This is a genomic window from Rubrivirga litoralis (genome assembly GCF_031846415.1).
Lineage (GTDB): Bacteria > Bacteroidota > Rhodothermia > Rhodothermales > Rubricoccaceae > Rubrivirga > Rubrivirga litoralis.
In genome coordinates this window covers 1-56945 of the sequence record NZ_JAVRHT010000023.1, presented here as the reverse complement: position 1 = coordinate 56945, position 56945 = coordinate 1, and the positions used below count along the sequence as shown (strand labels likewise).

50 protein-coding genes (1 of these 50 running past the window's edge) are annotated in these 56945 nt (G+C 73.5%); 16 read left to right on the top strand and 34 right to left on the bottom strand.

The annotated features are described in order from the left end of the window. A protein-coding gene (locus tag RM540_RS10750) for a sugar-transfer associated ATP-grasp domain-containing protein (RefSeq protein WP_311663933.1) crosses the window boundary here: on the bottom strand, positions 1-938 show its 5' portion. 109 nt of this gene lie to the left of the window's left edge; only the first 938 of its 1047 coding nucleotides appear in the window; its start codon is at positions 936-938; its stop codon lies beyond the left edge, outside the window. Between the two features lie 417 nt (positions 939-1355). On the opposite strand from RM540_RS10750, the gene RM540_RS10745 reads away from it, so the two are divergent. Beyond that, on the top strand, positions 1356-2168 hold the full coding sequence (locus RM540_RS10745; protein WP_311663931.1) for a hypothetical protein: 813 nt from the start codon (positions 1356-1358) through the stop codon (positions 2166-2168). A gap of 109 nt (positions 2169-2277) precedes the next feature. On the opposite strand, the gene RM540_RS10740 is transcribed toward RM540_RS10745, so the two are convergent. From RM540_RS10740 to RM540_RS10685, 12 genes are all read right to left on the bottom strand, one after another. Next, the gene (locus RM540_RS10740) at positions 2278-4185 is read right to left on the bottom strand and encodes a glycosyltransferase family 2 protein (protein ID WP_311663929.1); all 1908 of its coding nucleotides are present in this window, start codon (positions 4183-4185) and stop codon (positions 2278-2280) included. 129 nt (positions 4186-4314) lie between these two features. Further along, a complete protein-coding gene (locus tag RM540_RS10735; RefSeq protein WP_311663927.1) occupies positions 4315-5520 on the bottom strand; it encodes a protein kinase family protein in 1206 nt (401 codons plus the stop codon). A gap of 35 nt (positions 5521-5555) precedes the next feature. Next, entirely contained in the window at positions 5556-7385 is a 1830-nt protein-coding gene (locus RM540_RS10730; RefSeq protein WP_311663925.1) for a carbamoyltransferase family protein, read from the bottom strand. A 176-nt stretch (positions 7386-7561) separates the two neighbouring features. Next, a complete protein-coding gene (locus RM540_RS10725) occupies positions 7562-8731 on the bottom strand; it encodes a glycosyltransferase (RefSeq protein WP_311663923.1) in 1170 nt (389 codons plus the stop codon). Positions 8732-8739: 8 nt separating this feature from the next. After that, positions 8740-10269, bottom strand: a complete 1530-nt coding sequence (locus RM540_RS10720; protein ID WP_311663921.1) for a DUF8712 domain-containing protein — start codon at positions 10267-10269, stop codon at positions 8740-8742. A gap of 12 nt (positions 10270-10281) precedes the next feature. Beyond that, on the bottom strand, positions 10282-11496 hold the full coding sequence (locus RM540_RS10715) for a glycosyltransferase family 4 protein (protein WP_311663919.1): 1215 nt from the start codon (positions 11494-11496) through the stop codon (positions 10282-10284). Beyond that, positions 11493-12677, bottom strand: coding sequence for a glycosyltransferase family 4 protein (locus tag RM540_RS10710; protein WP_311663917.1), 1185 nt, complete (start codon positions 12675-12677; stop codon positions 11493-11495). The genes RM540_RS10715 and RM540_RS10710 overlap by 4 nt, the downstream gene beginning before the upstream one ends. A 180-nt stretch (positions 12678-12857) precedes the next feature. Beyond that, positions 12858-14132 (bottom strand): glycosyltransferase family protein, encoded by a 1275-nt coding sequence (locus tag RM540_RS10705; protein WP_311663915.1) that lies wholly within the window; start codon positions 14130-14132, stop codon positions 12858-12860. Beyond that, on the bottom strand, positions 14129-15409 hold the full coding sequence (locus RM540_RS10700; RefSeq protein WP_311663913.1) for a glycosyltransferase: 1281 nt from the start codon (positions 15407-15409) through the stop codon (positions 14129-14131). The genes RM540_RS10705 and RM540_RS10700 overlap by 4 nt, the downstream gene beginning before the upstream one ends. Then, positions 15406-16371, bottom strand: coding sequence for a glycosyltransferase family 2 protein (locus RM540_RS10695; RefSeq protein WP_311663911.1), 966 nt, complete (start codon positions 16369-16371; stop codon positions 15406-15408). The genes RM540_RS10700 and RM540_RS10695 overlap by 4 nt, the downstream gene beginning before the upstream one ends. After that, a complete protein-coding gene (locus tag RM540_RS10690) occupies positions 16368-18200 on the bottom strand; it encodes an asparagine synthase-related protein (protein ID WP_311663909.1) in 1833 nt (610 codons plus the stop codon). Before RM540_RS10690 ends, RM540_RS10695 begins: the two co-directional genes overlap by 4 nt. A gap of 60 nt (positions 18201-18260) precedes the next feature. Continuing rightward, positions 18261-19295 carry a phosphoribosyltransferase family protein gene (locus tag RM540_RS10685; protein ID WP_311663907.1) on the bottom strand — a complete coding sequence of 345 codons (1035 nt, stop codon included), beginning with the start codon at positions 19293-19295 and terminating at the stop codon, positions 18261-18263. A 194-nt stretch (positions 19296-19489) separates the two neighbouring features. Here RM540_RS10685 and RM540_RS10680 point away from each other — a divergent pair, with 194 nt between their 5' ends. Continuing rightward, entirely contained in the window at positions 19490-21010 is a 1521-nt protein-coding gene (locus tag RM540_RS10680) for an asparagine synthetase B family protein (RefSeq protein WP_311663905.1), read from the top strand. 59 nt (positions 21011-21069) lie between these two features. On the opposite strand, the gene RM540_RS10675 is transcribed toward RM540_RS10680, so the two are convergent. Continuing rightward, complete coding sequence (locus RM540_RS10675; protein WP_311663903.1) at positions 21070-22011, bottom strand: glycosyltransferase family 2 protein; 942 nt, start codon at positions 22009-22011, stop codon at positions 21070-21072. A gap of 106 nt (positions 22012-22117) precedes the next feature. On the opposite strand from RM540_RS10675, the gene RM540_RS10670 reads away from it, so the two are divergent. Then, positions 22118-23548 (top strand): hypothetical protein, encoded by a 1431-nt coding sequence (locus tag RM540_RS10670; RefSeq protein WP_311663901.1) that lies wholly within the window; start codon positions 22118-22120, stop codon positions 23546-23548. Between the two features lie 2 nt (positions 23549-23550). On the opposite strand, the gene RM540_RS10665 is transcribed toward RM540_RS10670, so the two are convergent. Beyond that, complete coding sequence (locus RM540_RS10665) at positions 23551-24660, bottom strand: glycosyltransferase family 4 protein (RefSeq protein WP_311663899.1); 1110 nt, start codon at positions 24658-24660, stop codon at positions 23551-23553. Positions 24661-24930: 270 nt separating this feature from the next. On the opposite strand from RM540_RS10665, the gene RM540_RS10660 reads away from it, so the two are divergent. Both RM540_RS10660 and RM540_RS16555 read left to right on the top strand, forming a co-directional pair. After that, positions 24931-26076, top strand: coding sequence for a glycosyltransferase (locus RM540_RS10660; RefSeq protein ID WP_311663897.1), 1146 nt, complete (start codon positions 24931-24933; stop codon positions 26074-26076). Between the two features lie 21 nt (positions 26077-26097). Continuing rightward, positions 26098-27006, top strand: coding sequence for a DUF8692 domain-containing protein (locus tag RM540_RS16555; RefSeq protein WP_489753816.1), 909 nt, complete (start codon positions 26098-26100; stop codon positions 27004-27006). 275 nt (positions 27007-27281) lie between these two features. Here the strand turns inward: RM540_RS16555 and RM540_RS10650 are convergent, their stop codons facing one another. The 7 genes from RM540_RS10650 to RM540_RS10620 all read right to left on the bottom strand — a co-directional run bounded on the left by RM540_RS10650 (position 27282) and on the right by RM540_RS10620 (position 34514). Continuing rightward, positions 27282-29192, bottom strand: a complete 1911-nt coding sequence (locus RM540_RS10650) for an ABC transporter ATP-binding protein (protein ID WP_311663893.1) — start codon at positions 29190-29192, stop codon at positions 27282-27284. Between the two features lie 118 nt (positions 29193-29310). Then, positions 29311-30684 (bottom strand): DUF5686 family protein, encoded by a 1374-nt coding sequence (locus RM540_RS10645; protein ID WP_311663891.1) that lies wholly within the window; start codon positions 30682-30684, stop codon positions 29311-29313. Between the two features lie 147 nt (positions 30685-30831). After that, complete coding sequence (locus RM540_RS10640; protein WP_311663889.1) at positions 30832-31503, bottom strand: fumarylacetoacetate hydrolase family protein; 672 nt, start codon at positions 31501-31503, stop codon at positions 30832-30834. 91 nt (positions 31504-31594) lie between these two features. After that, positions 31595-31978, bottom strand: coding sequence for a hypothetical protein (locus RM540_RS10635; protein WP_311663887.1), 384 nt, complete (start codon positions 31976-31978; stop codon positions 31595-31597). Positions 31979-32127: 149 nt separating this feature from the next. Next, positions 32128-32634, bottom strand: coding sequence for a hypothetical protein (locus RM540_RS10630; RefSeq protein ID WP_311663885.1), 507 nt, complete (start codon positions 32632-32634; stop codon positions 32128-32130). A 159-nt stretch (positions 32635-32793) separates the two neighbouring features. Next, positions 32794-33462 carry a DNA-3-methyladenine glycosylase family protein gene (locus tag RM540_RS10625; RefSeq protein ID WP_311663883.1) on the bottom strand — a complete coding sequence of 223 codons (669 nt, stop codon included), beginning with the start codon at positions 33460-33462 and terminating at the stop codon, positions 32794-32796. Beyond that, entirely contained in the window at positions 33459-34514 is a 1056-nt protein-coding gene (locus RM540_RS10620) for an isoaspartyl peptidase/L-asparaginase family protein (protein WP_311663881.1), read from the bottom strand. The genes RM540_RS10625 and RM540_RS10620 overlap by 4 nt, the downstream gene beginning before the upstream one ends. A gap of 152 nt (positions 34515-34666) precedes the next feature. Between RM540_RS10620 and RM540_RS10615 the strand changes: the two genes are divergently transcribed. The 5 genes from RM540_RS10615 (at position 34667) to RM540_RS10595 (ending at position 37888) form a co-directional block, all read left to right on the top strand. Continuing rightward, positions 34667-34993: a hypothetical protein gene (locus RM540_RS10615; protein WP_311663880.1), complete on the top strand. Its 327-nt coding sequence runs from the start codon at positions 34667-34669 to the stop codon at positions 34991-34993. Between the two features lie 102 nt (positions 34994-35095). Next, entirely contained in the window at positions 35096-35623 is a 528-nt protein-coding gene (locus RM540_RS10610) for a DUF411 domain-containing protein (RefSeq protein ID WP_311663878.1), read from the top strand. Positions 35624-35746: 123 nt separating this feature from the next. Next, positions 35747-36982 (top strand): hypothetical protein, encoded by a 1236-nt coding sequence (locus tag RM540_RS10605; protein WP_311663876.1) that lies wholly within the window; start codon positions 35747-35749, stop codon positions 36980-36982. Positions 36983-37048: 66 nt separating this feature from the next. Then, complete coding sequence (locus RM540_RS10600; protein WP_311663874.1) at positions 37049-37273, top strand: heavy-metal-associated domain-containing protein; 225 nt, start codon at positions 37049-37051, stop codon at positions 37271-37273. A gap of 36 nt (positions 37274-37309) precedes the next feature. Continuing rightward, a complete protein-coding gene (locus tag RM540_RS10595; protein ID WP_311663872.1) occupies positions 37310-37888 on the top strand; it encodes a hypothetical protein in 579 nt (192 codons plus the stop codon). A 412-nt stretch (positions 37889-38300) separates the two neighbouring features. Here the strand turns inward: RM540_RS10595 and prfA are convergent, their stop codons facing one another. The 8 genes from prfA to RM540_RS10555 all read right to left on the bottom strand — a co-directional run bounded on the left by prfA (position 38301) and on the right by RM540_RS10555 (position 47982). Continuing rightward, the gene (prfA, locus tag RM540_RS10590; protein ID WP_311663870.1) at positions 38301-39386 is read right to left on the bottom strand and encodes a peptide chain release factor 1; all 1086 of its coding nucleotides are present in this window, start codon (positions 39384-39386) and stop codon (positions 38301-38303) included. 129 nt (positions 39387-39515) lie between these two features. Then, positions 39516-40013 carry a hypothetical protein gene (locus RM540_RS10585; protein ID WP_311663868.1) on the bottom strand — a complete coding sequence of 166 codons (498 nt, stop codon included), beginning with the start codon at positions 40011-40013 and terminating at the stop codon, positions 39516-39518. Positions 40014-40081: 68 nt separating this feature from the next. Then, positions 40082-41917: a glutamine--fructose-6-phosphate transaminase (isomerizing) gene (glmS, locus tag RM540_RS10580; RefSeq protein ID WP_311663866.1), complete on the bottom strand. Its 1836-nt coding sequence runs from the start codon at positions 41915-41917 to the stop codon at positions 40082-40084. Between the two features lie 243 nt (positions 41918-42160). Next, positions 42161-43216 carry a 3-deoxy-7-phosphoheptulonate synthase gene (gene aroF / locus RM540_RS10575; protein ID WP_311663864.1) on the bottom strand — a complete coding sequence of 352 codons (1056 nt, stop codon included), beginning with the start codon at positions 43214-43216 and terminating at the stop codon, positions 42161-42163. A 575-nt stretch (positions 43217-43791) separates the two neighbouring features. After that, positions 43792-44016, bottom strand: coding sequence for a type II toxin-antitoxin system prevent-host-death family antitoxin (locus tag RM540_RS10570; RefSeq protein WP_311663862.1), 225 nt, complete (start codon positions 44014-44016; stop codon positions 43792-43794). 29 nt (positions 44017-44045) lie between these two features. Next, a complete protein-coding gene (gene lptB, locus RM540_RS10565; protein WP_311663860.1) occupies positions 44046-44885 on the bottom strand; it encodes an LPS export ABC transporter ATP-binding protein in 840 nt (279 codons plus the stop codon). Between the two features lie 23 nt (positions 44886-44908). Further along, the gene (locus tag RM540_RS10560) at positions 44909-46942 is read right to left on the bottom strand and encodes an OstA-like protein (protein WP_311663857.1); all 2034 of its coding nucleotides are present in this window, start codon (positions 46940-46942) and stop codon (positions 44909-44911) included. A 152-nt stretch (positions 46943-47094) separates the two neighbouring features. Continuing rightward, positions 47095-47982, bottom strand: a complete 888-nt coding sequence (locus tag RM540_RS10555; RefSeq protein WP_311663855.1) for a hypothetical protein — start codon at positions 47980-47982, stop codon at positions 47095-47097. A 446-nt stretch (positions 47983-48428) separates the two neighbouring features. Here RM540_RS10555 and RM540_RS10550 point away from each other — a divergent pair, with 446 nt between their 5' ends. The 3 genes from RM540_RS10550 to RM540_RS10540 are packed head-to-tail and all read left to right on the top strand — an operon-like array spanning position 48429 to position 50489. After that, the gene (locus RM540_RS10550; protein ID WP_311663853.1) at positions 48429-48800 is read left to right on the top strand and encodes an STAS domain-containing protein; all 372 of its coding nucleotides are present in this window, start codon (positions 48429-48431) and stop codon (positions 48798-48800) included. A gap of 28 nt (positions 48801-48828) precedes the next feature. Next, complete coding sequence (locus RM540_RS10545; protein WP_311663851.1) at positions 48829-49356, top strand: ATP-binding protein; 528 nt, start codon at positions 48829-48831, stop codon at positions 49354-49356. Further along, positions 49353-50489 (top strand): PP2C family protein-serine/threonine phosphatase, encoded by a 1137-nt coding sequence (locus RM540_RS10540; RefSeq protein WP_311663849.1) that lies wholly within the window; start codon positions 49353-49355, stop codon positions 50487-50489. The genes RM540_RS10545 and RM540_RS10540 overlap by 4 nt, the downstream gene beginning before the upstream one ends. A gap of 294 nt (positions 50490-50783) precedes the next feature. Here RM540_RS10540 and RM540_RS10535 read toward each other — a convergent pair whose 3' ends face one another. Together RM540_RS10535 and queA are read right to left on the bottom strand one after the other, a co-directional pair. Then, a complete protein-coding gene (locus tag RM540_RS10535) occupies positions 50784-51074 on the bottom strand; it encodes a hypothetical protein (protein WP_311663847.1) in 291 nt (96 codons plus the stop codon). A gap of 134 nt (positions 51075-51208) precedes the next feature. Further along, positions 51209-52267 carry a tRNA preQ1(34) S-adenosylmethionine ribosyltransferase-isomerase QueA gene (gene queA / locus RM540_RS10530; RefSeq protein WP_311663845.1) on the bottom strand — a complete coding sequence of 353 codons (1059 nt, stop codon included), beginning with the start codon at positions 52265-52267 and terminating at the stop codon, positions 51209-51211. Between the two features lie 388 nt (positions 52268-52655). Here queA and rlmN point away from each other — a divergent pair, with 388 nt between their 5' ends. The 3 genes from rlmN to RM540_RS10515 all read left to right on the top strand — a co-directional run bounded on the left by rlmN (position 52656) and on the right by RM540_RS10515 (position 55847). Beyond that, positions 52656-53750 (top strand): dual-specificity RNA methyltransferase RlmN, encoded by a 1095-nt coding sequence (rlmN, locus tag RM540_RS10525; RefSeq protein WP_311663843.1) that lies wholly within the window; start codon positions 52656-52658, stop codon positions 53748-53750. A gap of 245 nt (positions 53751-53995) precedes the next feature. Beyond that, complete coding sequence (locus RM540_RS10520) at positions 53996-55378, top strand: wax ester/triacylglycerol synthase family O-acyltransferase (protein WP_311663841.1); 1383 nt, start codon at positions 53996-53998, stop codon at positions 55376-55378. 184 nt (positions 55379-55562) lie between these two features. Beyond that, on the top strand, positions 55563-55847 hold the full coding sequence (locus RM540_RS10515) for a hypothetical protein (RefSeq protein ID WP_311663839.1): 285 nt from the start codon (positions 55563-55565) through the stop codon (positions 55845-55847). Between the two features lie 51 nt (positions 55848-55898). Here the strand turns inward: RM540_RS10515 and RM540_RS10510 are convergent, their stop codons facing one another. Both RM540_RS10510 and RM540_RS10505 read right to left on the bottom strand, forming a co-directional pair. Continuing rightward, entirely contained in the window at positions 55899-56375 is a 477-nt protein-coding gene (locus tag RM540_RS10510; RefSeq protein ID WP_311663837.1) for a DinB family protein, read from the bottom strand. Then, complete coding sequence (locus RM540_RS10505; RefSeq protein ID WP_311663835.1) at positions 56372-56776, bottom strand: GNAT family N-acetyltransferase; 405 nt, start codon at positions 56774-56776, stop codon at positions 56372-56374. The genes RM540_RS10510 and RM540_RS10505 overlap by 4 nt, the downstream gene beginning before the upstream one ends. Between the last annotated feature and the right edge of the window lie 169 nt (positions 56777-56945).

Sequence of the window (56945 nt, the reverse complement as noted above, 5' to 3'; positions counted from 1 at the left end):
AGGACCACCCCGCTCGTCGTCACGGCCACGTCCCAGCCGACGACGGAGACGTCCGTGAGCGTGCGGTGGGCCTCCAGGGCGAGGGCCAGCACCTCCTCCCACTGGGGCACCCGGGCTCCGACGATCGCGTGGCCCGTGGTCGGGTGCCGGTCGTAGTCCCGCGCAGCGAAGCGGAGGTCCTTCCGAATGGCCGGGCCGAGCCGGCCTGTCTCCGCGTCGACCGGCGCCGCCAGTCCGCCCTGATCGAAGTTGTCGACCGGCTGGTCCTTCATCGCCATCCGCAGGAACGACCCGACATGCTCGGGGTCGCTGCCCGGCCCCTTGGCTGTGATCACGCGGACGGTGGCGAGGGTGCCCGGGCTGAGGGCATCGAGGTCCGGCACGTTTACGAGCCGGGGTTGGAGGACGTGAGGCTGCCCCTGAGAGAGGGTCTGGAGGTGGGCGACGAGGTCGGCCGCCGCAAGCCGCTCGCCGTCCTCGCCGACGTACCCCGCCCCATCCCACACCCATCGGGCGGCGCCCGCCCCGCCCAGGTCATCGGCCGGTTTGCTGAAGAGGTCCCGCGCGGGCAGCCGCTCCACCCCGCCCTCGGCGGACGGCCCCCACCGGACGTCGCCCCCATCGAACTCCGCGACGATCGGGGCGGTCGGGAGCCCCTCCTCGCAGCACCGCTCCGCGAACTGGCGCTTGTCGCCGATGGATACGTCGTAGCCAAGGACTCCCCGGACACGGTGGCGGAGAGCAACGTTCGTAGGAGTCGGAATGAACAGGACCGCGTCGCGGAGGTCGCCGAGCAGGTAGAGCCGGTAGCGGTAGTACACATCAGCGTCGAACCCGAACCGGAGCGCGAGCCACACCTGCTCGGCCAGCTGGCGCCGGAGCGACACGCCCCAGAGGTGCTCGGCCTCCCGGCCGTACTCGCGTGTTGCTCTGGGCACCCCCCGCACCCGGACCGACCGCCAGTAGCCGAATCGGTACACCTCCCGAGCGCGGGCCACGAGCCCTTGGGACGGGGCCGGGTTCTCCCTCTTGGCTCGGGCGGCGAGGACGTGAAGACGAGCAGCGTCTCGATGGTTTGCGGGCATGGGTTAGGCTCTTGGGGTTAGGTCACGGCTTGTACGCCTCGGGTTCCATGAGGACGAGGGTCCCCTCTCATTCCGCTGGGAGTGCCCCGGCCTAGTCGAAGAATGGGACCGGCGAGGGCCGGAACGGCTCCACCGCCCCGGCTTCTCCCGCCTCGGGCGTCGCGTATGTTCGCCCCGCCGCCCAGGCCCGCCCCGCCCGCGCCCTTGTCGGACGGCTGCTCCGGTCCGCTGGTCTCCGCTCGTAGCTCCTCCCACCTGTTCTCCCCCCGTATGCCGCCCTTCAACCCAACCCACCTCAACGACCTTTCCCCCCAGGACGACCTCACGCTGTGGACGGGGGGCTGGGACTCGACGTACCGCGTGCTCCAGAGGGCGCTCCTCGAGGAGACGCCCGTCCGCCCCGTGTACGTCGTGGACCGAAACCGAGGGTCGGCCCACATGGAGCTCGGCGCCATGAACGGGCTCCTGCTCGCGCTCGAGCGTCGGTACCCCGAGGCCTACGCCCGCATCGAGCCGCCCCGCTACGTCGACCTCCGGGCGGTCCCCCCCGACCCCGAAATCACGGACGCGTGGCGGACGCTGCGGGAGGACCACAGCATCGGGACCCAGTACGACTGGCTCCCCCGGCTTGCGAAGGCCGCCGACTGGACCGGCGTCGAGCTGTCGATCTACGGGGGCGGCCGGCTCCGCCCCATGTTCGGCGACAGCGTCGGGCGGGTCGAGGGTCCGGGCGGCCCTACCTACGCGCTGTCCGACGATGCCCCAGAGCCGGTTCAGGTTCTGTTCGGCCGGTTCGCGTTCCCGCTCTGGGACACCACGAAGGCCGCCGCGTTCGAGGCCGCCGAGGCGGCCGGCCTGTCGCCGCTCCTCGACGCTCATACGTGGTTCTGCTTTAAACCCCGGAACGGGAAGCCGTGCGGGGGGTGCCGTCCGTGCCAGTTCATGGTCAAGGACGGGCTCGGCCACCGGGTCCCGGCCGTGAACCGGGTTCGTGCCCGGGCCGAGCGGGCCGTGAACCGAGCGCGGTCGCGGGCAAAGGTCGGGACGAAGCTCCGCGCCCTCCGAGACCGAGCGACACGCTAGACGTGAGCCGGGGGTGGGGCGGCGCCTCAGGTCCGGCCTAGACCGGCCACCCCGCCCTCGCATAGGCGCGAGCGACCTGTTGCCCCGCGGGCGGGGCGGTCCGGCCCCGCTACGGTCGCCGCCCCGCCCCCACCGCCCCCTGCACACCCGAGAGAACTCGCGCGAGCGGGCCGTTCTGCCGACGCGCCTGTCCGCCTGGTTTCGCGGCCCGAGGGAGCCTCCGCGCCGACTCCGCAATGAGAGCCTCGAACGCCGGCAGCAGCGCGTGCAGCGCCTTAACGCTCTGCTCCAGATCGAACCCGCGCGACGGGCCGCTCGGCGTCTTGTTGGCGTCGACCACGTAGATCCGTCCGTCGGCCCGGTCGCGGAGGACGTCGAGCTCGCCGTACTCCATGTCGAGGGCCTGGGTAAAGGCCACGATCTGGCTCCGCTCCTCCTCACTAAAGACGGACTCGGGGGCGACGACCTCAGCGCCGTCGAACGCCTTGAACCGGGCGCCGACCGGCCTGTACTTGACGTAGACCACCGGAGCCCCCCCGCGGAAGACGGGGACCCGGTACTCGTAGAACCCCTCGGCGTCGTCCCGCCGGTTGTCGATGGCCTTCTGGTACACGTACCCCGGAAACACGAGGTCCGCCGAGATGGGGCAGTCGATGACCTCGCCGTCGTGGGTCGCATTCTCGTCCGACTTTTTCACGACGCGCCCCTCGTACGTCGTCGGGTCCACCTCGACCGGGTACCCGAAAGCGCCCTCGAAAACCGCCGATACGTGCTCTTTGCTGATGTCCGTGCAGCGGAGGTTGATCGCGGCTTCGTCGTTGCGGAAGGGGCCGACGGCGGACCGGGTCTCGTCGTCCCAGAGGAAGACGGCGTCGCACGGGCCTTCGGGGTCCGAGGTCATCCGGTACCCCGCGAGGACGGCGAGCTTGTACAGCACAGCGTACGGCCGGGGCACCTCGGGGTAGAACAGGAGGACCTTCTCGGGGGCGGCCAGGACGCGGGCCGTGCGCGCCCAGGACTGCGCCTTCGACGGCCTCTCGCCCGAGTACCGCCGCCACGCCTTTTCGAGGCTGGCCAGGCTCCGGTACCGGCCCGTGACCTCGCGGTCGAGCACGGGCTTGACCCGCCGGAGGCGCTCGGCGGCCCCGAACCCCGCCGCCTTGAGCACGGCGACGTACGACCAGGTGTTGGCCTTGGACACGGACGGCACGTAGCCGTCCGGGAACGCTCGGCGGTACGCGGCCGTGCCGGCGGAGAAGTCCACGTCGGCGAGCCGGCGGACGTGGGCGAATACGGCCTCGCGAGCGGCTTCGGTCTCTTCCGGGCTGAGGATCCCGTGGGTCCGGCAGTGGTTGAGCGCAGCGGTCAGCTCGCGCACGTCCCGCTCTAGCGCTGCGCGCTCCGCCTCAGTGTTCGACCAGGCGTACACCGTCGTCTGCTCCTCGTCGGCGTACGCCACGACCGCGCCGGCCGTAAGCATCCGCACCCAGGCGTCCCGCGACCGGGGCGCCGGAACCGCGTCGGCCGAGCGCACGGCCTCCCGACGCCACAGGTTGGACGCCGTGGAACCGAGGCGGTCGTGGAAGAGGGCGAGCCACGGGGGCTCGCCGCCCGCCCGCCTGTGCGCCGCCTTGCCGCCGCTCGACACGTGGCGGTAGCTCCCCGCGACGAGATCGGCCCCCGTCTCCTGGGCCGCCTCGACCTGGCGGGCCAGCTTGTCCGGTTCGATCACGTCCCCCGCGTCGAGGAACTGGACGTAGTCGCCACGCGCCTCGCCGAAGCCGACGGCGCGGGAGTCGCTTACCGCCGCCCCCTCCCCCACCACCCTCCACCATACCGCGTGCTCGGCCGGAAGGGCGTCTAGAGCGGGGCACTCGCCGTCTGGCCCAACGCTCACGCAGAGGACCTCCGTGGGGGCGTAGGTCTGACTTAGGACCGACTGGACCGTCCTCTCGACGCGCGCGCGCGATCCGGAGCAGGTGACGACGACGGAGACCGCCGGGGCATCAGGGAGCATGAGGAGAATCGGGTCAGTCGGGGGGTGGTACCTGTTCCAGGAGCTTGAGCCTCACGCCGGCCGCCCTGTTCCGCCGCAAACCACCCCGCCCCGGCGTCTGTGAGGGCGGGGTGGCGGGCGGGGCGGGCCTCAGACGGCGCGTCGGAGGCTCGTCTCTACGCGCGCGCCCCCAGGCACGTCGAGCCGCTCGGGCTCGCCGATCGAGTCGAACAGCTCGCGCACGTGGTTCCGCCACGCCCCCCACGACCCCAGCTCACGGACGTGGTCGACGTGCTGCTTGACACCGACCTCGGCGAGCACGAGGGCGGAGGCGAAGATGCCCGGGACGCCGGCCATCTCGTCGCGGAGGGCGTCCCGGAGGACCGCGTACATGTCGGGGTAGTCCTTGGCGGGGTAGTTCCGCCAGCGGCCGTACCGGATCGAGCTGTAGACGAGGTCGTGGAACACGGAGCACACCTCGGACTCGCTCCAGTCGATGAGCACCGGGGCGTCGAGCGGGCCGACCATCTGCATCCAGTTGAGGTCGCCGTGGCACCGCGCGAGCGCGAGCTCCCGAACGCCGGCCTCGTCCGCCGAGCGGCGCGCGAGGTCGAGGAGCGCGTCGACCGACCGCTTCACCTCGGGCGGGGCGGCCGCGTACCGCTCGTCGGTCTCCGCCTGGAGCCGGTCGAGGTACTCGCCCACTCGAGCCGTCTCCCGTGTGGCGTCGTAGGCCCGGAGCATCGCACGCTGCGCCCAGTCGAGCGGGCGGTCGTCGGCCGGAGGCGACTCGTACACGACGTCCTCGATCCATCCCCTAGCGTCCCCGTCCAGCGAGGCCGCGTGGAGGCGAGGGAGGCTGACGACGCCAGCGAGCTCGCGGCGCGCGTCGACCTCGTTCCGCAGGCGGTCGGCGTTCCGGTCGTGCGTCAAGACGTGGGAGACGGTTCCGAGCCGGTCGCAGAAGGCGCCCGAAAACTGCCACTCTCCGAGAAGCACCTCGAAGTCCGCCCACCGCACATTGGGGACGGGCGGGGCGGCGTACACACTGTGGAGGAGTCCAGCCCGAACTAACCCGCCCCGGACGACTCGGCTCGAAATGGCCGCCTTGAAGACCGTTCGGATGGCGAGCGTCCGCCAGCTCTGCCGCGGGTGGAGCACGTCGAAGTAGAAGTCGACGGCCGACGGGGTGGTCTGAATGCAGGCGTGGAACCGGGGGACCACAAAAAAGTCGACCGCCCCGCCCGGCGGGGTGGCGTCTTGCGGCCTGTGGGCTCGCTCGAAGGCGCCCACGCTCTCGAACATCTGCGGGGGCGTCTTCCCCTTGATCTTGGCGGCGGGGCGGGGCGGGGCCATAGGGCTCGGGGTGGGGGCGGGCGGGGCGGGGGCCGTCACGACCCGGCGACGGCCGGCTCCTCGATGGGCACGCGCTGGACGACCGTGTTGCCGATCACGACGGCGTCCATGCGCGTCCGGTGGAAGCAGGCGAACGCCTGCTCGGGCGTGTCGACGATGGGCTCGTTCTCGTTGAACGACGTGTTGAGCAGGATGGGCGTCCCGGTCCGCTCAGCGAAGGCGCCGATCAGTTGGTGGTAGAGCGGGTTCTCGTCCGCGGCGACCGTCTGGAGGCGGCCCGAGCCGTCGACGTGCGTGATGGCCGGGAGCCCCTCGCGCTTGTCGGGCTCGACGGGGTAGACCTGCTGCATGAACGGGTCCGGGGCGGGGTCGACGAAGTAGTCCTCCAGGCGCTCCTCCAGGATCGACGGGGCGAACGGCCGGAACCGCTCGCGGAACTTGATCTTGAGGTTGATGAGGTCGCGCATGTCGGCGCGGCTCGGGTCGGCGAGGATCGAGCGGTTGCCGAGCGCGCGGCTCCCCCACTCCATGCGGCCCTGGAACCAGCCGATCACGTTGCCGTCGGCGAGTAGGTCGGCCGTCGCCTCGACGGTCTCCTCGGGCGAGTTGTAGGTGGTGGCCGTGTAGCGCCAGTCGTCGTCGGAGCGGCCGGGGACGGCGGCGTCGAGGATGGCCTCGACGTCGGCGTCGGGGTACTCGGTCCCCCAGTAGGCGTGCTCCATGACGAACCGGCGCGGGTTGCCCAGCTCCTGGTGCCACATCCAGAGCGCGGCGCCGAGGGCGGTCCCGTTGTCGCCGGCGGCCGGCTGGATGTAGACCTCGTCGAACGGCGTGTTGTCCCGGATTTTCCCGTTCGCCACGCTGTTCATCCCGCAGCCGCCCGCGAGGCAGAGCTTGCGCATGCCGGTCCGCCCGTAGAGGCCGCGGAGGATGTGGAAGGCGGCCTCCTCGTAGACGACCTGGAGCGAGTGGGCCAGGTCCTCGTGGTGCTGCGTGAGCTCCTCGTCGGGGTCGCGGGCGGGGCCGAGCACGTCGCACATCGCGTCGGCGTAGACGCGGCCGAGCGAGGGGTAGCCCTCGTCCCACTCCATCTCGACGCCGTCGGACCAGTGGCGGAAGTAGTCGAGGTTGAGCTCGAAGGTCCCGCCCCGCACGAGGTTGACGAGCTGGCGGACCTCGTCGACGCGCGTCGGATTCCCGTACGGCGCGAGCCCCATCACCTTGAACTCGTCGCCGTAGTGCAGGAACCCGAGGTGCTGCGTAACGGCCGTGTACAGCATCCCGAGCGAGTGCGGGAAGTACGTCCGGTCGAAGACGTCGAGGTGGTTGCCCCGGCCGGTGGCGAGCGACGTCGAGACAAAGTCGCCGAAGCCGTCGATGGCCGCGACGGCGGCCTCGTCGAAGGGCGAGCAGAAAAAGGCGCTCGCGAGGTGGGCGGGGTGGTGCTCGACGTTGTGGACCGGGGGGAGCGCGTCGGGGCTCACGCCGAGCGCCTCGGCGAGCGGCCCCTCGACATCGCGGACGGCCCGCTGGTTGCGGAGCCGGTCGAGGACGAGCTTCGGCGACGGCCGCTTTTTCAGCGCGAACAGCGCCTTCTGCGGGAGGTTCGCCTTCGGGTCGCGGCTGATGGCGACGTGCGCGACCTGCGCCCCGTCGATGCCGGCCATCTCGAGGCACCGCTGGATCGACTGGGTCGGGAAGCCGGCGTAGTGCTTGATGCGCGTAAACCGCTCCTCTTCGAGGGCGGCCACAACGGCGCCGTTGCGGAGGAGGACGGCGGCGACGTCGCCGTGGTAGGCGTTGATGCCGAGGACGTACATGAGGGCGGGGCGGTCGGGAAGGGCGGGGCGGTGGGCCGCTGCCAACTTACTGGTGGGGCGGGGCGGGATCGGCGGGGTCTCGCCAAGCGCCCGTGACTTCTGCCTCGGCCCTACCAAACTCCGGGCCACCCCGCCCGCGCACGTCTTTGCAGCCGAGAGGCGGCCCGCCGACAGGTCGGCGCCCGCTCCTGACGACCTCCGACGCGGGCGCCGGGTCCGCCCTAGACGACGGAGTTAGGACGAGGCCCCCCGCCCAGCAGCCACTGGTACAGGGCCAGGTGCTCGGCCGCCGCTCGGTCCCACGAGAGATGGCCTGCCACATACGCCCGGCCCCTCTCCCCCATTGCGCGGAGCGCCTCGGGCGGGGCGGCCGTCGCCTCGCGGAGCGCGGCGGCGACGGGCTCGGCGCCGACGTCCGTCCACCACCCGCAGCGCTCGGTCTCGAGCGCCTGCCAGGGAGCGCCTTTCGTGGTCAGGACCGGGAGGCCCGCCGCGAGCGCCTCGGCCACGACAATCCCGAAGTTCTCGCTGTGCGTGGGGAGCACGAACAGGTCGGCCTCACGGTAGAGGTCCCACTTAGCCGCCTCCTCGACCGGGCCGGCGAACGAGACCGCCCCGCCCAGGCCAGCCGCCGCCACCTGGCGTTCGAGCGCGGCGCGGTGGCCCTCCTCGTCCGGGCCGGCGACGACGAGCCGCCACGCATCGGGCCGCACGCGGTCCCAGGCTTCAACGAGGTCGGGGAGCCCCTTGATCGGGTGGACGCGCGAGAGGAATAGGGCCGTCCGCCGCCCCGCCCGGGCGGGGCGGGGCGAGGCGCTCGGAGGCACGGCCACGCCGTGTGGGATCACGGCGACGGGCTGGCGGAACCCGGCTCGGCGGACGTCGGCGGCCTCGGCCTCGGACGTCGCCTGGAAAGCGTCGACGAGCCCGAGCACGCGGCGCTGGTAGAGGTGCCACGCGAGGCGCTTTTTCGCCCGCTTCACGCGGAGCGCCCGGTCCGAGAGCATCCCCTTCGGGCTCACCACGAACGGCCGCCCCGCCGCCCGGGCCGCCAGCGCGGCCGCCCGGTTCGTCGGGAGCCACAGGCCGTGGTCGTGGACGACGGCCACCCCGGGCGGGGCGGCGGCCTCCGCGACGGCCCGCCCGAACGCGGACCGCGCCCCCTGCCATAGGCCGCTCCGCGCGCCGTCGGCCACGGCGAGGAGGCGGACGCCGGCTTCGGCCGGGCGCACGATAGGGACGGCCGGGTCGGGCCACGACGTCACGAGGTCGACCGCCGCCCCGCCCCGCGCGAGCGCGTCGCACACGGCCGTCACGCTCCGGCTCGGGCCGCCCGACGAGACCCACAGGTCGCCGACGGCGTGGACGGCGCGGATGGGGCCGGAGCTCATCGCGCGCGCTACGCCCACGCCCGACGCACGGGGAGCGAGACGGCCTCGTCTTCGGCCTCACCGACGTCGTCGCGCCGGAGCCACCGTGCGATGGTGGGGGCCACGAACCGGAACACCAGCGCGAGCACGATGAACCGCATGAGGGTGCCGCCCAGGAGCTTCGCCGTCGACACCTCGAGGTGGTACCCGCTCCAAAAGACCGCAATCGTGAAGGCGTACCCCATGAGGCGGATGTCGCCTCGTCGGAGGAAGAAGCGGTAGAGGAGCCCCCGCCCGATGCCGATGAGGAAGATCGGGACGAACATCCAGAGCGCTCCGAAATCGATGTAGCTCTCCCCGATGTGCCCGATGCTGAACGACGTGCCCTGCGCTTCCCCGGCCACGCCCAGGCCCGTGTAGCGGTTCGTGACCTCGGAGTCCGAGATGAGAGGGGGCTTGTCCGGGAAAAAGATTCGAGGAGTCGCCACGTGCTTAAACGCCGCGCCCCACAACGCCCCATCTTCGTGCGGGACGACCGTCGGGACGTAGCCGAGGGCGTAGCCGAAAAAGTCGACGTAGGCGACCCGCTCGGCGAGCGGCTCAATTCCCTCCACGAGGTCCTCCCGACTCAGATCGGAGACCAAGCCAACGAGGATCGACACCTGCGCCTCCTGGTCCACGACGGACCCCTGGCGGTTCGTATTGCCGCCCGAGATCGTCGCCCGGTACTCCGGCTTCACGACCGTCCACGCCGACCCCAGGACGCCCAAGGCCAAGGCGAGAACGATGGCCCCGGCGACGGTCCCCATCGTCACCCGGCTTCGCACGGCGAAGTACGTGACGACTGTGATGAAGATGACCTCTTTAAAGCCGGAGAAGAACCCGATCCCTGAGATGAACTCGATGGCAAACGCCGCAAGGAAATAGCCGTACCCCTCGCGTCGAACGAGGACGATGTAGCCGAGGAAGAAGTACGTCGCCCACTTGAGCTCCTCGACGGCGAACAGGATCTGCTTGAGCCCGCTCATGAACCCCACAGACCCCACGAGGGCGGTCACCGTGAACGTGGTGCCGAGGTAGAGCCAGAAGGCCCGCGAGATCGAGAACGCCTCGGCCTCGCGGAGCACGGCCGCCATCTTGGGAGGGGGCAAGGTCCAGGTGGCGATCCGTATCCCGATGGCGAGGACGAGGATTCCGGCCAAAGTGAGCCATATGGCCGTTTCTACATCGGCGAACACCCCGAGCTGGGGGTAAGAGACCAGGTCGTCCACGTCTGCACCGACGATGTTGGCGTGGAACACGCGCATCGTCGCCTGGAGCCACTGGAACGAGACGGCGAATGCGAGCACAGGCGGCTCGCCCGGGACCCACGTGAGGGCAATGAGGAACGGGAGGAGCGCGACCGATGCCACCGTCAGGAGCGGGTTCGCCGTAGCGAACCCGAGGAGCGACAGCGCGAGGAATAGCCCGATGACCTCGGGCGAGAGGCCGAGGCCTCGGGAGGTCCCGGAGTGATCGGCGGCCGGGGCCGGGGCCACGGCGGCGGGGCTGAGGGGCATAGCGGAGAGGGGTCAGGTCTGGGCGAACACGCCAGCCCAGGCGCGGGTGAACGCCTCGCGCGTGATGCCCAGTGCCTCGAGCGACGCGCGGGCCGCCCCGCCCGCGTCGGCGAGAGCGTCGGCGGGAAGGTCGAGAAAGTGGCGGAGGCCGTTAGTGAGCGCCTCGGGCGTCTTGTCGCGGCACAGGACGGCGTCGCGGCCGTCCTCGACGACGAGCTCGGGGATTCCTCCCGACGGGAACACGACGCTCGGGACGCCGGCCCGCTTGGCCTCGACGACCACGTTGCCCAGGGGCTCCTCCCACACCGAAGGGGCCGTGTGGACGTCGGCGAGGGCGAGGAGGCCGGGCACGTCGGCGACCGACCCGAGGAACCGGACGCGGTCCGACAGGCCGGCGGCCTCGACGCGGTCCCGGAGCGCATCGGCGAACGGGTTCTTCCAGGAGTAGTTGCCCGCGAGGAGGAACCGGACGTCATCGCGCTCGGCGCACAGCGCGAGCGCGGCGTCCACCAAGACGTCGACGCCCTTGTCCGCCGTGATCTGACCGACGTAGGCGACCGTGCGGCCGGAGTATGGGGCCGTCACGTCGGCGGGGAGGTCGCTCCCCTCGGGGCGGGGCGGCCGCTCGGGGGGGTAGTTGTAGATGACGGTGATCTTCTCGGGCGGGACGCCGGCCTCGACGAGCGCATCGCGGACGAACCCGGAGATCGCGACGAACCGGCTCACGCTCGGGGCGATCAGGCGCCGCCACGCGAACCGGAAGATTCGGCGGTGCTGGCTCGGGGCGTCGCCCGCGCGGTAAACGACGGGGACGCGGAGGAGCTTGAACGCCGGGAGAAAGTCGACGGCGTACCGCTCGTTCATCGTGTGGACGTGCGTCGGGCGGTACGCGCGGGCCGCGCGGAGAAGGTCGCGGTTGCTCTGGAGGGCCTCGCGGAACCGCCCGGCCAGCCACCCCGCCCCCTTCCCCCGCACCCAGCGCCCGGGGTAGAACGCCGTCGTCCACCCCAGGCCCAGGCCGTCGAGGGCCGGCTGGATCGACTCGTGGCCGTAGCTGTGGTGCGTCGCGAACAGGGCGTCGACGCCCACGTCGCGGAGGGCCTCGAACACCTGAATGTTGCCCCGCTCCTGCCCCCACAGCGGGATGCCGCCCAGCGTGACGAGGACGCGCGTCCCGTCGAGGTCGGGCGGGGCGGGGCGGGGCGGGGTCGCGTGTTTCGTCGTCATCGGGAGCGTGAGCGGCCTGCGGAGACGGCGAGGACGGCCTCGACGGTCCCGCGGACGGCCTGGTCGAGCGAGTAGATCTCCATCTTCTGGTCGAGCGCCCGGCGCGTCGTGGGCTCCCCGGCGAGCGGCAAGAGCCGTTCCAACGCGTCGGCGAGTGCGGCCACCCCGCCCTCAATGGAGTAGGTAGCCCCCGTCGCGCCCTCGTCGATCAGGTCGGGCGCGCAGCCGACGGCGTCGGAGACGGCCGCCGGCGTCCCGCACGCCATCGCCTCGTTGACGACGAGCCCCCACGTCTCGCCCCCATCCGACGGGAGCACGAGGGCGTCGGCGGCCGCGTAGTAGGCGGGCAGTTCCGTCTGGTTCTTGAACCCGGCAAAGTGCGTGGGGACGCCGGCCCGATCGGCCTCGGCCCGGAGGGTGCCCTCGAGCTCGCCGGCCCCAACCAGGAGCACGTGGGCATTCCCGCCCCGCTCCCGAAGGGCGGCGGCGGCGCGAACAACATCGACCGGCCGCTTTTTCGGGATAAACTTCCCCACGAACAGGAGGATCTGCGCGTCGGCGCCGTACCCGAGCTCGGCCCGGAGTGGATCCCCGCCGTTCGCGGCCTCGGCGCCCGCGCGGAAAAAGTCGTTGTCCACGAAGTGCGGCACGAAGTGCATACGCGCAGGGTCGGCCCCGTAGTGGAGGTAGTACGCCCGCGCCCGCTCGCCGACGACGAGGTACCCGTCGAACCGGGGGATGAACGCGCGGTAAGCCGCCTCCTTGGCGAGCCGCTTCGCCCAGGACCGGGGCGTGTTGAGTTGGGAGTCGCCGCGGACGAGGAGCGGGGTCCCAGTCCGCCAGCAGGCGGTCATGGCCTGCCAGAAGCTCCGGGTGTTCCAGCCCGTGACCAGGAAGGCGTCGAACCGCCCCGCCCGGATGACGTCGGCGATCTGGGGCGTGTCGCTCCCCCCGAAGGTGTCCGTGCTCGGCTGCCCCGCCCGGTTCTCGAGGAACGTGTGGGGGTAGCCGTCGAGGAGGTCGACGTCCCACTCGAACGCGACCCCGAACCCGGCGTCGGCCTGACCCTGGGCCGTCTGGCGCTGGGCGAAGTAAACGTGGAGGTCGAGCTCCCGCGCCAGCGCCCGGTACAGCGGGGCGTGGTACTGGATCGGGTGCGTGGCAAGGACGCCGAGCTTCATGGGCGGGCGGGGTGGCGGCGCAGGCTACGCCCCGCCCCGCCCCGCGTGCGTGAGGAGACGGCGAGGGCGCGCCGGGCGGGTCCGCACGTTCCGGGCCGCCGCCGCCGAGGGTCGAACGGACAGACGGGGTGGCACGAGATCGGTCCGCCTGCCCGCAGCAAAGGGCGGGGTGAGCGCCCCCTACGCGACGGCCTGGTCGAGGGCTTCGGCGAGCGTCCGCGTCACGTTGCGGGCCGAGAACTCCTCGAACGCCTCCCGGTCCACATCGGCGGGGCGGAAGGTGTCAGCGAACGCGCGGAAGTCAGCGAAGGCGTCGGCGAAGCCGTCCTCAATCGTGTCCAGCCCGTCCTCGCCGTCGAACGCGAGCACCCGCCCCGCCCCCGTCCCGCGGATCACGTCGCAGGCCGTGCTCGCCTGGTGGAGCACGGCGAGCACGGGGCGCTCCGAGAGTACGCCCTGGTACACCTTCGACGGCGTGTAGTGGGGTTCGGTGCTGCCCAGGATGAACACGCCGCGGGTCGCGTCGAGGTGGGCCAGGACGTCGAGGTAGGGGATCCGCGCGGGGTGCTCCTTGATGACGGTCCCCCACAGCCCGTACTGCTCGGCCACGGGCCGGACCTGATAGCCCTCGGCGTCGTCCGGCGACGACCCGGTCCCGACGAAGAACAGCTCGACGTCGTCGAACAGATCGGGCCGCGCCGCGATCGCCCGGCACACGCGGTGGAGCGGCTCGACGGCCTGGGGGAGCAGGGCGCCGGCGTAGAGGAGCCGGAACCGGCCGTCGCGCTCGAACAGCCACGGCTCGATCCCCATCGCCTCGACCTCCCGGTGGTCGCGGGCCTCCCCGCCGTACGGCATGGCCGCCGTCGTCGCGCGGCGGAGGCGGGGGTTCCGGTCGAGGACGGCCTCGTAGTACCCCTCGGCTACGCCCGTGATAAGCGCGGCGTCGCGGACGGCGACGGGCTCGAGCACACGGGCTAGCCGCTGCGTCGTCCACATCTTGCTCCCGAGCGGGTAGGCGTTCGGCTCCACCCAGGGGTCGATGTAGTCGATCCCGTACGGGACTCCCCGCCGTTCGTGGATGGCCCGCCCGAGGAGCGCGCCGTAGAACGAAGGGATGAGGACGTAGACGAAGTCGACCGGCTCGGCGTCGACGACCTCGATCGCCCGCCGGAGCAGCGACCGGAACGACCGGAGCACGACGTCGCCGACGAGCCGGCGGCCCCCGATGCGGACCGGCTCACGGTCGGCCCGGACCCGCTCGACGCGGACGCTCTCGGGGACGAGCTCGGCGAGGTTCCAGTCGAGCTCCTCGGTGTAGTCGTCGTGGTGGACGGTGAGGACGATGGGCTCCCACCCGAACGCCGGGAGGTGCTGCGCGAACAGCCGCGCCCGGTGGACGGCCGCCAGGTTCGACGGCGGGAAGTGCGGGGAGATCAGGAGGACCCGTTTCACAGAGGGGGGTTCAAGGGGGCGGGGTGAGCCAGGGCGACGGCGGCGGCCTCGACGACGGCCGGGGCCTGCCGCTCCCAGCAAAACCTACGCCGCGCCGCGTCCAGCGCGGCGGCCTTCGACCGCCGGAGCCGGTCGGGGTCGGCGGCGAGCGCCGCGATGGCCGCCCCCATCGCACGGGCGTCGCCCTGGCCGACGAGCGTGACGGCCTCGGGCGCCTGGTCCGCCACCTCCTCCTGCCCCGTCGTCCGAGTCGCCACGACAGCGAGGCCGCCGAGGAGGTAGTGGAGGATCTTGTTGGAGACCGTGAGGTCGTGGTTCACCGTGCCCGACGTTTCGAGCGCGAGCCCCACGTCGTGCTCCGCGATCCGGCTCAGGAGCTCGCCCGGCGGCACGAGCGGGTGGACGTGGAGGCCGTGGACGTCCGACGGGAACGCCGCGTGGAGCCACGCGGCGTGGGCGTCGGGAAGCCCACCGCGGAGGTGGACGTCGACGGGCGTCGGCACGTGGCGGAGCCCGTCGAACAGGAGGTCGAGCCCGCGGTCGGGGCCGATCGTCTGGCTTACCCAGTGGAGCGAGAGCCGGGCGGCGCCATCGGGGGCGGGGCGGTCGAGCGCGCGGCCGTCGAGGGCCTCCCGGTCCGCCCACGGGAACGCGTTGTAGACGACGCGCGGGGCGGCGACGCCGTAGGACTCCGCGAGCGCGTCGGCGAGCGCGCGCGAGGTCGTCGTCGCGTAGGCCGCCCCGCCCAGCGCGGTCCGCTCGGCGTCGCGGAGCAGGCCGAGCGGGACGGCCGCCCGCTGGTCCGGCGTGGGGTGGCGCGAGTACCAGTCCTCGACGTCGACGCCGACGCGCCGCCCCGCCCGCGCGAGCCGGGCGCAGACCCACGTCCCGACCTCCTGGTGCCCGATCGTGAGGTCGGCGCCCAGGTCCCGGGCTGCGTCGAGGAGCGACCGGACCCCGTAGCCCAGCGCTTCGGGCCGCTCGATCCCGAGCCGGCGTGTGGCCTCGACCCCGGCCCGCCGCACGAGCCGCGCCCGCTGCCCGCGCCACCCCGCATCGGCCCGGACATCGACGGCGTAGCGGTGGCGCCACCCCGCCCCGGCGGCGATTTCGCGGTCCTCGGCCGCGAGCGCGTCGTCGAGGGCCGGGCCGATCACGACGACGTCATGCCCGGCCGCGGCGAGCGCGCTAGCCTCTTTGACCACGCGGGGGTTCCGGCACAGGTGGGCGCCGGTGACGATCCCGATCCGGGCGGGGCGGGGCGGGGCGGTGCTCACCGGCCGTACCGGAGCCGGTACCACACGTGCTGGAAGCGGACGGCCGCCTTCCAGCCCAGCGCGTCGCGGACGACCTGGAACGCCCGGCCGCCCCCGGGCTCCGCGTCCGACCCGCCCAAGGCCGCGGCGCGGGCCTCGGCGCGGGCGCCGACCTCGGGGGCCACGGGGTACGTCTGGAAGGCGACCCCCATCCACAGGCTCGCGCAGGCGCGGCGGGCGGCGTCCGTGTCGAGTCGTCCGAGGACGGCCCGCGATGCCCCTTCGGCCGCCGCGAACAGCGACTCCGCCACGTCGGCGCCCCGGCGAGCGCTCACGCTCGTCGTGACCCCGGAGCGGTAGTAGCCCCACGCGCCGGGGCAGAAGGCGACCCTCGCCGCCTGCGCGAGGACACGGGCGAAAAACTCGCCGTCCTGGTTTTTGCGGAGCCTCTCGTCCCACGGGCCAGCGGCATCGACGAGCGGGCGGGGCGTGAGCCAGCCGAAGTTGGGCATCATCCCGCCCCCGGGGCTCCACGACTGCACGAGAAAGTCGACGGCCGGCTCGTAGTCCTCCCACCCCGCCTCGCCGCCCCGCCCCAAATCGCCGGGTCGCTCGCGGAAGCGTGCCCACGGGCCGGAGGCGACGGTCCCCTCCGGCTCGTCGCGGAGCCGGGCCACCTGGCGTTCGATCTTGTCCGGGGCCAGCAGGTCGTCCGCGTCGAGGTACTGGACGAGGTCGCCGTTCGACTCGGCGAGGGCGCGGTTCCGGGCGGCGCAGGCGCCCGCGTTCACCTGCCCGACGACCTGTACGCGCGGCCCCTCGAAGCCCCGCGCGACGCGGAGCGTCCCGTCCGTCGACCCGTCGTCGACGACGACGACCTCAACGTTCGGGTACGTCTGCGCGAGGGCCGACCCGAGCGTCTCGGCGAGCCACGGCTCGGCGTTGTAGGCGGTGACGAGCACGGAGACGAGGGGGTCGCTCACGCCGACGCCCCGTAGTGCTGATCGAGCCACAGCTTGAGCGTGGCGATCCGTAGGGTCGGGTGCTCTCCGGCGCGGTCCGACCACTCGGGGAGCGGACGGTCGAGGACGGAGACGCCGAGCAGGTCGTCGAGGACCTCGCTCGTCTCGGGCGCGGCGGGCTCCCAGAGACGGGGGAGCACGTCTGAGCGGCGGACGTAGTGGCGGAAGTTCGGCCACGACCCGCGGCTGGCCGTCCCGTCGAGCGGGCTCCCGTCGATGTCTCGGCGGAACGCTTTTCGGTAGGCGACACCGTAGAGGAAGCCGAGCATCTTGCGGGTGTCTGACACGCCGATCCGTACCTGGGTGTTGTTGTCGACGACGTCGCCGGCGCCGTGGCAGATCTGGGCGACCGCCCGCTCCCATACCTGCCCGTTCAGCTTGAGACTCGGGGGCACGCGCTGGTAGAGGTCGATGAGGTCCCGGTCGGCGAAGATCGGGTCCCAGCGGAGCGCGCGTTGGAGGAGCAGGCGTGAGGACGCGTCGGCCTCGCGGACGACCGGGCGGATCCGGCGGAGCTCGTAGGCCCACCGCCCCGCGTCCGACACGTCGTCGCGGTCGAGGCCGGAAAAGTGCGCCGCTCGCCGCGCGCGGACCGCGGCCCGCCACGGCTCCGCGACGGACCGCCCCGGCGAGTACCATCGGTCCCCGTACGGGCGGAACTCGTAGAGCGGGAGGTCCCGGCCGAAGAGCGTCCGCTTCCGGCGGTCGGAGGTGAGCCCCTTGAACAGGTAATCGGCGTAGCAGCCCGTGAGCACGGTCTCGGCGCCGAGCGCGTCGATCTCGGGGATGAGCGCCGTGTAGTGGGCGTCGAGCACGTTCCACATCCCGCCCGTGATGCGGACGGCGTCGGCCGCCCCCAGCCCGTAGTGCTCGAAGCTCCGCCGGAGCGCCACGTGCGTCGACCCCGCCCGCTCGGCCAGCGCCCGCGACAGGTCGAGTTCGGCGTTGGGCTCGCCGTAGAGCGTCACGCTCGTCACCCGGGCCGGGTCGTGGGCCGCGTAGAGGACGGCGCGGGAGTCGGCCCCGCCGCTGAGCATGAGGGCGGGGCGGCCCAGGCGCGGAAGCGTCCGGCGGCGGACGGCCGCCGTGATGGCGCCGGCCAGCTCCTCCCCAAGGGCCTCGGCCGTCGCCCCTGGGTCCGCGGCGTACTGGGGGCGCCAGTAGGTGCGCGTCCGGGGCGCCCCCCCGCCCCGCCACGCGGTGACCGTCCCGGGGTCGAGCTCGCGGACGTCTCGGTAGTACGTGTGGGGCGCCAGCCCGCGGCCGTAGGCGAGCGCCTCCGCCATCGTCGTCCGGTCGAGGTCGGCCGCGCCGACGGCGGCGGCAAGCACGTCGGGGTGGGACCCGAGGGCGGGGCGGTCGGCCACGCTCCAGGCATAGACCGGGACGTACCCCATGCGGTCGGTGGCCACGTGGAGGCTCTCGTCCCGGGGGTCCCAGACGATGAGGGCGAACGCCCCGCCCTGACGCGACGGGAACGCCTCGGGCGCGTGGAGGAACTCGTTGAGCACCGCGCGGCACGCCACCCCGCCCTCGTACGGGAGCCGCTCGGCCGCCGCCCACTCGGGCTCGTCGAGCGCGACCCGGCCGCCGAGCCAGACCCGGACGTCGGTCGCGGGGTCCCTGGCCGGCCCCCACAGCGCGTCGCTGTCCGACCGGACGGACAGGGCGGAGAGCGGGCCGTTCTCGAACGGGGTCGAGCGGTCGCCGTCGACGAACGTGAGCGAGGCCGCCGCGTGGTCGCGCACGGCCGGAGGGAGGGGGCGGAGGCTAAAGAGGAAGCCGCTCATGGAGGGGCGGGGGTTCAGCGTTGACGGGCGGTCGGCGACCGCTCCGGCTGGCCTCCTCCCTTACCGGCGGGCGGCGCGGCGAACGTTCCGGCGGGCCTTGCGGAGCGCGCTCTTCGCCGGCTCCGGGAGGACCTGATGGGCCACGCGCCGCGCGAGCCCCTTCGGGTTCTGCGGGGCGAGCGCCTGGGCGGGGCGGGCCGCAGGGATCCCGCCGGGCCGGACCATCTGCATCGTGTCGATGCACAGGACGTCCTTCCCCGACAGCTCGGCGATCTCGACGGCCTGGCGGAGCTCGCTCTCGATAAAGAGGAGGGCGCCGGACTCGCGGTACACCTGGGCCTTGTGCGCGCCGTACGTGTTCATCCTCATCCGCGTGTCGCGGTCCGGGTACGGCATCATCACGAGCTCGTCGTACGTCACGCCATGCTCGCGGAGCCACGCCTCCGTCTCGGCCCGGTAGCGCTCGAGCCGGCTCGTCACGAGCCACCCCACCTTGCGATCGGGGATGAACAGGGGGCGCGCCGTGCGGATAAACTCGCGGTAGCGCTCGCCGTCGTCGTTCTCGGACTTTTGGGGGTCGTGGCAGAGGACGCCGTCGATGTCGAGGGCCGCCCGGTGCATGATCGCCTTGTGGTTGAGGACGTTCCACTCGAACGCCCGCGGAAAGTGGAGGACCTCGGCGTAGGTGTCCACGCTGTCTTCCTGGTCGGGCGCGACGTAGACGGCCCCGTACGTGACCTCGTGGGATAGGCCAGCCGCCTCAATGCGGGCGCGGACCCTCTCCAGGGTCCTCCCCGACCCCACGCTGTCGTCGACGACGAGGACCTTCCTGGGAACGTCGAGGAACCGCCGTTCGCCCTCGCCCTCGGCCCCTTTCGAGCTCAGCGTTCCGGCCTTCGTGTACCCCGTCGCGAGGACACGCCCGTCGAGGAACCCGTCGAGCTCGGCGAGCGGGATGTTTCGGTAGACCGCGATGAGGTTCGCGACGAGGAGCCCGCTCCGCGGGATGCCCACGACGAGGTCGATGTCGCGCGGGAGCGACCGCGACCACGCGAGGACCCGGTCGCTGAGCTGGGCGATGCTGCGGTAGTTCAAGACGGCGTGTACGGGCGGGGCGGAAGGGCGGGTATAGTACCATGCCGCGAGGGCAGGCCGGAGCAGGTTCGGCCCCTGTATCGCGCCGGAGGCGTGAAGCCTTAGCCCGAGCCCGATCTTGACGGACCCTCCACGGCCGGGCCTCGTCCCTGGTCCGCCGCCCCGCCCCGCCCCGCCCCGCCCCGCCCCGCCCCGTGCACCCGCTCCTCTACCGCCGCCAGTTCCTCCTCGGCCCCCGGCCTGTCGATGGCCTCCCCGACGCGTGGCAGCGGATCGAGGTCGCCGGCGGCCGGATTCTCCACGCCCACCCCGACCTCGCCGTCACGCAGCGCGAGCGGGGCGGCGTCGAGCTCACGCTCCTCGGCTACGCCATCGACCCGCACCACCCCGAGCGCGACGACGCCGACGTCCTCGACGACCTGCTCGGACGGGTCGGCCGGGCGGCCGAGGTGCTCGCCGAGACCGACCCGCTCGGCGGGCGGTGGGCGCTCGTGGCCACCGACGCCGACGAGGCCCTCCTCTTCCACGACGCGCACGGGCTTCGGCAGGTGGTCTACACCCACGGAGAGGGCGGGGTGTGGTGCGCCTCGGACACTCCGCTCCTCGGGCACGCCGTCGAGCTCGAAGACGACCCCGAGGCGGTCGCAGAGTTCGTCGAGTCCGACCACTTCCAGCGTTGGCCCCAGGTCTGGTGGCCCGGCGACCGGACCCGCTACGCTGGCGTCCGACAGCTCCTCCCGAACCACGTCCTGGACCTCGGCACGGGAGCGCCCCGCCGCTTCTGGCCTACGGCACCACTCGAGCCCCGGACGCTCAAGAGCGGCGTCGAGCGGGGGACCGCCATCTTGCGCGGGATGGTGGCGGGGGCCACCCGCCGGTTCCCGCTCACGGCCGCGGTCACGGCCGGCGTCGACAGCCGCCTCCTCCTCGCGGCGTGCCGCGGGGTCACCGACCGGGTCGCGTTCTACACGTTCGTCCACTACGAGATCGACCGGACGCACGTGGACGTGGTGACGCCGGCGGAAGTCCTCGGCAGCCTGGGGCTCGACCACCACGTCGTCGACTGCCTCAGCGTAAACGACTTCTTGACGTCCGACGACCCTGCCATCGCCAGCTACCGGTCTCTGTACATGTCCAACACGTCCGTTCCACACGACGTGTGGGGGGCCATCTCGTACTCCATGAACGAGGCGGTCCCGGGCGACCGCGTCCTGGTCAAGTCCAACTGCAACTCGACCACCTGGTGGCTGCACCCGTGGCGCGACCCCGAGCCTTACCGCACCCCAGAGGAGCTCGCGCGGGCGATGGCGAGGAGGATGACGAAGGGCAACCCCTTCGCTATCCGCGAGTTCACCGACTGGGCCACCCGCGCTGCCCGCTCCTCGCGCGGGTACGACCTCCTCAACCTGTTCCACGTTGAGCAGCGGGTAGGGCGGTGGCAGGCGGCCGACCAGCTCGAGCGGGACCTGGACCACGAGACGTTCGACGCCGCCAACTCCCGAGAGTACTACTCCACGCTCCTCGGCGTCCCTGCCAAGCACCGGAAGCCGCCCTACCGACTCCACCGCGAGATGATCCGGGCGATGTGGCCCGGGACCCTGTCGGTCCCGATCAACCCTCTCCCTCTCCGCAAGCGGGCGTGGAAGGCGGTCCGCCCCCTGTTCGTTGCGACGGGAACGCTCGGCCCGCTCAAGCGCCTCGTCCGCGGGTCGTGAGGCCCAGGCCGCGCCCCCCACGACGTCGCCGGACGTGCAGTCCCACCCCGCCCCACAGGCTAGCCGTCCCCCCGCCCGAGCGCTCGCCGGAGCCGCTCCGCCCGGTCGAACCCGACGAGCCGGGACAGCGTCACGTAGGGCCTCGTGTTGAACGCCGAGACCGGGGGCACGTACCGCGCCGGCAGCGCGCGCCGGTAGATTTCGAGCGCCGCTTCAGGATTGGAGGGGTAGAGCCAGCGGAGGGCGTTGAACAGGGCCTCCCGCGCGTCGTCGAGGTCCGCCCCGCCCACGAGGCCCTGCGCCTCGGCGAAGGCGAGCGCGTCGGCCCGGACGCGGGCGTAGCGCTCCCGGTTCGGCCCCGAGAACGCGAAGCTGATCGACCCCTCCTGGCCGTAGACCGTCGCGCGCGGCTCGAGGTCGTAGGCTACGGCCGCCCCATTCTTGAGGAGCCGAGCCATGAGGTCGGCCTCCTGGCTGCTCGGCCACGCCGCGTCCCACCCGCCGACGGCCTCGACCGCCGAGCGGCGCCACAGGTTGGCGGCGGTGTTCCCCAGCTCCTTCTCGATCAGGCGGACCCACGGGTTCCCCGCGCGCGGGCGGTCGACGCGGGGCTCCCGGCCGGGCGCCTGGTACCGGCTCGCGCCGGCGACGAAGTCGGCGCCGGCGCGCTCGGCGATCTCGACCTGCGCGTCGAACTTGCCCGCGTCGAGCGCGTCGTCGGCGTCGAGGAACTGAACGTAGGTCCCGGTCGCCTCGGCGAGCCCCCGGTTCCGCGCCGCGCACGCGCCCCGGTTCGGCCCCGTCAGCACGCGGACGCGCCCGTCCTCAGCCGCCAGCTCGCGGAGCACGCCGACGGTCCCGTCCGAGGACCCGTCGTCGACGCAGACCACGGCGTCGGGCGGGGCGGTCTGCGCGAGCGCCGAGGCGACGGCGCGGCGGACCGTGCTCTCGGCGTTGTAGCACGGGACGACGACGGAGACGGTCGGGGCGGGGCGGTCCATGCGCGTGGGTAGATTGCCAGGGAGAGCGCCTATGGTAGGGTCCGGCGGGGAGGGCGCTCGGGTAACGTTTCTCTCATTCGCTAGCACGGGGCTCACCCCGCGCCCCATGCTCCCTCCGCCCGCCCGCCTCTACGCCGGCCAGTTCGTCCTGGGCACCGCCCTCTCCCGCGTCCCCGAGGGGTGGGCCGAGTACGCCGTCGGGCGCTGGACGCTGGCGACCGACCTCCCGGTGTGCTCCGTCCTCGACCCCGACGGCCGGACGGTCGGCGCCCTCATCGGGTTCGCGGTCACGCCGGACGGGGCCGTCCGCGACACGCCGCTCACGCTCCCCGAGCCGCCCCGCCCGGACACCGCGACGGCCGTCGAGGACGCCGTCTACGCCCACGGGGGGCGGTTCGCCTGCGTCGTCGCCGCCGACGGGTTCGAGCGGCTCTACCTCGACCCCGGCGGGACACTCGCGGCCGTTTATGGATGGGGCGGGGCGGCCTCGACGGGGACGCTCCTGGCGTGGGCGCACGAGCGGACGTTCCGCGCCCCCTCCCCGCCCCTCCCGCGGGACGGGTTCTTCTACGCGGGGCGGACGAGCGACCCCGAGGTCCAGCGCCTCGTCATCAACCACTACGCCGACCTCGCCGCGGGCGGGGCGGTCCGCCACCACTGGAATGAGGCGCCGGTCTGCGCCCCCGACAGCGAGACCCCGGCGCTCGTCCGCGAGATCGCCGACGGGATCCGGCGGACCATCCGGGCGGCGGCGTCGCGGGGGCCGGTCCACATGGGGATCACGGCGGGCCGGGACTCGCGCATGCTGCTCGCGTGCGCGCGCGAGGTCCGCGACGCGCTCCACCTGTACACGTTCGCCCACCCGAGCTCCGGGGCCGACGTCGCCGTCGGCCGGGCGATCTCGCGGAAGATGGGGCTGCCCCACACCGTCATCCCCATCGAGACGCCGAGCGAGGCCACGCAGGAGGAGTACCTCGTGCGAACCGGCTACGCTGGACACTGGGGCAAGGCCATGGACTTCTACGTCGGCGTCGGGGAGCACCTCGCGCCCGGCCGGCCGCTCCTGTCCGGGTTCGGCGGCGAGATCGCCCGCGGCAACCGGATGCAGTACGTGCTCACGCCCGACACCCCGATCACGCCCGAGATGATGCTCGATCGCTACGAGGACGCGGCGCTGCCCGAGCGGGTCGAGGCGCTCCAGCGGTGGTTCGACGGCGTGACGTGGACGGACACCTTCGCCTTCCTCGCCCAGGCGTACTGGGAAAACCGCTTCGGGTGCTGGGCCGGCCCCCACCTCTACGGGACGGCCCAGGGCGCCACCCCGCTCGTCCCGTTCATCGACCGCCGCGTGGTCGACGCGATGGCTCGGCTCCCCGCGGCATACCGGCTCGAGAGCCGGATCGCCGACGACCTGATCGGGGCGGGGTGGCCGGAGCTCGAACAGTTCCCGTACCAGCGGCGGCCGGGGCTCCCCGGGTTCGCCGTCCGCGTGTACGACGCCGTCCGCCGGCGGACGGTTGGGCGGTTCATGCGTTGAGTTTAGTTGCCCGCGAGCACATTCTCGGTCTCCCGCACCACCCTCGACCAGGAAAACGCCTCAACACGCTCGGCCGCTCGGTCCGCGAGCGCCTGAGCTTCCTCTGAGTCCGTCAACACAGAGAGGAGAGCAGAGGCGAGGCGCTCAGGGTCCTCGGGAGGAACGAGCACGGCGCACGGGGGCACACCGGCCGTCTCTGGAATCCCCCCCACGGCCGACGCGACGACGGGCGTCCCCACGGCCATCGCTTCTAGGAGCGTGAGCGGAAGCCCCTCGCTCCGTGACGGGAGCGCGCTCACTGCCGCCGTCCGCAGGCGCTCGCGGATCTCGTCCGAGGGCACGCGACCCACGAACGTGACCGCGTCTGCGACTCCGAGCTCGTCTGCCAGCGCCTGGAGGCGGTCTCGGGCGGGGCCGTCGCCGATCAGGTCCAGCCGGGCGCTCGGGAGGCGGTCGCGGAGGCGGGCCAGCGCCCGCAGCATGACGTCCTGCCCCTTTACCGCGCGGAGCGTCCCGACCTGGACGATCCTCCCCGGCGTGGGCTCCCACCCCGCCCCGCCCGACCAGAAGGCGAGGTCCACCCCGTTCTGGATCACGGACACGCAGGCCGACGGCGCAACGGAGCGAACGTGGTCTCCGACCTCGCCGGAGACGGCGATCACGGCGTCGGCGCGGTCGAGCAGCCGGGGCACGAGCGCTGCGTGGACCTCGCTCCGCGGCCGGAGCACGTCGCTCCCGTGAGCCGTTAGGACGACGCGGTAGCCGAACAGCGGCTGGAGAGCCAAGACGTACGCCGCGAGCGCGTCGACGAAGTGGACGTTGACGACATCCGGCCGGGCGGAGCGGAGGCACCGAGCGAGCCGGAGGGCTGACAGGGGCACGCGGGTGGCGGAGCGCGGGCGGGCGAGACCGCGCCATGTCCGGGACCTTTCGAGCGGAACGGACCAGACGGGTCCGCCGTCGGCGAGGTCCCGGTGAAAGGTTCTCCCCGCATGTATCCGAGTTACGTCGTGGCCCTCTGCCGCGAAGCTGGCCGCGAGGGCGGCGAACACGCTCTCCGCCCCGCCTTGGACGGCATCGCGCGAGGCGGGGCTGAACAGGGCGATCCTCATGAGCGCGCGACGGCAGGCGTGGACGAGCAGCGGTGGGAACCGCGGGGCGGGGTGGCCTCAGGCTGCGGCCGCTGAGGAACGTCGGGAGGAAAGGTAAACCTCCCCCGCGACCTCGAAGAGCCTACGACGAGATCCAGCGGCCACGCCGGGGGCGGGACCAGGGGGGCGGTCAAACGTGGAGGAGCGGGCGAATGGCAGACGGCGACCGTAGACTTCGTTCCCCAAGCTTCTCGACAGAGCAAGCTGCCCTCTGTCTCTCGCGATCTCTCTGTGCCTCTTGCTCTCCGCCGCCGCCTCGGTTACGCCCGTGCCTGGACCCGCGGCGCCCTCATCGAAGCGCTCCACCGCCCCGCCCCCGGCGGCCCGCCCGACGGGCCGGGCTCCGGCTTCGCCGTCGTCATTGACCTCCGCGAGCCATCGATCGAGCGGTACCTCTACACCCTCGCCCGCACGTTCCACGAGGCCGGCTACGCGGTCCACACGAGCGCCCGCCCGGCTTACCGGCACGTCGAGAACACGTACGGCCGGCTCACGCGGACCCTCCCTGGCGGGCACCTCGGCCGCGGGCGCGGCGCCGATCCCGCCCGGACGCTCTACGTCACGGACCGCCCCGCCTGCGTCCCAAACCGGCCCTGGCGGGCCGTGCTCCCCGTCGACTACGACTTCTACGGCGCCCCCGCGGACGCCCTCGTCGCCCCCTACACGATGCACCCGCTCGTGTACGACCGGGGCGACCACCGCCCGTCCAACCTCGCTGCGCTCCGCGCGCGCGCGCGGTCGGTCGGCGTCCTGTTCCTGGGCAACAACTCGGTCGGCAGCTACTCGTCGGGTCCCGTGGTGGACGTGTTCAGGCTCACCCCGCGCGCCCCGCTCCTGGCGAAGCTCGACGGCCTCATGAAGTCCATTCCCGCACCCGCAGACGCCCCCCTCGTCGGCGGGGTCCCCCGGGGAACTCCCGACGATATCGCCGCGGGTGCGGCCGCCGACCAAGCCGTGCAAACCGACGGGTGGCGGGTCGCTGACGAAGAGTTCCTCCGCGCCCTCGCCCTCGCGTCCTTCTTCGTCGCCGCCCCCGGCGTCGCCATCCCCCACTCCCACAACATCGTCGAGGCGATGGCGGTCGGGACCGTCCCCGTCACGGGCTACGGCCACTTTATGCGCCCGGCCCTAACCGATCGCGAGGCCGTGCTGTTCTCAGGCGGCGACATCCGCGAGGCCGTGGAGCGAGCGCTCGCCATGCCCGAGGCGGAGCGCGCCGAGATGTCGGCGGCGGCGGCCGTGTACTACGACAACCACCTCTCGGGGGCCGCGTTCGGCCGCCGGGTCGAGGCGGCCCTCGCAGGACCCGCCCCGCCCGGCCCGCTCTACATCCCCGGTGGGCGCCCGACCCTCCGCGCGATCACGCGGCGAGCCTAGACGCCGTGCTAGAAGCAGGGGGTGGAGCCGAGGCCGCCTCCCGCGCCGGGGCAAACCCTTACACGCATCCCCCGCCCGCCACGAGGGCGGGGCGGGAGCTACCGGACTAGATTGCAGGGGGCGGGCCAGGACGGCGGCATTACGTTATCGTCAATAGACTCGCTCCGCCCGCTACTCACTCCCGTGCCTCCCTCTCAGACTCTCACGCCGTCACACCCAGCGACTCCCTCGCGTGCCCTTGTACCGGCGCGATTGGGGCCGAACTACGCGCTGCTAGCCGTTCTCGTCGCTGTCGACGTGGTCGTCATCCTGATCGCGGCGGCGTACGAAGCCGGGCTCGTGGAGCACCCGTGGTTTAGCCTCAACCAGGACCCCAACTTGAGCGAGAGGTACCAGCACGTCAAGCTGCTCCTGATCGTCGTGGGCGGGGTGTGGCTGTACCGCGAGCGGCGCCAGCCCGTCTTCGCGGCGCTCGCGGCCCTATTTGCCGCCGTCCTCATCGACGACGTGGCCACACTCCACGAGAGCATGGGACTGGTTCTGGTCGCCCCCCTCGGGCTGGAGCCCGCGTACGGAATGCGGGCCAGGGACTTTGGTGAGATCGTGTTTTTGGCCAGCTGGGCCGTGCCCCTCATGGTTGTAGCCGCCGTGGCCTACACCCGGAGCGACGCCCGCGCACGCTACGTCGCGCGGATGACGGCCGCAGCGGTTGTCGCCCTCGCCTTCTTCGGCGTGGGGGCCGATGCGTTCCACCGAGTAGGAAACTTCTGGGTCGACGAGTACGGGCTGGACCTCAAGCTCAAGTTTGTGATGTCGGCCTTCGAAGAAGGCGGCGAGCTCGTGGTCACCAGCGTGATGGTGGCTACGGCCTACGCCCTATACAAGTCGTTGAGAGCTGCGCGTGAGGCGGAAGCCACATCGAGGTCGTGACCTGTTCGGGCTGCGACCTCGCCGGCGGGGCGGGAGACTGCTCTCGTGCGCTCACCACCCCGCCCTTCTGAGCTCCTGTCTTTACATAACACAGGAACGCCGCTCCCTCGGAGGGAAAACGGCCCTGAGCGGGGCGGCTAGCCACTTGGTCTGGTACAGACGCCGTCGGCAGAACCACCCCGCCCGCGGGTGCGCACCGGCGCGAATGCAGGCCGGCGCGGCTGCGATGCACTCCGTCCTAGGCGGTGGCAGCGTGCCCGCGTTCGGCCGGTCATTTAGCCGGCGACCGGGACTGCGATGGCGGGCTCACCTGCCATCCGGCGGAACACCTCGCTGGTCAACATGAGGTCGTCGTAGCTGCCCTCGGCCACGAGGCGTCCCTGATCGAGCATGAACAGGGTGTCGCAGCCCCGGACCGTGCTCAGCCGGTGGGCAATCACGATCATCGTGTGCTCGCCCTGGAGCCCTTCGAGGGCCTCGACGAACTGCCGCTCGGTCTGGTTGTCGAGCGCGCTCGTTGCCTCGTCCATGACGAGGACCTCAGGCTCATGGTAGAGCGCTCGCGCGATCCCGATCCGCTGGCGCTGGCCACCCGACAGTCGGACGCCCCGCTCGCCGACGTGGGTATCGAGCCCCTCCGGGAGCGCCTCGACCGTCTCGCGGAGTTGGGCCGCCTCGAGCGCCCGCCACACCTGGGCGTCATCGATCTCCGCGTCGTCACGGCCGAATGCCACGTTCCGGCGGACGGTGTCGTCGGTGAGGAAGATCTGCTGGGGGATGTACCCGATCTTCCGCTGCCACCCTGCCATGTGCTCGCGCATGTCGGCGCCGTCGACCGTGACGCGGCCGGCGGTCGGGTCGAGGAGCCCGAGGACCACGTCGACGACCGTCGTCTTGCCCGCCCCCGACGGCCCGACGAACCCGACGGAGGAGTTCTTCGGGACCGTCAGCGTCACGTCATCGAGCGCCGTCCCCTCCTGATTCGGGTACTGGTAGCTCACCCGCTCCAGGCGGAGCTCGCGCTCGAACGGGACCGGCGCCCCGCCCCGCCCGATGGGCTTCACGGCGTCGAGCTCGATGAGGTCGCCGTAGACGGCGTTCATCGCCCGCTTCTGCCACTGGAGCGAGTTAACGGCCCCAGCGATCTTCGTGAACGACGGCATGAGCCGGATGACGGCGACCGCGAGCAGGGTCAGGGTCGGAACGACGAGCTCGATGTCCTGCCCCTGAATGACGTAGAACGCCGTGACGCCGAGGAGGGCAGAGATGGCGATGGTCTCTAGGAACAGGCGCGGCGTGGCCTGGATGAACGCTTTGTACTGAGCGGCCTTCGCCTTGAACACCGTGCTCTCCCGGTACGACTGGAGAAAGTAGTCCTCGCGGCCGAGGACCCGGGCGTCTTTGAACCCGCCGAGCCCCTGGTTCACGGCCATCACCGATTGCTTCCGGTGCCGCTGCTCCTCCTTGGCGAACTCCTTGACCTTCGTCCGCGTCCCCCGCCAAAACAGGTAGGTGAGCACGCCGAATGTGGCGAAGGTCACGAGCGTGAGGACCGGGCCGAGGGCGACGAGCAGGCCGGTAAAGATGAGCCCGAGGACCATCCCTTCCATCCCAAAGATGAACAGGGTCAGGACGACGCTCGAGATAGCCGACGCCTCCGAGTTCGTGTTCCGCAGCAGCTCGGCCGTATTCCGCTGGAGGTGGAACGTGTACGGCGAGCTCAGATACGCCCGAAACAACCGGTTCGACACCCCGACCTGTCGGTTCGACGAGTACCGTGCCTTTGCGTAGGCGAGGAACGTGAGGTACAGGTTCTTGACCACGAACACGATGATCAGCCCGACCGCCGCCCACAGGATCATCTCGCGGGACGACCCGATGCCAAGGGTGTCGTAGACCGCGCGGGCTGGACCGTACTCGAGGATCTTCTCGGGGATCACGATGACCGCGAGGAACGCAGGGATCGCTCCCACCCCAACCACCTCGGAGAATGCCCCGCCCAGCATGAGGAGAAAAAGGAGCCCCCCGTTCCGCTTTTCGCGGGCCGAGAGGAGGTAGTTGAGCTGGCGGAAGATCTCGCGCACGGGCGGGGCGTAGGCAGCGGTGAGGGCGGGGCGGCGGGCGAACGCGGCGTCAACGACGCCGCGCCAGCGCTCATTGAACCGGGCCTGCGAAAAGTGGTCCAACCCGCCTGGGACACCTTATCGGCCGACAGAGTGTGGTGCGGGTGCCTTCCACAACGGACGACCCGGCATCTGGGTCCACGATCACGCCGAGTTCGCCGTCGAAGGCGACCGCCCCGCCCTACCCGTCGTCGTCGCCCTCGACATCGAAGCCGGCGCCCAGCAGGCGGCTCACGCCGGCGAAGATGCCGCCGAACCCGATCCCCTCCTGCGGCCGCAGCAGCTCCGCGAGCGTCGACCGGCGGACGCGGTCGGACGTGTCGACGGCCACCTCGAGGCTGTCCAGTGGGAGCGCCCGCCGCCCCGCCCGGTAGACGCCGGCACCCGTGTACACGCCGCGCGGGCTCCGGTACCGGCGGCGTAGGTCGGCCGCCTCGCCGGGCGCGCCGGGCAGCACGAGGTCGAGCACCGACGTCTGCTGGAAGCGGACGGTCGGCACGCGGGTGCCGGGGACGCGGACGGTGACGGCCCCCTCGCGCTCGAACCGCCGGGGCAGCCACGCCGAGTCGCCCAGCGCCCCGCCCGCGTCGGCCGGCTCGTAGCGCCAGCGGTACGAGGCGTCGAGCGCGTCGACGGGCGCCGCCGTCCGGGCGGCGTCGAGGCGGAGGTCGGCCTCGGCGATCACGAGGAGCGTGTCGACCACGCGGACGCGGCCGGCGACGAGCCCGCCCCGCCGCGGGATCACGGCGAGGTCGAGGTAGCGGCGGCCGTCGGCCTCGACGGTCTCGCCCAGGCGGAAGGCGTAGTAGCGGAGCGCGTCGGGCCGCGTGATCGAGGGGATGGACCGGCCATCGAGCGCGAGCGCGTCCTCGAAGTAGAGGTCGGGGACCGGGTTCATCCGCGCCCACTCGAACGGGCCGCCCTCGGGCAGCCGCCGCCGCGCGACGACCTCCTCACGGAGCCCGCCGCCCCGCCCCCACGACAGGTTCGAGAGCGTCTCGGTCAGCGCGAACGGGAACGGGCGGACGTCGGTCGGCCCGTCGCGCGTGAGGAGGAGGCGGCCATAGGCCTCGGCGCCGTACTGGCCGAGCCGGGCCGCGAGGCTCTGGCGCCGCGCCAGGAGCCGCCGCCACAGGCGCTCGCCGGGCGGCTCGTCGGTGACAGTCACCTCGCCGAGCACGAACGGGGCCGGCGACAGGCGGATCGTCCGGCGGACCGCCCCGCCCCGAGGGTTTGCGTCCTGGCGGTTTGCGTCCTGGCGGCCTGCGCCCTCGGCGCGGGCGGCGGCGGCTTCGTCCGCCGTGACGACGACCTGGGCCGTCGCGTAGCCCACGAACCGCACGACGACCGTGTCGGGCGGGGCGGGCAGCGCGAGCGACAGGCGGCCGTCGCGGTCGGCCGAGGCGCCCCCCTCCTGCCCCGCCACCTGCGCCGTCGCGCCGGCCAGCGGGGCGCCCGTCTCGGCGTCGACCACCGTCGCCTCCAGGCGGACCGGCTGCGCGGCGGCGGCGCCCGCGACGAGCGCCACCAGGGCGGCGAGGAAAACGGGGCGCACGGACACGCGACGGGCGGGGCGGGAGACGGGAGCCGCCGGGCCAGCCCCCGGCGGACGTGCCGCGCCACGGGGCGGGGCGGCGGGGCTCCGAACGGCACGCCCGCCGCCTTCGTACGCCGCTCCGCCCTGGGCCACCCCGCCCTGGGCCTACACGGCCGCCTCGCGCCGCGCCGTGACCGTGAGGGCGGGGAGGCGCGTCCCGGTCGCCTCCAGCCGGTCGCCGTCGCGGACCGGGCCGACGCCCTCGGGCGTGCCCGTGTAGATTAGGTCGCCGGGTTCGAGCGTGAACACGGACGACAGGAAGGCCACGATGCGCGGGACCGAGTGGATCATGTGGCCGGTCGTTCCCCGTTGCCGCTCCTCCCCGCCCACCGAGAGTGCGATCTCGAGAGTGCCCGGATCGCCCACGCTCTCGGCCGCGGCGAGCGGGCCGAGCGGGGCGAACGTGTCGAAGCCCTTGGCGATGCTCCACGGCCCCTTGTTGGCCTTTGCCTGCGCCTGAAGGTCGCGGGCCGTCAGGTCGAGCCCGAGCGCGTAGGCGGCGACGTGCCCGAGCGCGTCGGCCTCGCGGATGTGCCGGCCGCCCCGCCCGACGACGGCGACGAGTTCGAGCTCGTGGTGGACCTCGTCGGACTGGCGCGGCAGGACCACCTCGCCGCCGTCGGCGACGAGCGCGGTCGAAGGCTTGAGGAAGACGACGGGCTCGGCGGGCGGCTCGGCCACGTCGCCCATCTCGCGGACGTGGGCGGCGTAGTTGCGGCCGATGCAGAGGACCTTGCCCGGCCGCACCTCGCGGCCGTCGGGGAGCGTGAGCGTCATGGGGGGGGAGTCGGGACGAGAGGGATGGAGGAATGGGCAGAAGCCCCGGCGGAATATCCCCCCATCCCACGTCCTTTCTCACCCCTCGCCCTTAGTCGGTCTCCTCCAGCGTCATGAGGTAGTCCTCGACGCTGCCCACGCTCACGCGCGTCTCGCCTTTGATCTTCTTGGCCTTGATGCTCCCCTGGCGGATCAGCTTTTGGACCTGGTTCCGGTCGATCAGCTTGAGCAGGCGGCGGGCCTCGGTCCGGCTCACCGTGTCCTCGCGGTACTCGCCGGCGAAGCCCTCCAGGAAGTCGCGCGTCGACGGCGTGATCTGGATGAGCCGCGTTTCTTCGTTGGCGTCGGAGACGCCCCAGTCGAGGGCGGCGTCGATCAGCCCGCGGTCAGTCCAGCGGACGAGCGTCTGGCGGGAGATGCGAAGGGCTTCGGAAAGCTCGTCGAGGCGGAGCGTCTGAGCGTCGATGGTGGTCATGGAGCGGTGAGCCGGGGGAGGGTGCCGGGAGGTAGTCGTTGAGACAACCGTCTACGCGCGGCGGCCCAAACGGGTCCCGCCGCCGCGCCTCGAATCTCCCCGACGGCCGCCTACGGAACCTCCCGACAGAACCCTTTTCCCGCCGAGACCTACCGTAGGCCGCGGTCGGTCAGGGCGTCGAGGCGGTCGGGCGTGAGAACGCGCCACGACGGCGAGCCCAGTCCGCCGCTCGCCGTCCGGCGGAAGGTGGCCTGGAGGAGCAGCGTCTTGCCGCCGTCGGCGGCGCCCTCGACGAAGGCGGCCGGCGTGAACCGGAACACGAACGTCGCCGCCACGGGGTCGAACCCGAGCGCGCGCCCGACGAGGTCGGCTACGAACGCGGCCTCGTCGGTGACGGCCCCGCCATTCGCGGCCCGGTCGTCGACGACGGCCACGACCGGCCGGCGCTCGTCGCCGGAGGCGAACACGCGGACGCGCGCGGCCCGGTCGTCCGAGTACGTCCGCCACGCGACGACTTCGTCGTGGAGCGCCGCCCCGCCCACCTCGGCCCCGTCAGACGCGGCGGCCTCCTGGGCGGGGGCGGGGCGGGCGAGGGCGAGCAGCAGGACGACGGCCGACCCGACTCGGGTCGGCAGGGTCAGGGCGGGGCGGTACACGGGCGGGGCGGCGTGGGGCGCAGAGGGCGGGGCGGTGCCCGGTAGACCCCGCCCCGCCCGCGACGTAACCCCGACGAGGAGAAGAGGAGCGGACGAGAAGAGGCGGGTGCGCGTCTCCTCCGCACCTCCCCTCCTCCACCCTTCTTCTCCTCCCCGCCCCTACCCCGCCCCGCCCGCGCGGTGCAGGTCGACGGCGCGCCAGAGGTACCACGCCGCCACGCTCCGCCACGGGCGGTAGCGCTCGCCGGCCGCCTCCAGCTCGCGGGGCGTGGGCCGTTCGGCTGCCCCGCTCACGATCCGGTGCCCCTCGCGGACGCCTAGATCGCCCGTCGGCCAGACGTCGGGGCGGCCGAGCGTGAACATGAGGACCATCTCGGCCGTCCACCGGCCGACGCCGCGGACGGCCGTGAGCGCCTCGACGACGTCCGCGTCGGGCATCTGGGCGAGGGCGGGGCGGTCGGGCAGCGAACCGTCGAGGCGGCGGCCGGCGAGGTCGCGCAGCGCGGCCGCCTTGGCCCGCGACAGGCCGCAGGCGCGGAGCGCGTCGTCGGGGGCCGCGGCGATCGCGGCCGGGTCCGCCGGGTCGCCGAAGGCGGCGAGCACGCGGCCGTGGATCGTGGCCGCGGCCTTCCCCGAGAGCTGCTGGTAGACGACCGACCGGAGCAGGGCGTCGAACGTCTCGGCCGGGCGGTACCGGATCACCGGCGGGCCGACGCGGGCGATCACGTCGCCGAGCGCGGGGTCGGCCCGCGCCAGCGCCTGCGAGGCGGCGACGGCGTCGTACGGGAGGTCGTCGGGCCGGAGGTCGTCGGGCGGCGCGGCGCTCACTCGTCGCCGTAGATCCCCGTCGTCACGACGCCGCTCCGCGTGATCGTGCCCCGGTACATGCCCTCGGTGTTGAACGGCATGGACGCGCGCCCCTGGGCGTCGAGCGCGACGACGCCGCCGGTCCCCCCCGCCCCGCCCAGCGTGTCGTGGATCACGTGCGTGGCCGCCTCGTCGACGCCCTCGCCGAGGTACGCCATCCGCGCCGCGATGTCGCGGGCGACGCCGAGGCGGATAAAGAACTCGCCGTGGCCGGTCGCGCTCACGCCGCAGGTCGCGTCGTCGGCGTAGGTGCCGGCGCCGATGAGCGGGCTGTCGCCGATGCGGCCCCACCGCTTGTTGGTCATGCCGCCGGTCGAGGTCCCGGCCGCGAGGTGGCCGCTGGAGGAGAGCGCCACGGCCCCGACGGTCCCGTGCATCTGCCACGCCTCGGGCTCCGGCCCCGCCCCGCCCCCGGTGATGACGGCGCCCGACGCCGACCGCTCGCGCTCCTGGACGGCCCGGAGCGACCCCAGCCGGCGCTCGGTGTGGAAAAACGTGTTGGGGACGAGTTCGAGCCCCTGCTGCAGCGCGAACTCCTCGGCGCCCTCGGCCGAGAGCAGCACGTGCGGCGAGCCGTCCATGACGGCCCGCGCGAGCCGGATCGGGTGGCGGACGTGCATCGTCCCGGTCGAGGCGCCGGCCAGCCCGGTCGCGCCGTCCATGACCGAGGCGTCGTGGCGGACGGTCCCGTCGGCGGCGAAGACGCCGCCCCGCCCGGCGTTGAAGTTGGGGTCGTCCTCCAGGACCCCGATCGCGGCCGTGACGGCGTCAAGGGCGGGGCGGCCGGCGACGACTTCGGCGTGACCCGCGCGCAGCGCCTGCTCGAGCACGGCGCGGATGGCGGCCTCGTCGTCGTCCGTGAGTGCCGCGCGCGTGATCGTGCCCGCCCCGCCGTGGACGACCAGGACCACGGGGTCGCCGTCGAGGGCGGGGAGGACCTCGGCGGTCTGGGCGGCGGGCGCGGCGGCGGCGAGGAGCGCGGCGGCACCGAGCAGGAGGAGAGGCGTGGACATAGGCGGGCGGGGCGGAGCGGTCCGCAATGATAAGGAGCGCCCGCCGCGGCCCCGCGGGCGCCGGGCGGGGAGGTGTCGAGATCACGTGAGGCGCGGACCTCACCCCGCCCTCGCAGGTTTACGGCTTTCCTCCCGCCGCCGCCGCCCCGTCCATGACCCTCCGCGTTCTCGCCTTCGCCGCCGCCCTCGCCCTCCCCGCCCTCGCCGGCTGCACGTGGGAAGGACGCCCCGACGGCGCCCAGGCCGTTCACACGCCCCGGGGCGACTACTACGGTGACGTCCGCCGCAGCAACGGCGTGTCCGACGTGCCCGTGGTCGATGTGCCGGTCGTGGAGCCCGGCCTGGGCGACGAGGCGCTCCCCTCGGCTGCGGCCACGGCGGACGCGCCGGTCCCGCTCGACCAGCCCGCCCCGACCACGGGGACGGCTGACAACACGACCGAGGTCGAGGAGGCGCTGACGCCGGGGACGGAGCAGTAGGCTCCTCGACTGCGCAGGAACGGTCAAGACGACGCCCGCCGGGGCGGGGCGGGCAGGACCCGCCCGCCCCGCCCGTTGCCCCCTCCCCCACCCCGCCCCCGCATGTTCCGCCTGCCCCTCGCCCTCGCCGCTGTCTTCGCCCTCGCCGCCTGCGAGGTGGGCGAGACCGCGGTCGACATGACCGCCGAGCAGCCGGCCGAAGCGGCGCCCGCCGTGCTCCCCGCGAGCCTGCCCGCCGACGCCCCGGTCCTCACCGTGTACAAGAGCCCGACGTGCGGGTGCTGCAAGACGTGGGCGACGTACATGGAGGGCGAGGGCTTCCGCGTTGAGTCGCGCGACGTGGCCGACCTGACGGCCGTCAAGGACAGTCTGGGCGTCCCGAGCGACCTCGCCTCGTGCCACACGGGCGTCGTCGACGGGTACGTCGTCGAGGGCCACGTGCCGGCCGAGCACGTCCGCCGGCTGCTCGCCGAGCGCCCCGAGGCCCGCGGGCTCGCCGTGCCGGGGATGCCCATCGGCTCGCCGGGCATGGAGCAGGGCGACCTCCGCCAGCCGTACGACGTGCTCGTGGTCGGCGAGGGCGGGGAGGCGGCCGTGTACGCCCACGTCGAGGGCAACGCGCGGCCGTAGCCGCCCCGCCCGACATCGGTCGTGCGCCCGCTCCGGCTTGTCGGGGCGGGCGCACGTCGTTTGGAGCGGGGCGGTCGCCGGGCGCCGCGCGGCGTTACCCTCCGCCACCACGCCCCGCCCGCCATGCCGACGCCCTCCCTCTCGGCGCGCACCGCCGCCCTCGTTCTCGCTGCTCTCCTCGTCGGCCCAGCCTGCGCGCCGGCCGACGCGCCGGAGGCGGAGCCCGCCCCGCCCGTGGTCGCGGGCGAGCGCGCGGTGCCGGCCGGCGGCGGCGCCCTCGCCCCGCGGCTGAGCCTGGACGGCGACGGCGCCCCGCTCTTGTCGTGGACCGAGGCGCGCGGCGACTCGGCCGCCCTCCGCTACGCGCGGTGGACCGGCGACGGCTGGGGCGGAGCGGAGACGGCCGACGCCGGGAGGGGCCGGTTCGTCAACTGGGCCGACACGCCGGGCGTCGTGGCGCTCCCCGGCGGCGGCCTCGTTGCCCACTCGCTCGTCCTGCACCCCGAGCGCGACTCGCCCTACGCCTACGACGTCCGCGTGCGGCAGGGGCGGGGCGGCGCGTGGGGCGAGCCGGTCACGCCGCACGACGACGGCGTCGCGGCCGAGCACGGGTTCGTCTCGGTCGTCGCCGGCGAGGGCGGGGCGGGCGGGCTGGTGTGGCTCGACGGGCGGAACCAGGGCGGCGGCCACGATCACGCCGCCGGCGCCATGACGCTCCGCTACGCCGCGCTCGGCCCGGACGGCGCGATCACGGACGCGGCCGAGCTCGACGCGCGGACGTGCGACTGCTGCCCGACCGCCGCCGTCGCCACGCCGAGCGGCCTCGTCGTGGCCTACCGCGACCGTTCGCCCGAGGAGGTCCGCGATATCGCCGTCGTCCGCCTCGTGGACGGGGCGTGGACGGAGCCCGAGATCCCCCACGCCGACGGGTGGACGATCCACGGGTGCCCGGTCAACGGGCCGGCGCTCGCGGCGCGGGGCGACCGCGTCGCGCTGGCCTGGTACACCGAGGGCGGGGGCGGGCCGCGCGTGCAGGTGGCGCTCTCCGACGACGGCGGCGCCACCTTCGGCGCTCCGGCGCAGGTCGACGGCGGCGCCCCGCTCGGCCGCGTGGGCGTGGCGCTGCTCCCGGACGGCGCGGCGGCCGTGACGTGGCTGGAGCGCACGGGCGGGGCGGCCGAGGTCCGCGTCCGCCGCGTGGAGGGCGGGGTGACCGCCCCGCCCCAGACGGTGGCGACGGTGCCGGCGGGGCGCGAGAGCGGAGTGCCGGTCGTCGCGGCGCTCGGACCGGGCGTGGTCGTCGCGTGGACCGACCCCGACGCCACGCCGGCCGTCCGCACGGCCGTCGTGGAGGTGTAGCGGGCGGGGCGGCAGAACCTGTGCCCGGCGCCCGCTTACAACGGGCCTCCGCCCGCCACCCCGCCCATGTCCGCCCCGCCCCGCTCCCACACCGAAGAGCTCACGATCGACGGGATGTCCTGCGACCACTGCGTCGCGGCCGTCCGCAACGCGCTGGAGAGCGTGCCGGGCGCTGACGTCCGCGACGTCGAGGTGAGCCGCGCCGTCGTCGACGCCGCGCCCGACACGACGCGGGCCATGCTCGTCGCAGCCGTCGAACGCGCCGGCTACGGCGTCGCCACCGCGCGGTAGCTTCTCAGCCGCCCCGCCCGCCCCGCTCGACCCGACATGGCCGACGACACGCCCCGCCCGGACGGGGAGACCGCTCCGCCCGACGCGACCCCCGCCACCGCTCCGCCCAACCGTCCCGCGCTGCGGGCGGGGCGGCCGCTCGACCTCTCGACGGGGAAGGCGCCGTCGAAGCCCCCGCCCAAGCCCGTCCGCTTCGTGCCCCTGCCGGCCCCCGAGGGCGCGCCGGAAGTGAAGGTGGGGCGGACCGTCGACTTTTCGACGGGGAAGGCGGGAGCACCCCCGCGCCGGAAGTCGGCCGCGGCCTCGCTCGGGCCGGGTCCGATCGTCCGCAAAACGGTCGACCTGTCGACGGAGACGCCCCGCCCCGCCCCGTCTGAAATGTCTCAGGGCGAGGCGTCGGCGGAGGCCCGGCCGGCCAAACGGAAGCGGAAGCGGTCCGGGGGCTCCAAGGCGGCGAAGGGCGGGGCGACCTCGTCCGGCGGCGCCTCGCGCGGGCGGGGCGGCTCGGGCGGGCCTCCCGACAAAGGGAAGCCGAGCGGCCCGGCGTCGAGCGCGACGAGCCTGGCCGACCTCCTCGACCCCGAGACGCTGGCGCGCCTGCGCGGCGACGGGTAGAGGCGGCCGCCCCGCCCGCCGGCGCTTGGGCGGGGTGGTGCTGCCCCGGACTGGCCTGCTCAGTCCTGCCAGCAGATCGCACGGTTGATGCGCCACCTGATGCCGGTTCTGACGGTTTGTTGTGCGTCCGTCTCGCGCCGCCCCGCCCTACGAGGTCCCCTCTCCCAGCGGGAGAGGGACAGGGTGAGGGGTTTCAAGCCGGGCGGGGTAGCGAGCGCCTCACGAACTCAGCGATCCCGCATGAGCCGCCCCGCCCCCATGCTGGCTGCGCCGACGCTGCGCGACCTCCCTCTCCCAATGGAAGAGGAGCCGTCGTAGAGGCCGTTTGGGCGGGGCGGAACCGCCCGAGGCTGCTCCGACCATCGCTCGGGCGGGGCGGACGCGTGGAGGAGCCCCGCCCGCGCCCGGTCCTCTACGCCCCGCCCGCAGCCTCGGCCATGCGCGCCTCGCGGTCGGCGAGGCGGAGCGCCCGGACGATCTCGTCGAGCCCGCCGTCGAGGACACCCTGGAGCGCGTGGTTCTTGTCGTCGCCTTCGAGGCGGTGGTCCGTCACGCGGCCCTGGGGCCAGTTGTACGTGCGGATCTTGCCCGAGCGGTCGCCTGAGCCCACCATCTCCTTCCGGGCCGCCGAGCGCTCGGCGTCGACCCGGTCGCGCTCGAGCTGGTAGAGTCGGCTGCGGAGCACGCGGAACGCCTTGTCCTTGTTCTTGATCTGGCTCTTCTCGTCCTGGATCGAGACCACGAGCCCGGTCGGGACGTGCGTCAGGCGGACGGCCGAGTCGGTCGTGTTCACCGACTGCCCGCCCGGCCCCGACGAGCGATACACGTCGACGCGGACGTCCTGCGCCCGGATCTCGACGTCGACCTCCTCAGCCTCGGGCAGCACCGCCACCGTCGCCGCCGAGGTGTGGATGCGGCCCTGGCTCTCGGTCTGCGGCACGCGCTGGACGCGGTGGACGCCCGACTCGTACTTCATGAACCCGAACACGTCGGCGCCCTTGAGCGCGAACGTGATCTCGCGGAACCCGCCGGCTGTGCCCTCGCTCGTGTCCATTACCTCGACGCCCCAGTTGTGGGTGGCGGCGTACTTCTGGTAGACCTCGAACAGGTCGCCCGCGAACAGGGCCGCCTCGTCGCCGCCGGTCCCCGCCCGGATCTCGACGATGGCGTCGCGGACGTCCTCGGGGTCTTTCGGCACGAGCTCCTCTTCGAGCGTCGTCTCGGCCGTCGCCAGCCGGGCCTCGACGTCTTCGAGCTCGGCCTCGGCCATCTCGGCCAGCTCGCCCTCCTCGGCCGCCGCCATCTCGCGGAGCCCGGCGGCCTCGTCCGACAGCTCGCGCCACGCGCGCGCCGCCTTCACGGCCGGCTCCAGGCCCGACATCTCGCGACCCAGCGACGCCAGCTTCGCTACGTCGCTCGCCACCTCCGGCGTCGACATCTCGGCCAGCACCTCCTGGTAGCGGGCGAGCAGGGCGTCGAGGGCGTCGGCATTGATCATCGGGCGGAACGCGGGGGCGGGGCGGGTGGCGAGAACCGGGCGGGGCGGGTCCTAAATCTACCGCCCCGCCCGAGCGCGTTCCTCCCCGCCGACTCCGCGGGCGGGGCGGGGTGGCCGCCCCGTTTTCCTTCAGTTTGCCGCGTCTTTCTCCAGCCGGTACGCTCCGCCCCGGAGGACGAGGACGTAGACGTCGCGGGGCAGCCTCGGCCCCGTCACAGCGATCTCGAACCCGTCTCCCACGCCGTCGGGGAGGTCTAGAGTTGCGTCGGCCGCTACGCGGATCCGGGGGCACGCTTGGTCGCTGACGCGGACATCTAGGACCTCGATGGATAAGCCCTCCGCGGTCGGACTCGTCTCGACGACAAGCTCGTCTGCGACGCAGTAGGCCTCCTCTACGGTCCGAACGATGACGGCCGACGGAGGGATCGGCTCGGGGACCGGGAGGTCGTCGTACAGGACCAGGGGCGCAAGGCTCACGAGGACCCCGCCCTCGACAGGCAGCAGGTCGTCGCCCGACGAGTCGCAGCCGACGACCAACACGGCAAAAACCAGCAGGAGCGCGCGCATGGGCGGGGTGGCGTGTGAGGCCGGCGACGCTACGACGCCCACCCCGCCCGTCCCAAACACCGTGCACCGCCCCGCCCTTTGGGTCCGCCCGCGGCGGACGGGGTGGCTCGTCTCCCCCGCCCCGCCCGCTACTCCACCGTCACGCTCTTAGCGAGGTTGCGCGGCTGGTCCACGTCGGCCCCGCGCATGACGGCGATGTGGTAGCTGAGCAGCTGGAGCGGGATCACGGTCAGGAGCGGCTCCAGCGCATCGATCGTCTTGGGCACCTCGACCACGTACTCGGCGAGCGCGTCGAGGTCGCGGTTGCCCTCGTCCGTGATCGCGATGACCGTCCCGCCGCGGGCGGCGACCTCCTCGATGTTCGAGACCACCTTCTCGTAGGTCGCGTCGCGCGTGGCGATAAACACGACGGGCATGAACTGGTCGATCAGCGCGATCGGCCCGTGCTTCATCTCGGCCGCCGGGTAGCCCTCGGCGTGGATGTAGGAGATCTCCTTGAGCTTGAGCGCGCCTTCGAGCGCGACCGGGAAGTTGGCGCCGCGCCCGAGGTAGAGGAAGTTCGAGGCGTAGCGGTAGTCGCGGGCCATCCGGCGGATCTGCTCCTCGCCGTCGAGGACCGTCTGGATCTGGGCCGGGATGGCGGCGAGCGCCTCGGCGTGGCGGCGGACCTCGTCCTGGGAGAGCACGCCGCGCTCGGCGCCCAGGAGCAGCGCGATCTGGGCCAGCACCGCCACCTGCGCCGTGAACGCCTTCGTCGACGCGACGCCGATCTCTGGCCCGGCGTGGAGGTACACGCCGGCGTCCGTCTCGCGGGCGATCGTCGACCCGACCGCGTTGACCAGCCCGACGGCGAGGCACCCCGCCCCCTGCGCCTGGCGGACCGCCGCGAGCGTGTCGGCCGTCTCGCCGGACTGCGAAATGACGATGACCACGTCCCGCTCGGTGAGGACGGGGTTCCGGTACCGGAACTCCGACGCGTACTCGACCTCGACCGGGACGCGCGCGAGCGCTTCGATGAGGTACTCGCCTGCGAGCCCGGCGTGCCAGCTCGTCCCGCACGCGCAGATCACGATCCGCTCGGCCTCGACGAGCTGCGGGAGCACCTTCTGGAGCCCGCCCAGCCGAATCTGCCCCTCCTGGGGGTGCACGCGGCCGCGCATGGCGTCGGCGACCGAGTGCGGCTGCTCCATGATCTCCTTGAGCATGAAGTGCTCGTAGCCGCCCTTCTCGATCTCCTCCAGGTCCCACTCGAGCGCGTGGACCTCCTTCGAGACCGGCGCCCCGTCGATCTGAAACACTTTGTAGCCGTCGCGCCGGACGACCGCCATCTCGCCGTCCGAGAGGTACACCACGTTCCGCGTGTACTCGATAAACGGGCTCGCGTCGGAGCCGATAAAGTATTCGCCGTCGCCGATCCCGAGCAGGAGCGGCGAGCCGTTGCGGGCGACGACGAGCATGTCGGGGTCGTCGCGGCTGATGCCCACGATCCCGTACGCCCCGTCCACCTGCGTCAGCGCCTGGCGGACGGCCTCGGGGAAGCTCAGGTCGGCCTCGTTCTGGACGTCCTCGATAAAGTGGGCGAGCACCTCAGTGTCCGTCTCCGACTCGAACGTGTACCCCTTCTCGATGAGCCGCTTTTTGATGGCCCCGTAGTTTTCGATGATCCCGTTGTGGATGATCGCGAACGACCCGTCCGACGCCTCGTGCGGGTGCGCGTTGACGTCGTTCGGCGGCCCGTGCGTGGCCCACCGCGTGTGGCCGACGCCGACGGTCCCGCTCACGGGCCGGGCGTCGAGGAGCTTGGCGAGCTCGTCGACCTTGCCCTCCTTTTTGCGCACGTCGAGCGCCCCGTTGACGACGGCGACGCCCGCCGAGTCGTACCCGCGGTACTCGAGCCGGCGGAGCCCGCTCACGAGGAGGTCGCCCGCTTCGCGGGGTCCGATGTATCCGACGATGCCACACATAGAATTTGGGGGGAGGAGGGTCGAGGTCTGGGGCCGCCCCCACATTAGCAAGAACGGGGCCACGTCCGACGTGGGGCGAAGGAGGATGTGGACGAGAAGAGGAGAAGAGGCGGGCAAGCGCCGCGCCCTCCACCCCGACGGCACGCGCGGGCGGGGCGGCCCTCCTCCACCCCGCCCCGACGGCACGCGCCGCAGAACCGCCCCGCCCGAGCCATCGGCGGGCGGGGCGGGCTCGGCCCCACCCTACGCGGCCTCGGCGACCGGGGCGGGGCGGGGCTCGGGGACGTCCCGGCCGACGGCGGCGCCGACGGCGCGGACCCGGCCCATGAGCGCGTCGAAGGCGTCGAGGTAGAGCGACTGCGGGCCGTCGGAGAGCGCCTCGGGCGGGTTGGGATGCGTCTCGATCATGAGCCCGTCGGCCCCGCACGCGACGCCAGCCAGCGCCATCGGCCCGATCTTGTCGCGGATGCCGACGCCGTGGCTGGGGTCGACGATGATGGGGAGGTGCGAGAGCTGCTTCACGACGGGCACGGCGCTGAGGTCGAGCGTGTTGCGCGTCGCCGTCTCGAAGGTGCGGATGCCACGCTCGCACAGGATCACGTCCGGGTTGCCCTCGGCGAGCACGTACTCGGCCGACATCAGCCACTCCTCGATGGTCGCCGACATGCCGCGCTTGAGGAGGACCGGGAGCCCGGCCTGCCCGACCTCCTTGAGGAGCGCGAAGTTCTGCATGTTCCGGGCGCCGATCTGGAACACGTGGGCGTAGCGGCCCACGACGTCGATCTGGCGCTCGGTCATGACCTCGGTGACCACCTTCAGGCCGTGCGCGTCGCCGGCCTCGCGGAGGATGCGCAGGCCCTCCTCGCCCATGCCCTGGAACGAGTACGGGCTCGAGCGCGGCTTGAACGCCCCGCCCCGCAGGATCTGCGCGCCGGTCGCGGCGACGGCCGCCGCCGACGCCTCGATCTGGTCGACGCCCTCGACCGAGCACGGCCCGGCCATGACGACGAGCTCCGCCCCGCCCACGGCGAGCCCGTCCACGTCGACGACGGTGTCGTCGGGGTGCCACGTCCGCGCGGCGAACTTGTACGGGCTCGTGATGCGGACGACGTCGCGGACGCCGGGGAGCACCTTGATGTGGCGGACGTCGAAGTCGGCGTCGACGCCCATCGCGCCGAGGACCACGGCCGCCCCGCCCGTCCGGTGGACGTCGAACCCGAACCCGTGGAGGGCGTCGACGAGGGCCTCGACGCGGTCGTCGGAGGCGGTGGGATCGGGGATGACGACGAGGCCGGCCATGGCAAGAGGTTTCAGGCGTGGCTGAAAGTACGCGGCGGGGCGGGGCGGGGGTGCCCGTTCACGCCGGCTTGGCGGGGCGGCCGCTCTGCGCCTCGACCGAGGGCGGGGCGGCACGTCAGGGGAGCGGTGGGGCCTTGCCACGGCGGCACCGCTCCAGCGCAAGGCTCTCGCCAAGGTGGCGCCACGAGCCGAGCTACCACAGGAGGTCGACGTCGTACGCCTGCAGGAGCGGGTCACGGGAGACGAGGCGAGCGCCCTCGGCGGCCGACTGTGCCACCAGAAGGCGATCGAACGGGTCCGGTGGTGGTGCGGGAGATCCGCCACGGTGAGCGTGTGCCGAACGGTGACCGCGAGCTCTGCAAACCCGCTCCGCTCGATCCGGTCGGGCACGCGGAGTGCGGGGGGCTCCGGCAGGTCCAGGCGCCCGAGTCCGGCTTTGATGGCGATCTCCCACGCGCTGGCGGCGCTGACGAACACGACGTTCTCCGGATTGCCAATCGCAGCCCGAGCCTCCGCAGACGGGCGCCGGTCGTCGGCCAGCCACCAGAGAAAGGCGTGGGTGTTGAGGAGGAGCCTCACGCCTCGAAGCCGTCGAGCACGTCGCGCGGGAGGGGCGCGTCGAAGTCGCCGGACACCCGGAGCCGCCCGGCGTCCAGCCCCGGCCGCCGCTCGGCCGCGACCACCCGGGCGACCGTCCGCTCGCCGTCGGTGACGAGCACCTCCCCGCCCTCGCGAACGACGCGGTTGAGGAGCCCGCGGAGCGCGGGCGGGAGGTCGTGGAGCGAGACGACGTGAGACATCGTGGTGGCTGCGCGGGCGGGGTGGTCCGTCAAACGGCCGGGGCGGGCGGCGGGTCCTGGCCGCGGCGGTACCGCTCCAGCGTGAAGCTCTCGCCGAGGTACCGGCGCCGGACCTCGGGGTTGGCCGCGAGCTCCTCGGCCGTGCCCTCGACGAAGATCTTGCCGTCGTAGAGGAGGTACGCACGGTCCGTGATCGCCAGCGTCTCGTGGACGTTGTGGTCCGTGATGAGCACGCCGATGCCGCGCTCGCGGAGGTCGACCACGATGCGCATGATGTCCTCGACGGCGATCGGGTCGACGCCGGCGAACGGCTCGTCGAGCAGGATGAACTGCGGCCGCGTGGCGATGGCGCGCGCGATCTCAGTCCGCCGGCGCTCGCCGCCCGAGAGCTGGTTGCCCTTCGAGCGGCGGACGACGCCCAGCCCGAACTCATCGATGAGCGCCTCGACGCGGGCCTCCTTCTCGTCGCGGCCGATGTCCTGGAAGTCGAGGACGGCGCGAAGGTTGTCCTCGACCGACATCGACCCGAACACGGACGCCTCCTGGGCGAGGTAGCCGATGCCGAGCCGCGCGCGGCGGTACATGGGCGTCCGCGTGATGCGGCGCTCCGCCCCGCCCTCGCGGCCCAGGAACACCTCGCCGGCGTCGGGGCGGACCATGCCGACGACCATGTAGAACGTGGTCGTCTTGCCGGCCCCGTTGGGTCCGAGCAGTCCCACGCACGTTCCCTGCTCGACGCGGAGCGAGACGCCGTCGACCACGCGGCGGCGGCGGTAGGACTTGGCCAGCCCCTCGGCGCGGAGCACGAGGGGCGCGTCCGGCCCAGCCTGGACAGCGGGCGGGGCGGCGGGCGGGGCGGGGCTCTCCATGCGCCGAAGCTACGGGCGCGCCGTCACGGGCCTCCCCCACCCCGCCCCACGGCGGCCGTCGCGGGCGTGACGCCGGGCGGGGCGGGCTCGGGCGGGGCGGGCGGGGCGCCGGGCGGTCGGAGCCACGCGGCCGGCGGCCCGTTCGCCTCCAGCCACGCGGCCTCCCAGCCCGCGCCGAGCACCGACGCGCGCGTGGGCGCCCCGCCCGCATCGGGTCCGCCCGGCGTGAAGGCGAAGCCGGGCAGGCGGAGGCCACCCGGCACGCTGGCGGCGGGGAAGCTCGTGCCCTGGACGCCGCGGTAGCCCGAGAGGTCGCGGAGCTCGCCGTCACGGAACCGGAAGTCGAGGCTGTCGGCCGAGACCTGGTCGGCGCCGGCGAGCAAGCCCTCGGGGCTCGCGCGGTGGTAGAGGGCCTGCGCCGTCGGCCACACGCTGAGGAGGCGGAGGTCGCCGCCCTCGAAGCGGCCGAGCATCTGGCCGCCGGCGATCTGCTGGAGCCGGCCGAGCGTCGAGTCGGGGCTGCCGGCGAAGGCCGTGCCGAGCACGCGGAGCGAGTCGAGCGCGCCCGCGCGGGCCACGGCGAGCAGGCTGTCGCCGGTAAGCTGCGCCCCGCTCGCCCAGACCGACGGGCGCGCGGCGCCGAACAGGCCGAGCCGGTCGACCGCCCCGCCCGTGCTCGCGGAGTCGCCTGCGGAGTCGGGCGGGGCCGTGGGGGCGGGGCGGCGGAGGAACCAGACGGAGTCGGCGACGGCGGACAGCTTCGCCTGCCACAGCCGCACGCCGCCGGCCGCCGCCAGCGTCTGGAGCGTGTCGGCGCCGGCTACCACGCGCGCGGCGTCGATCCGCGGCGCGCGCGCGAGCGTCGAGACGACGCGGCCCGTCGAGTCGGCGCGGAGCACGACGAGGAGCGGGTCCCGGGCGGGGTCCGCCCCGCCCGCTAGCGGCGCCGGGCGCGGCGGCAGGCGGGCCGCGAGGCTGTCGGGCGGCGCCTCCACCCCGCCCACGCTGGCAGAGTCGGGCGGGGCGGCGGCGCTGTCGGACGGAACGCCGAGGCTGTCGGGCGGGGCGGGGTCGCCGGGCGGGGTGGCGAGGCTGTCGGGCGGGGCGGCCTTGGGAGCGGGGCGTGCCGCGCCGGGCGCCTCCTCGGGCGTGCCGCGGACGCTCGCGGTTTCGGCCTGGCCGTCGAACACGAGCCGCTCGCCGAACAGGAACGTCCGCCGGCTGGAGTCGGCCGGGGCCACGGGGCGCTCGGCGTCGGTGCCGCCCTCGCCGATCCGCTCGACGACGGCGTGCCCGTAGGCCCGCGCCCGCTCGGTGCGCCGGAAGTAGACGACGGAGTCAGCCCAGAGGCGGGCGTCGGGGCGCCGGAGGCGGACGTCGCCGGCCACGTCGGCGCGGCGGCCGCCGGCGTCATAGGTCCCGCGCGCGGCGGTCAGCACGCCCGTCGAGTCCTCGATCTGGAGCGGCCCGTCGAGATCGGCCACGCGCCTCGCCGAGCTGTAGGTCCCGCTCGGCGCCGTGAGCCGCGCGCCGCGGTGGAGGATCGTGCCCCCGCCCGAGAACGCCGACACCTCGGCCCGGCTGTCGTACGTCACAACGGGCGCCAGCAGGACCGACTCGCCGTCGCCCAGGCGGACCGCCCCGCTCGCGGCGGCCACCTTCGTGTTGGAGTCGTAGCGGACGGCCTCGGCCGTGAGCGTGTCGCGGCCGGACACGATGCGGACGTCGCCGTCGAGCGCCGTCTCGCCGCGGGCCTCGTAGATCGTCGCCTGGCGGGCCGAGAGCAGCGTCGTGTCCTGGCGCAGCCGAACGTTGCCGACGAGCCGCCGGACGGTCCCGGCCGAGTCGACGCTGGCCTCGGTGTAGTCGGCGCCGAGGATCTCGACGCGCCGCGTCTGCGCCTCGGCGGGCGGGGCGGCGACAAGCGCGCACAAGACGGCGAGCAGCAGGGCCGCCCCGCCCCACGTCTCGCGCCGGGTGCGTCGGGCGGCGCCGGGCGGGGCGGCCGCCGGAAGCCATGTGCCTGGACTAACAGCCGGCCCCAGGCCGCCCCTCACCCTGTCCCTCTCCCGGGGGGAGAGGGGACGTCGTAGGGGCGGGGCGGAACCGAGCGCCGCACTCCAATCATCCAGGTTCGGACCCCGCCCCGCCCGAGGCGAGGCGGGCAGGGTGGAGTGCCCCCGTCTCTCTCCCCTCTTCCCTCTCCCCCTCACTCCGCCACCTCGATCTCGCCGGTCACGTTGCGGAACGAGTAGCGCGTGAGGTCGGCCGAGGCCACGAGCCCGACGCCGCGGACGCGCTCGCCGGGGCCGTCGAACGAGAACGCGCCCGGCGCGCGGAACCGGCCCGCGCCCTCGTCCCAGATCACGCGGCCCGCCTGGAGCGTCCGCCCGCCCGACGCCGCCACGCGGACGCTTCCGGTCGCTTCGTAGCGCCCGCCGCCGGACCCGCTCACCGTCCGCGCCTGGACCGTCGCCTGGGCCTGGCCGCCCAGCCGGACCGTCGTGCCGCCGGACGCCGTGAACGCGCCGCCCGGCCGCGTCGTGAGGCGCGCGGCCTCGACGTCGGCCCCGCCCGTGTCGGGTCCGCCCCCGCCCTGGACCGTGGCCCGGACGTCGCCCTCGGCCTCGACGGTGTCGTCGACCAGCGTGAGCCGGCGGGCCTGGATGTCGGCCCCGCCGTCGCCGCGGACCGTCGTTCGCACGCCGCCCTCGGTCACGAGGCGGCCGTCGCCCTCGTAGTACCACGCCTCGCGGGCGCGGATGTCGGCGAGCGGCGCGCCCTCGTCGTCGTAGACCGCGATGTCGACCGCCCCGCCCCGCCCGGCCGCCCCCGCCCCGCCCGTGCCCTCGGGGGCTGGGCCGAGGTAGACGAACGTGGTGTCGGGGCGCCGGTAGCGGGCGAGGTAGGGGGCGTCGATTTCGAGGCGCGACCGGCCGTCGGCGCTCGAGCGCAGCGAGGCGTCCCAGCTCTCGCTCTCCGGGAGGTCCTCAATCTCAGTCCCCGGCGGGAGCCCGTCCGGCGCCGCCCGCGTGCACCCGCCGGCGACGAGCGCGGCGACGGCGAGGACGACGAGGGACGGGCGGAGGGGACGCACGGCGCGAAGGTAGGGCGGGGCGGGGTGGGCGGAGCGCCGGGCGGCGAGGGTCCCGCCAAGCCGCCCGCACCCGCCGCCTCCGCGTGGGCGGGGCGGTCGAATCGCCCCAGGCGGGTTACGGATCGTAGGCCCGGCGGGGCGCCGGCAGCGCAGCAGGCTCCGGGGAAACGGCCGGGCGGGGCGGGTTCGCGCTCCGCCCCGCCCGAGCCCCCTCCGCTGCGCCTGGAGGCGCCCAAGCGCCCGCTCCCCTGCGCGGGAGGCCGCTCCCGCAACTCGGAACCGAGGCAGCCGCCCAGCGAGCCGGGGGAGCGCGTCGGTACGCGTCCGCCCCGCCCCGACGCCGCCGCCGGACCGCGCGGGCGGGGTGGTACGATATTCGTCAGGGAAGCCGGTCGCCGCGGCCGTCATGGTCTCCCCGCGCACCCATCGCCCCCCGGGCACACCCCATGAGCTTCACGTTTCAGAAAGCGTCCCCCACGGCGGCCGTCGTCCGCATCGGGAAGGCGCTCGACTTCCGCAGCGCCGCCGAGTTCAAGGCGGCCTGCCAGGAGCACGCCCGGCAGGGCACCCGCTACTACGTCCTCGACTTTACGGGCACCGGCATCCTCGATTCGACCGGGCTCGGCGTCATCTTCTCGCTGTACCGCCAGCTCACGCCGGCCGGGGGCCAGGTCGTGTTCGCGGCCGTGAGCCGGCCGGTCCAGGTCGTCGTTCAGCTGACGCGGACCTACAAGGTGTTCCGCCAGTTCCCGACCGTCGAGGCCGCCCTCGACGCCCGGTCCGAAGCCCCGGCGCAGAAGCCGGCGGGCTCGGCCTGAGGCCGGTCCGTCTGAAGCCGCCCCGCCCGTGCCGTCGTTCCACTTCCACGACTTCGACCGCGTCATCGACCAGGTCCACGACCTGTTCGACGCGTGGGCCGAGGCCGACACGTTCCGCCCGGTCCTCGAAGCCGAGGGGCTCGACGTGCTCCGGCTGGCCGTCCACGAGTGGGTCGCCAACCTCGTCCAGCACGCCTCGTTCCCCGGCTCCCGCGACGTCTGGCTGACGGTCGAGGCCGACGGCGACGGCGTCCGGTGCGCGGTCGAGGACTCGTCCGCCGGGTTCGACTTCACGGACCAGCTCGCGCGCCAGCGAGAGGCCCTCGACCGCCCCGCCCCGTCGGAGCGCGGGCGCGGGCTGCTCATGCTCATCACGTGCGCCGAGGACCTCGGGTACCGCCCCGCCCGCCCCGGCGTGAACCAGCGGGTCACGTTCACGGTCCGCGGCCGGGCCGGCGGCGCGCTCGACGTCCTGTTCCGCGCGGCCGACCGCCTCCCGTCGCCCGGGGGCGACGGCGCTCCCCCCGACGGCCTCCCCCCCGCCCCGCCCCCATGACGAACAAGCCCTCCGTCCTCGTCGCCGAGGACAACACGACGCTCCGGCGGCTGCTCGAGTACCGGCTGGGCAAGCAGTTCGACGTCCGCGTGGCCGAGAACGGCGAGCGGGCGCTGGCGCTCGTCGAGGAGCAGGCCCCGGACCTCATCGTGTCCGACATCATGATGCCGGTCATGGACGGGTTCGCGCTGCTGGCCGCGCTCCAGGCCGACCCCGCGACCGAGGCCATCCCGTTCATCTTCCTCACAGCCAAGTCCGACGACGTCGCGCGCCAGCAGGGGCTCCGCAAGGGCGTCGACGACTACCTCACGAAGCCGTTCGACGTCGATCACCTCGTCACGCGCGTGGGCCAGATCGTCCAGCGGAGCCAGGTCTACCAGAGCCGGTTGACGGCGAAGATCGGCCGCGACTTCTCGGACCGGCTCCTCCCCCGCGACATGCCCTCGGAGCCCGGCTACCGCGCCGTATTCTTTTCGCGCCCCAAGGAGGACGGCGGCGGCGACCTCTTCGACTGGACGCGCGCCGAGGACGGGTCGTACCTGTTCACGGTCGGCGACATCATGGGCAAAGGGCTCCAGGCCAAGTTCTACGCCTTCAGCTTCCTCTCGTACATCCGCTCGACGGTCCACGTCATGCTCCGCGAGACGCGGAGCCCGGCGGCGCTCATGACGCGCGTGAACGAGACGCTCATCAACGACCAGGTCCTCGAAGAGACGTTCGCGTCGCTGCTCATCCTGCGCTGGGAGCCCGAGCACGACCGGGTGACGTACGCGAACGCCGGCCACTGCCGGCCCATCCTGGCCTCGCCCGACGGCCCCGGCATCGTCGAGCACTCGGACCTCATCCTGGGCCTCGACCCGGGCGCCGTCTACCAGGACCGGACCCTCGACCTGCCGCCGGGCTCGGCCCTCCTGTGCTACACCGACGGGCTCAACGAGCAGGTGGCGCGCTCGGGCGCCATGTTCGGCGAGGGCGGGGTGGCGCTCGGGGCGCAGGCCGCGCTGGAGAACGGGCGCCCAGTCCACGCGCTGCTCTCGTGGCTGCTCCGGCGGAGCGAGGTGCCGCGGTTCGAGGACGACGTGCTCGTGTTCTGGCTCCAGCGCGAGGCGGACCGCGCCGCGAAAGCGGCGTAGACGGAGAACGCGGTCCGCCCCCGCCGGCGGAGAGGCCCGTGCTACCACGGAGACGGTGCGGCGCGCAGCAGCGCTGACCGCGCGCTCGTGCTAGATCCCCGAGTCCGTGCGCCACTCTCCACCCCGCCCCCCCATTGCTACAAAGTCCCCTCTCCCTCTGAGAGAGGGACAGGGTGAGGGCGGGGTGGTGCACAAACCATCAAACGTAGCAGGGCGGGGCGGCGAGAACGCCCCGCCCGGAGCGGGTCCTCGCCTCTCGGGCTGCGTGGCTTGGTACCCCGCACTTCGCTCGCTCTAGGTCCGCGAGATGTGGACCTCGAACGTGTCCCCGTCTACGCGGCGGCTGTTCACCTGATGTTCGCCGTCGAAGTTGCGTCGCATGTAGTTGCGCACGCCCTGCACCTCGTTCTTGGACGCCCTGAAGGCGAGGACGTTGCCCTCTTCGAGGTCCTCGAACTGGTCGCCGATGGGGGAATACTTGCTCCGACGCGTGCCCCGCTGCTTCCTGCGGTCGGACGCCTCTTCCTGGGAAATCGTCTCGAAGCTGAATTGGGGGGCCTTTCCTTTGGATCGTGTCTTTGCCATGAGTGGGGTGGAGAGAAAAAGGGGAAGGATGCGACTGCGATGATGCCAGCCGAACGTGCCCCCTCCTATGCCCCTCGACCGCGCCCGGTTCTCCACCTCCGCGGTGCCCGCCCCGCCCCGCCAAACCCGAGCCGCTAGAGAACCACCATGCAGTCGCCGTACGAGTAGAAGCGGTAGCGCTCCTCGACCGCGTGGCGGTAGGCTCCGAGCACGTGCTCGCGCCCGCCGAACGCGGCCGTGAGAACCAGGAGCGACGAGCGGGGCAGGTGGAAGTTGGTGAGGAGCGCGTCGATGGCCCGGAAGCGGTAGCCCGGCGTGACCGTTAGGTCCGTCGGCCCGGAAAAGGCGGCGAGGCGGCCGTCGGCGCCCGCGGCCGATTCGAGCGCGCGCACCGTCGTGGTCCCCACGGCGAAGACGCGGCCGCCAGCAGCGCGGACGTCGTTGAGCGCGTCGGCCGTCGCCGCCGTCACCCTGACCGTCTCCGCCGCCACGCGGTGCGCACGGAGGTCGTCTACGTGGACCGGCTCGAACGTCCCGTAGCCCACGTGCAGCGTCACCTCGTGGACGGCCGCCCCGCCCGCGCGGAGCCGGTCGAGCACGGCCGGCGTAAAGTGGAGGCCGGCCGTCGGCGCCGCGACCGCCCCGCGCTCGCGCGCGAACACGGTCTGGTAGCGCTCGCGGTCGGCCGCGTCCGGCTCGCGGTCGACGTACTGGGGCAGCGGGAGCTGGCCGGCGGCGTCGAGCGCGGCGTCCTCGGCGGCCGCGTCGGGGAACGCCGCCCCGCCCTCCGTGAACCGGACGCGCCGGCGGCCCGTCTCGGCGTCGACCGCCACGACCTCGGCGCCGAGGCCGCTGTCGAACAGGACGCGCGCGCCCTCGCGGAGCCGCCGCCCGGGCCGCGCGAGCGCCTCCCACGTGCCGTCGCCGCCCCGCCCGACCAGGAACAGCTCGGCGCGGCCGCCCGTCGGCCGCCGCCCCACGAGCCGCGCCGGCACCACGCGCGTGTTGTTGACCACGACGGCGTCGCCGGGACGAACGAGGGCGGGGAGGTCGGCAAAGCGGCGGTCCGCGACCGCGCCCGTCGCCCGGTCGAGCACGAGCATCCGCGAGCCGTCGCGGCGGTCGGCCGGGCGCTGCGCGACGAGGGCGTCGGGGAGCGCGAAGTCGTAGGCGTCGAGGTCGTGGTCAGTCACGCGGGGAACGGGGAACGGGGAACGGGGAACGGGGAACGGGGAACGGGGAACGGGGAACGGGGAACGGGGAACGGGGAACGGAAGGTGGCGGGCGGGGCGGGGCGGCGCAACTGGGCGGGGCGGAAGACGGCCCGAATGTCAGTGGGCAGAAGATGAACCACCCCGCCCAGGCGTGGGCGGGGCGGCCGGCGTAGCGGCGTTGCATGCAACGCCGTCGGGCCGCGGCGCCCAGGGCGGGGCGGCGAGTTGTCCCGGAGTTCTCCGCCCCGCCCGAGTGCGGGGCGGGCGGGGCGGCGCGTCGGGGCGGGGCGGCTCCTGCCCCGCCCGGATTCACGGCGCGTTGGGCGGGGCGGCAGGCGAGGCCGGGGGCGCCGTCGTTTCTTGGCGTATGTCTACGCCCCGCCCCTCAGGTTCGCCCCGCCCCGACCTCCGCGCGCTCGACCAGGACGCGCTCGAAGCGCTCGCCGTCGAGATGGGCGAGCCGCGCTTCCGCGGGCGGCAGCTGTTCAAGTGGGTCCATGAGAAGGGCGCGCGGTCGTTCGCCGACATGACCGACCTGCCGGCCGCCTTCCGCGAGCGGCTGGAGGAGGCCGCCGCCATCGGGACGCTCGTCGAGGCCCGCCGGCAGCAGGCGACCGACGGGACCATCAAGAGCCTGTTCCGGCTGCCCTCGGGCCGCCACGTCGAGACCGTCCTCATCCCCGACCTCCACCCGGACGGCCGCGCGCGGCGGCTGACGGTCTGCGTGTCGTCGCAGGTCGGGTGCGCGATGGGGTGCACGTTCTGCGCGACCGGGCTCATGGGCTTCCAGGAGAACCTGACGGCGGGCCAGATCGCGGGCCAAGTCCACGCGATGGAGGCCGTCGCGCAGGAGACGTGGGGGCGGGGCGTCTCGAACGTGGTCTACATGGGCATGGGCGAGCCGCTCCAGAACTACCGCGCCGTCGTCGCCAGCACCGGCCTCATCTGCTCCGGGCTGGGGCTCTCGCCGAAGCGGATCACCGTCTCGACCGTCGGCCTCGCGCGGCGCATCCGCCAGCTGGCCGACGACCAGGCCGAGGGCACCGCCCCGCCCGTGGGCCTCGCCATCAGCCTCCACGCGCCGACGGACCCGCAGCGGAGCGCGATCATGCCCGTCAACCGCTCCGAGAAGACGGACCTCTCGGCGCTGGAGGACGCCGTCCGCCACTACCACGCGCGCACGGGCCGGCCGGTGACGTACGAGTACTGCATGTTCGCCGGCACGAACGACTCGGACGCCGACGCCCGCCGCCTCGCGCGCGTGGCCGCGTGGGCGCCCTCGAAGGTCAACCTCATCATGTACAACCCGGTCGAGGGCACGGACTTCGCGCCGTCGTCGGAGGAGCGGCTGGACGGCTTCATCCGCACGCTCGTCGGGCGGGGCGTGCGCGTGACGGTGCGGCGGAGCCGGGGCCAGGACATCGACGCGGCGTGCGGGCAGCTTGCGGTGGCGGAGGGGTAGCGGGCAGGTAGAGCAGGTAGAGCAGGTAGAGCAGGTAGAGCAGGTAGAGCAGGTAGAGCAGGTAGAGCAACGTGTCGGCGAGGGCGGGGCGGGTCAAGTCCCTTTCTGCTCCTCCACGCGCGGCTCCCACCCCGTCCTCGCACGCGAGCGGGGCGGGCGGACGCTCTACCTGCCCTCACCGCTCTACCTGCTCCCGCCGCTTCCCCCGCCCCGTCGGTAACATTCGCCCCTCCCCCGCCCCGCCCATGCGCCCGCGCCCCGTCTCGACCGCCGACGCCGCCTGGCTCCGCATGGAGAGCCCGACGAACCCGATGACCGTGACCGGCGTGCTCGGCCTGGGCGCCGAGATGTCCGTCGACACGCTGCGGCGGTGGGTCGAGGAGCGGCTGCTCGGGTTCGACCGCTTCCGCATGCGGATCGACGCGCCGGGCTCGTCGAGCCCGACGTGGGTGCCCGACGAGGCGTTCGACCTCGACCGGCACGTGATCGAGGTCGGCCTCCCCGCCCCGGGCGGACAGGCCGGGCTGGAGGCGCTCGTGAGCCGGCTCATGAGCACGCCGCTCGCCTTCGACTGCCCGCCGTGGACGTTCCACCTCGTCCACGGCGTCCAGACCGCGGGCGGGGCGGTGGGCAGCGCGATCATCGGCCGGCTCCACCACGTGATCGGCGACGGCATCGCGCTCATGCACGTGCTCCTCCACGCGGCCGACGAGCACCACGCCGGGGAGGCCGCCCCGCCCCGCCGGCCGCGGGCGTCGGCCGTCGCGCGCGTCGCGGGGACTCTGAAGGAAGCCGGCCACGAGGTGCTCGACCTCGTCACGAGCCCGTCGCACCTCGCCGACCGCGTGCAGACGGCGGGGGCCGGGGCGCAGGCCGTCGCCGGCCTCCTCGCCATGCGACCGGACTCCGAAACGGTGTTCAAGGGCTCCACGACGCCGACGAAGCGGGCGGCGTGGACGGGTCCCATCTCGCTCGACCGCGTCAAGGCCGTCGGCGACGCGCTCGGGGCCAAGGTCAACGACGTGCTGATGTCGGCGGCGGCCGGCGGCCTCCGGCGCTACTTCGCCGGGCGGGGCGAGCCGGTCGACGGCGTCGAGGTCCGGGCGGCCGTCCCCTTCAACGTCCGCGCGCTCGACCGGGCGCACGAGCTGGGCAACTCGTTCGGGCTCGTGTTCGTGCTCCTCCCCGTGGGCACGGCCTCGGCCCGCGAGCGGCTCCGCCTGACGAAGGAGCGGATGGACGCCATCAAGCGCTCGGCCGAGCCCATGGTGGTCTACGGCATCCTCCAGACGATCGGGCGGGCGCCGGGGTGGGCGCACCGGCAGGTCGTCAAGATGTTTTCGGAGAAGGCCTCGGCGGTCATGACGAACGTGCCGGGGCCGACCGAGACGCTGCACCTGCTGGGCGTCCCCGTCGAGACCATCATGTTCTGGGTCCCGCAGGCCGGCGACATCGGGCTCGGCATCAGCATCTTCAGCATGAACGGGACCGTCCGCGTGGGCGTCGGGGCGGACGCCGCCTACGCCCCGGACCCGTCCGCCCTCGCCGAGGCGTTCGAGGCCGAGTTCGCAGCGCTCGCCGACGAGTTCGCGGGCGGGGCGGAGGGCGCGGAGGGCGCAGACGACTAGCGGGCACAGCCGACGCCGACCGCCCCGCCCGCCGTTCGTGGGCGGGGTGGCCGCGCCCGGTCCGCTCGCCCGGGTCCGCCGGCCCGACCATTTTCTTGGCCCTGCGACCGCTCGCTTTGCCCCCTCCGGGAAACGCCCCGCCCCGCCCCGAGTACGTACCGCTCCCTCTCCCCTCTCCCTCGTCATGGCCTCGAACGCTACCACCCGCTCCCTCCTCGAAGTCGCCCTCGGGTTCCTCGGCGCGCTCCTCGTCGTCCCCCTCCTGTTCAAGGTGACCGGACTGGTGTTCCGGGCCGCGCTCGGCGTGGTCACCGGGCTCTTCAAGTTCTCCACCACGCGCCGGCTCCTGGGCGACCTGCTCATCGGCGGCATCACGGCGTTCCTGGCCAAGGAGAGCGTGCTCGACACCGTCTTCGGCAAGAAGGGCCGGATCGGCGACGGCCTCCTCAAGCCGCCCGTCGACCGCTAGAGCCGCCGGCCCGTCCGTACCCGCCCCGCCCACGTCGGGCGGGGCGGTCTGCTAGCCGACGTGCTTGCGCAGGGCGAGGACGGTGCCCGCGTGGAGCCCCTCGTGGTACACGTTGAACGCGAGCGCCTCGGGCAGACCCGAGAGCGTGACGCCGGGCGTGGTCGTGTAGGACCGGAACGGCGCGCCGTCGAACCGCCCCGCCCGGACGTCGGCCTCCAGGCGGTCGACGCCGTCGAGGAACAGGCGGCGCGTGGCGCCGATGTCGGGCGGGGCGGACCAGTCTGAGGGCGAGGTCCCCTTGCGGAACGCGGCGACGGCCGCGGGCGGGGCGGGCAGGTCGAGGCAGGCGAGCCCGTAGGTCAGCAGCTCGGCCGTGACGGCGACGTGGCCCACGTTCCACAGCACGTTGTTGGAGAACCCGTCGGGGACCACGAGCCACGCCTCGGGCGGCAGCCCGTCGACGGCGTCGAGGAGCGACGCGCGCGTCTTGCGAACGGCGTCGAGGGTCCAGAGTGCGGCGTCGGTCATGCCTTCCGCACCCACGCGTTCTCGACGTGCTCGAACCCGAGCCGTTCGTAGAACCCGGCCGAGATGTCCGAGTCGCGGAGCACGAGCTCGGTCCCCTTGCACCGCTCCAGAACCTCGTCCACGAGGCGCTTGCCCACGCCGCTGCCCTGGAGGTCGGGCTCGACGGCGAGGTCGCACAGGTACGACATCTGCTCACCGTCGGTGAGCACGCGGGCGAGCCCGACGAGCCGGTCGGCCTCCCACAGCGAGAGCACGAGGCTCGAGTTCTCGAACGAGCGCCGGAGCGCCTCGGGGTTGTCCGTCTTGCGCAGGAGCGGCGCGCGGCGGTACAGAGTGGCGATGCGGCCGGGCGTGAGGCCGTCGAGGGTGTCGCGCAGGACGAGCGCGCCGGGGTCGGTCATGGGGGCGGGGTGGAGAGCGGGAGAGCGGGAGAGCGGGAGAGCGGGAGAGCGGGAGAGCGGGAGAGCAAGATGCCCACCCCGCCCCGCGCGCGCCACCGGGCGGGGCGGGAAACGGCCGGAACCTTTCCATGCCCGCCCCGCCCCCTGCTCTACCTGCTCTACCTGCTCT

Excerpts from the sequence above, each read along its gene's own strand:
- RM540_RS10745 (WP_311663931.1), top strand. The coding sequence starts at position 1,356 with ATGCCGCCCTTCAACCCAACCCACCTCAACGACCTTTCCCCCCAGGAC.
- RM540_RS10740 (WP_311663929.1), bottom strand. The coding sequence starts at position 4,185 with ATGCTCCCTGATGCCCCGGCGGTCTCCGTCGTCGTCACCTGCTCCGGA.
- RM540_RS10735 (WP_311663927.1), bottom strand. The coding sequence starts at position 5,520 with ATGGCCCCGCCCCGCCCCGCCGCCAAGATCAAGGGGAAGACGCCCCCG.
- RM540_RS10725 (WP_311663923.1), bottom strand. The coding sequence starts at position 8,731 with ATGAGCTCCGGCCCCATCCGCGCCGTCCACGCCGTCGGCGACCTGTGG.
- RM540_RS10720 (WP_311663921.1), bottom strand. The coding sequence starts at position 10,269 with ATGCCCCTCAGCCCCGCCGCCGTGGCCCCGGCCCCGGCCGCCGATCAC.
- RM540_RS10715 (WP_311663919.1), bottom strand. The coding sequence starts at position 11,496 with ATGACGACGAAACACGCGACCCCGCCCCGCCCCGCCCCGCCCGACCTC.
- RM540_RS10710 (WP_311663917.1), bottom strand. The coding sequence starts at position 12,677 with ATGAAGCTCGGCGTCCTTGCCACGCACCCGATCCAGTACCACGCCCCG.
- RM540_RS10690 (WP_311663909.1), bottom strand. The coding sequence starts at position 18,200 with ATGAGCGGCTTCCTCTTTAGCCTCCGCCCCCTCCCTCCGGCCGTGCGC.
- RM540_RS10675 (WP_311663903.1), bottom strand. The coding sequence starts at position 22,011 with ATGGACCGCCCCGCCCCGACCGTCTCCGTCGTCGTCCCGTGCTACAAC.
- RM540_RS10670 (WP_311663901.1), top strand. The coding sequence starts at position 22,118 with ATGCTCCCTCCGCCCGCCCGCCTCTACGCCGGCCAGTTCGTCCTGGGC.
- RM540_RS10665 (WP_311663899.1), bottom strand. The coding sequence starts at position 24,660 with ATGAGGATCGCCCTGTTCAGCCCCGCCTCGCGCGATGCCGTCCAAGGC.
- RM540_RS10640 (WP_311663889.1), bottom strand. The coding sequence starts at position 31,503 with ATGACGCTCACGCTCCCCGACGGCCGCGAGGTGCGGCCGGGCAAGGTC.
- RM540_RS10635 (WP_311663887.1), bottom strand. The coding sequence starts at position 31,978 with ATGACCACCATCGACGCTCAGACGCTCCGCCTCGACGAGCTTTCCGAA.
- RM540_RS10620 (WP_311663881.1), bottom strand. The coding sequence starts at position 34,514 with ATGTCCACGCCTCTCCTCCTGCTCGGTGCCGCCGCGCTCCTCGCCGCC.
- RM540_RS10615 (WP_311663880.1), top strand. The coding sequence starts at position 34,667 with ATGACCCTCCGCGTTCTCGCCTTCGCCGCCGCCCTCGCCCTCCCCGCC.
- RM540_RS10610 (WP_311663878.1), top strand. The coding sequence starts at position 35,096 with ATGTTCCGCCTGCCCCTCGCCCTCGCCGCTGTCTTCGCCCTCGCCGCC.
- RM540_RS10605 (WP_311663876.1), top strand. The coding sequence starts at position 35,747 with ATGCCGACGCCCTCCCTCTCGGCGCGCACCGCCGCCCTCGTTCTCGCT.
- RM540_RS10600 (WP_311663874.1), top strand. The coding sequence starts at position 37,049 with ATGTCCGCCCCGCCCCGCTCCCACACCGAAGAGCTCACGATCGACGGG.
- RM540_RS10595 (WP_311663872.1), top strand. The coding sequence starts at position 37,310 with ATGGCCGACGACACGCCCCGCCCGGACGGGGAGACCGCTCCGCCCGAC.
- prfA (WP_311663870.1), bottom strand. The coding sequence starts at position 39,386 with ATGATCAATGCCGACGCCCTCGACGCCCTGCTCGCCCGCTACCAGGAG.
- glmS (WP_311663866.1), bottom strand. The coding sequence starts at position 41,917 with ATGTGTGGCATCGTCGGATACATCGGACCCCGCGAAGCGGGCGACCTC.
- aroF (WP_311663864.1), bottom strand. The coding sequence starts at position 43,216 with ATGGCCGGCCTCGTCGTCATCCCCGATCCCACCGCCTCCGACGACCGC.
- RM540_RS10570 (WP_311663862.1), bottom strand. The coding sequence starts at position 44,016 with ATGTCTCACGTCGTCTCGCTCCACGACCTCCCGCCCGCGCTCCGCGGG.
- lptB (WP_311663860.1), bottom strand. The coding sequence starts at position 44,885 with ATGGAGAGCCCCGCCCCGCCCGCCGCCCCGCCCGCTGTCCAGGCTGGG.
- RM540_RS10550 (WP_311663853.1), top strand. The coding sequence starts at position 48,429 with ATGAGCTTCACGTTTCAGAAAGCGTCCCCCACGGCGGCCGTCGTCCGC.
- RM540_RS10540 (WP_311663849.1), top strand. The coding sequence starts at position 49,353 with ATGACGAACAAGCCCTCCGTCCTCGTCGCCGAGGACAACACGACGCTC.
- RM540_RS10535 (WP_311663847.1), bottom strand. The coding sequence starts at position 51,074 with ATGGCAAAGACACGATCCAAAGGAAAGGCCCCCCAATTCAGCTTCGAG.
- rlmN (WP_311663843.1), top strand. The coding sequence starts at position 52,656 with ATGTCTACGCCCCGCCCCTCAGGTTCGCCCCGCCCCGACCTCCGCGCG.
- RM540_RS10520 (WP_311663841.1), top strand. The coding sequence starts at position 53,996 with ATGCGCCCGCGCCCCGTCTCGACCGCCGACGCCGCCTGGCTCCGCATG.
- RM540_RS10515 (WP_311663839.1), top strand. The coding sequence starts at position 55,563 with ATGGCCTCGAACGCTACCACCCGCTCCCTCCTCGAAGTCGCCCTCGGG.
- RM540_RS10510 (WP_311663837.1), bottom strand. The coding sequence starts at position 56,375 with ATGACCGACGCCGCACTCTGGACCCTCGACGCCGTTCGCAAGACGCGC.
- RM540_RS10505 (WP_311663835.1), bottom strand. The coding sequence starts at position 56,776 with ATGACCGACCCCGGCGCGCTCGTCCTGCGCGACACCCTCGACGGCCTC.